The organism is Lysinibacillus sp. 1 U-2021 (assembly GCF_029916965.1).
Classification (GTDB): Bacteria; Bacillota; Bacilli; order Bacillales_A; family Planococcaceae; genus Lysinibacillus; species Lysinibacillus capsici.
This window is the reverse complement of the sequence record NZ_CP123966.1, coordinates 2,133,847-2,191,517: the sequence shown is the minus strand read 5'-3', so window position 1 is coordinate 2,191,517 and position 57,671 is coordinate 2,133,847. Positions and strand designations below refer to the sequence as shown.

57 protein-coding genes and 2 other annotated features (2 of these 59 only partly in view) are annotated in these 57,671 nt (G+C 38.0%); of the genes, 47 read left to right on the top strand and 10 right to left on the bottom strand.

Features of this window, described 5'->3' with window-relative positions:
• Positions 1-242, top strand: the 3' portion of a protein-coding gene (locus tag QH639_RS11095) for a universal stress protein (protein WP_054550012.1). It extends 178 nt beyond the left edge of the window; only the last 242 of its 420 coding nucleotides appear in the window; its start codon lies beyond the left edge, outside the window; it ends in the stop codon at positions 240-242.
• A gap of 57 nt (positions 243-299) precedes the next feature.
• Here QH639_RS11095 and QH639_RS11090 read toward each other — a convergent pair whose 3' ends face one another.
• From QH639_RS11090 to QH639_RS11060, 7 genes are all read right to left on the bottom strand, one after another.
• The gene (locus QH639_RS11090; RefSeq protein ID WP_281116055.1) at positions 300-1,157 is read right to left on the bottom strand and encodes a DUF6612 family protein; all 858 of its coding nucleotides are present in this window, start codon (positions 1,155-1,157) and stop codon (positions 300-302) included.
• Between the two features lie 247 nt (positions 1,158-1,404).
• The gene (gene qoxD / locus QH639_RS11085; protein WP_004226585.1) at positions 1,405-1,689 is read right to left on the bottom strand and encodes a cytochrome aa3 quinol oxidase subunit IV; all 285 of its coding nucleotides are present in this window, start codon (positions 1,687-1,689) and stop codon (positions 1,405-1,407) included.
• Positions 1,689-2,288 (bottom strand): cytochrome aa3 quinol oxidase subunit III, encoded by a 600-nt coding sequence (qoxC, locus tag QH639_RS11080; protein WP_004226587.1) that lies wholly within the window; start codon positions 2,286-2,288, stop codon positions 1,689-1,691. Before qoxC ends, qoxD begins: the two co-directional genes overlap by 1 nt.
• Before the next feature lies 1 nt (position 2,289).
• On the bottom strand, positions 2,290-4,233 hold the full coding sequence (qoxB, locus tag QH639_RS11075; RefSeq protein WP_048395108.1) for a cytochrome aa3 quinol oxidase subunit I: 1,944 nt from the start codon (positions 4,231-4,233) through the stop codon (positions 2,290-2,292).
• Positions 4,234-4,294: 61 nt separating this feature from the next.
• Positions 4,295-5,200: a cytochrome aa3 quinol oxidase subunit II gene (gene qoxA, locus QH639_RS11070; protein WP_131520464.1), complete on the bottom strand. Its 906-nt coding sequence runs from the start codon at positions 5,198-5,200 to the stop codon at positions 4,295-4,297.
• A gap of 826 nt (positions 5,201-6,026) precedes the next feature.
• A complete protein-coding gene (locus tag QH639_RS11065; RefSeq protein WP_131520465.1) occupies positions 6,027-6,869 on the bottom strand; it encodes a DUF2785 domain-containing protein in 843 nt (280 codons plus the stop codon).
• A gap of 240 nt (positions 6,870-7,109) precedes the next feature.
• On the bottom strand, positions 7,110-7,574 hold the full coding sequence (locus QH639_RS11060; protein WP_103118506.1) for a hypothetical protein: 465 nt from the start codon (positions 7,572-7,574) through the stop codon (positions 7,110-7,112).
• A gap of 214 nt (positions 7,575-7,788) precedes the next feature.
• Between QH639_RS11060 and QH639_RS11055 the strand changes: the two genes are divergently transcribed.
• From QH639_RS11055 to QH639_RS10975, 17 genes are all read left to right on the top strand, one after another.
• On the top strand, positions 7,789-8,772 hold the full coding sequence (locus tag QH639_RS11055) for a tetratricopeptide repeat protein (protein ID WP_131520466.1): 984 nt from the start codon (positions 7,789-7,791) through the stop codon (positions 8,770-8,772).
• Positions 8,773-8,890: 118 nt separating this feature from the next.
• The gene (gene tig / locus QH639_RS11050; protein ID WP_048395116.1) at positions 8,891-10,180 is read left to right on the top strand and encodes a trigger factor; all 1,290 of its coding nucleotides are present in this window, start codon (positions 8,891-8,893) and stop codon (positions 10,178-10,180) included.
• Between the two features lie 682 nt (positions 10,181-10,862).
• The gene (gene clpX, locus QH639_RS11045) at positions 10,863-12,134 is read left to right on the top strand and encodes an ATP-dependent protease ATP-binding subunit ClpX (protein WP_036075657.1); all 1,272 of its coding nucleotides are present in this window, start codon (positions 10,863-10,865) and stop codon (positions 12,132-12,134) included.
• A gap of 230 nt (positions 12,135-12,364) precedes the next feature.
• Positions 12,365-14,689 (top strand): endopeptidase La, encoded by a 2,325-nt coding sequence (gene lon / locus QH639_RS11040; protein ID WP_281116191.1) that lies wholly within the window; start codon positions 12,365-12,367, stop codon positions 14,687-14,689.
• A 4-nt stretch (positions 14,690-14,693) separates the two neighbouring features.
• Complete coding sequence (gene yihA, locus QH639_RS11035; protein ID WP_048395121.1) at positions 14,694-15,275, top strand: ribosome biogenesis GTP-binding protein YihA/YsxC; 582 nt, start codon at positions 14,694-14,696, stop codon at positions 15,273-15,275.
• Positions 15,276-15,410: 135 nt separating this feature from the next.
• Positions 15,411-15,584 carry a YjfB family protein gene (locus QH639_RS11030; RefSeq protein WP_081011007.1) on the top strand — a complete coding sequence of 58 codons (174 nt, stop codon included), beginning with the start codon at positions 15,411-15,413 and terminating at the stop codon, positions 15,582-15,584.
• Positions 15,585-15,727: 143 nt separating this feature from the next.
• On the top strand, positions 15,728-17,389 hold the full coding sequence (locus QH639_RS11025) for a hypothetical protein (RefSeq protein ID WP_066036515.1): 1,662 nt from the start codon (positions 15,728-15,730) through the stop codon (positions 17,387-17,389).
• A 183-nt stretch (positions 17,390-17,572) separates the two neighbouring features.
• Positions 17,573-19,021: an S-layer homology domain-containing protein gene (locus tag QH639_RS11020; protein ID WP_281116054.1), complete on the top strand. Its 1,449-nt coding sequence runs from the start codon at positions 17,573-17,575 to the stop codon at positions 19,019-19,021.
• Between the two features lie 18 nt (positions 19,022-19,039).
• Entirely contained in the window at positions 19,040-21,958 is a 2,919-nt protein-coding gene (locus tag QH639_RS11015) for a vWA domain-containing protein (protein ID WP_259419351.1), read from the top strand.
• 197 nt (positions 21,959-22,155) lie between these two features.
• Positions 22,156-23,520, top strand: a complete 1,365-nt coding sequence (gene hemA, locus QH639_RS11010; RefSeq protein ID WP_048395129.1) for a glutamyl-tRNA reductase — start codon at positions 22,156-22,158, stop codon at positions 23,518-23,520.
• A gap of 182 nt (positions 23,521-23,702) precedes the next feature.
• Positions 23,703-24,530: a cytochrome C assembly family protein gene (locus QH639_RS11005; RefSeq protein ID WP_004226624.1), complete on the top strand. Its 828-nt coding sequence runs from the start codon at positions 23,703-23,705 to the stop codon at positions 24,528-24,530.
• An 18-nt stretch (positions 24,531-24,548) separates the two neighbouring features.
• On the top strand, positions 24,549-25,481 hold the full coding sequence (gene hemC / locus QH639_RS11000) for a hydroxymethylbilane synthase (protein ID WP_131520471.1): 933 nt from the start codon (positions 24,549-24,551) through the stop codon (positions 25,479-25,481).
• Positions 25,471-26,232 (top strand): uroporphyrinogen-III synthase, encoded by a 762-nt coding sequence (locus QH639_RS10995; protein WP_131520472.1) that lies wholly within the window; start codon positions 25,471-25,473, stop codon positions 26,230-26,232. The genes hemC and QH639_RS10995 overlap by 11 nt, the downstream gene beginning before the upstream one ends.
• Entirely contained in the window at positions 26,229-27,209 is a 981-nt protein-coding gene (gene hemB / locus QH639_RS10990; protein ID WP_054550020.1) for a porphobilinogen synthase, read from the top strand. Before QH639_RS10995 ends, hemB begins: the two co-directional genes overlap by 4 nt.
• Positions 27,210-28,502, top strand: a complete 1,293-nt coding sequence (gene hemL, locus QH639_RS10985; protein WP_131520474.1) for a glutamate-1-semialdehyde 2,1-aminomutase — start codon at positions 27,210-27,212, stop codon at positions 28,500-28,502.
• 543 nt (positions 28,503-29,045) lie between these two features.
• The gene (locus QH639_RS10980; RefSeq protein ID WP_131520475.1) at positions 29,046-29,492 is read left to right on the top strand and encodes an SRPBCC family protein; all 447 of its coding nucleotides are present in this window, start codon (positions 29,046-29,048) and stop codon (positions 29,490-29,492) included.
• A gap of 80 nt (positions 29,493-29,572) precedes the next feature.
• The gene (locus QH639_RS10975; RefSeq protein ID WP_281116053.1) at positions 29,573-30,337 is read left to right on the top strand and encodes a valyl-tRNA synthetase; all 765 of its coding nucleotides are present in this window, start codon (positions 29,573-29,575) and stop codon (positions 30,335-30,337) included.
• Here QH639_RS10975 and QH639_RS10970 read toward each other — a convergent pair.
• Positions 30,314-30,508, bottom strand: coding sequence for a hypothetical protein (locus QH639_RS10970; protein WP_036124009.1), 195 nt, complete (start codon positions 30,506-30,508; stop codon positions 30,314-30,316). The two genes, QH639_RS10975 and QH639_RS10970, sit on opposite strands and share 24 nt — an antisense overlap.
• A 102-nt stretch (positions 30,509-30,610) precedes the next feature.
• Positions 30,611-30,868: a binding site (T-box leader), on the top strand.
• 80 nt (positions 30,869-30,948) lie between these two features.
• Here QH639_RS10970 and QH639_RS10965 point away from each other — a divergent pair.
• The 22 genes from QH639_RS10965 (at position 30,949) to QH639_RS10860 (ending at position 49,978) form a co-directional block, all read left to right on the top strand.
• Positions 30,949-33,594: a valine--tRNA ligase gene (locus QH639_RS10965; RefSeq protein ID WP_281116052.1), complete on the top strand. Its 2,646-nt coding sequence runs from the start codon at positions 30,949-30,951 to the stop codon at positions 33,592-33,594.
• Between the two features lie 263 nt (positions 33,595-33,857).
• Positions 33,858-34,256, top strand: coding sequence for a hypothetical protein (locus QH639_RS10960; RefSeq protein WP_131520478.1), 399 nt, complete (start codon positions 33,858-33,860; stop codon positions 34,254-34,256).
• A 134-nt stretch (positions 34,257-34,390) separates the two neighbouring features.
• Positions 34,391-35,671, top strand: a complete 1,281-nt coding sequence (locus QH639_RS10955; protein WP_193767348.1) for a bifunctional folylpolyglutamate synthase/dihydrofolate synthase — start codon at positions 34,391-34,393, stop codon at positions 35,669-35,671.
• A complete protein-coding gene (locus tag QH639_RS10950; RefSeq protein ID WP_281116051.1) occupies positions 35,668-36,918 on the top strand; it encodes a bifunctional folylpolyglutamate synthase/dihydrofolate synthase in 1,251 nt (416 codons plus the stop codon). Before QH639_RS10955 ends, QH639_RS10950 begins: the two co-directional genes overlap by 4 nt.
• Positions 36,919-37,085: 167 nt before the next feature.
• Positions 37,086-37,730 (top strand): hypothetical protein, encoded by a 645-nt coding sequence (locus tag QH639_RS10945; protein WP_131520481.1) that lies wholly within the window; start codon positions 37,086-37,088, stop codon positions 37,728-37,730.
• Between the two features lie 98 nt (positions 37,731-37,828).
• Complete coding sequence (locus QH639_RS10940) at positions 37,829-38,422, top strand: Maf family protein (protein ID WP_131520482.1); 594 nt, start codon at positions 37,829-37,831, stop codon at positions 38,420-38,422.
• Positions 38,423-38,455: 33 nt separating this feature from the next.
• Positions 38,456-39,127, top strand: a complete 672-nt coding sequence (radC, locus tag QH639_RS10935; protein WP_175400705.1) for a RadC family protein — start codon at positions 38,456-38,458, stop codon at positions 39,125-39,127.
• Between the two features lie 581 nt (positions 39,128-39,708).
• Entirely contained in the window at positions 39,709-40,728 is a 1,020-nt protein-coding gene (locus QH639_RS10930; protein ID WP_004226654.1) for a rod shape-determining protein, read from the top strand.
• A 13-nt stretch (positions 40,729-40,741) separates the two neighbouring features.
• Positions 40,742-41,656, top strand: a complete 915-nt coding sequence (gene mreC, locus QH639_RS10925) for a rod shape-determining protein MreC (RefSeq protein WP_048395155.1) — start codon at positions 40,742-40,744, stop codon at positions 41,654-41,656.
• Complete coding sequence (gene mreD, locus QH639_RS10920; protein ID WP_004226656.1) at positions 41,656-42,180, top strand: rod shape-determining protein MreD; 525 nt, start codon at positions 41,656-41,658, stop codon at positions 42,178-42,180. The genes mreC and mreD overlap by 1 nt, the downstream gene beginning before the upstream one ends.
• Before the next feature lie 27 nt (positions 42,181-42,207).
• Positions 42,208-42,876, top strand: coding sequence for a septum site-determining protein MinC (minC, locus tag QH639_RS10915; protein WP_131520483.1), 669 nt, complete (start codon positions 42,208-42,210; stop codon positions 42,874-42,876).
• Between the two features lies 1 nt (position 42,877).
• Positions 42,878-43,675 carry a septum site-determining protein MinD gene (gene minD / locus QH639_RS10910; RefSeq protein WP_131520484.1) on the top strand — a complete coding sequence of 266 codons (798 nt, stop codon included), beginning with the start codon at positions 42,878-42,880 and terminating at the stop codon, positions 43,673-43,675.
• Between the two features lie 93 nt (positions 43,676-43,768).
• Positions 43,769-44,323 carry a peptidoglycan DD-metalloendopeptidase family protein gene (locus QH639_RS10905; RefSeq protein WP_016991889.1) on the top strand — a complete coding sequence of 185 codons (555 nt, stop codon included), beginning with the start codon at positions 43,769-43,771 and terminating at the stop codon, positions 44,321-44,323.
• Positions 44,313-44,924, top strand: coding sequence for a zinc metalloprotease (locus tag QH639_RS10900; RefSeq protein WP_131520485.1), 612 nt, complete (start codon positions 44,313-44,315; stop codon positions 44,922-44,924). Before QH639_RS10905 ends, QH639_RS10900 begins: the two co-directional genes overlap by 11 nt.
• 45 nt (positions 44,925-44,969) lie before the next feature.
• Positions 44,970-45,046, top strand: a sequence feature (ribosomal protein L21 leader region).
• Between the two features lie 14 nt (positions 45,047-45,060).
• A complete protein-coding gene (gene rplU, locus QH639_RS10895) occupies positions 45,061-45,369 on the top strand; it encodes a 50S ribosomal protein L21 (RefSeq protein ID WP_004226667.1) in 309 nt (102 codons plus the stop codon).
• Positions 45,370-45,385: 16 nt separating this feature from the next.
• Positions 45,386-45,742 carry a ribosomal-processing cysteine protease Prp gene (locus QH639_RS10890; protein WP_016991891.1) on the top strand — a complete coding sequence of 119 codons (357 nt, stop codon included), beginning with the start codon at positions 45,386-45,388 and terminating at the stop codon, positions 45,740-45,742.
• Positions 45,739-46,038: a 50S ribosomal protein L27 gene (gene rpmA / locus QH639_RS10885; RefSeq protein WP_016991892.1), complete on the top strand. Its 300-nt coding sequence runs from the start codon at positions 45,739-45,741 to the stop codon at positions 46,036-46,038. The genes QH639_RS10890 and rpmA overlap by 4 nt, the downstream gene beginning before the upstream one ends.
• 177 nt (positions 46,039-46,215) lie before the next feature.
• Positions 46,216-46,743 carry a Spo0B domain-containing protein gene (locus QH639_RS10880; protein ID WP_131520486.1) on the top strand — a complete coding sequence of 176 codons (528 nt, stop codon included), beginning with the start codon at positions 46,216-46,218 and terminating at the stop codon, positions 46,741-46,743.
• Positions 46,744-46,748: 5 nt separating this feature from the next.
• A complete protein-coding gene (obgE, locus tag QH639_RS10875; RefSeq protein ID WP_054550027.1) occupies positions 46,749-48,038 on the top strand; it encodes a GTPase ObgE in 1,290 nt (429 codons plus the stop codon).
• Positions 48,039-48,062: 24 nt separating this feature from the next.
• Complete coding sequence (locus QH639_RS10870) at positions 48,063-48,518, top strand: ACT domain-containing protein (protein ID WP_004226679.1); 456 nt, start codon at positions 48,063-48,065, stop codon at positions 48,516-48,518.
• Positions 48,519-48,682: 164 nt separating this feature from the next.
• Positions 48,683-49,561: a prephenate dehydratase gene (gene pheA, locus QH639_RS10865; protein WP_048395164.1), complete on the top strand. Its 879-nt coding sequence runs from the start codon at positions 48,683-48,685 to the stop codon at positions 49,559-49,561.
• A 24-nt stretch (positions 49,562-49,585) separates the two neighbouring features.
• Positions 49,586-49,978 carry a thiol-disulfide oxidoreductase DCC family protein gene (locus QH639_RS10860; protein WP_237898310.1) on the top strand — a complete coding sequence of 131 codons (393 nt, stop codon included), beginning with the start codon at positions 49,586-49,588 and terminating at the stop codon, positions 49,976-49,978.
• 127 nt (positions 49,979-50,105) lie between these two features.
• On the opposite strand, the gene QH639_RS10855 is transcribed toward QH639_RS10860, so the two are convergent.
• Complete coding sequence (locus QH639_RS10855) at positions 50,106-50,639, bottom strand: transcription repressor NadR (RefSeq protein WP_131520487.1); 534 nt, start codon at positions 50,637-50,639, stop codon at positions 50,106-50,108.
• A gap of 141 nt (positions 50,640-50,780) precedes the next feature.
• Here QH639_RS10855 and QH639_RS10850 point away from each other — a divergent pair, with 141 nt between their 5' ends.
• The 7 genes from QH639_RS10850 to yajC all read left to right on the top strand — a co-directional run bounded on the left by QH639_RS10850 (position 50,781) and on the right by yajC (position 57,230).
• Complete coding sequence (locus QH639_RS10850) at positions 50,781-51,827, top strand: LysM peptidoglycan-binding domain-containing protein (protein WP_281116050.1); 1,047 nt, start codon at positions 50,781-50,783, stop codon at positions 51,825-51,827.
• Positions 51,817-52,695: a phosphotransferase gene (locus QH639_RS10845; protein WP_313872351.1), complete on the top strand. Its 879-nt coding sequence runs from the start codon at positions 51,817-51,819 to the stop codon at positions 52,693-52,695. The genes QH639_RS10850 and QH639_RS10845 overlap by 11 nt, the downstream gene beginning before the upstream one ends.
• A 111-nt stretch (positions 52,696-52,806) precedes the next feature.
• A complete protein-coding gene (gene ruvA / locus QH639_RS10840; protein ID WP_048395174.1) occupies positions 52,807-53,427 on the top strand; it encodes a Holliday junction branch migration protein RuvA in 621 nt (206 codons plus the stop codon).
• An 18-nt stretch (positions 53,428-53,445) separates the two neighbouring features.
• Complete coding sequence (gene ruvB, locus QH639_RS10835) at positions 53,446-54,450, top strand: Holliday junction branch migration DNA helicase RuvB (RefSeq protein WP_281116049.1); 1,005 nt, start codon at positions 53,446-53,448, stop codon at positions 54,448-54,450.
• A gap of 17 nt (positions 54,451-54,467) precedes the next feature.
• Positions 54,468-55,508 carry a tRNA preQ1(34) S-adenosylmethionine ribosyltransferase-isomerase QueA gene (gene queA / locus QH639_RS10830; protein WP_237898309.1) on the top strand — a complete coding sequence of 347 codons (1,041 nt, stop codon included), beginning with the start codon at positions 54,468-54,470 and terminating at the stop codon, positions 55,506-55,508.
• Between the two features lie 57 nt (positions 55,509-55,565).
• A complete protein-coding gene (tgt, locus tag QH639_RS10825) occupies positions 55,566-56,711 on the top strand; it encodes a tRNA guanosine(34) transglycosylase Tgt (RefSeq protein WP_016991901.1) in 1,146 nt (381 codons plus the stop codon).
• Positions 56,712-56,963: 252 nt separating this feature from the next.
• Positions 56,964-57,230, top strand: a complete 267-nt coding sequence (gene yajC / locus QH639_RS10820; RefSeq protein WP_004226696.1) for a preprotein translocase subunit YajC — start codon at positions 56,964-56,966, stop codon at positions 57,228-57,230.
• Positions 57,231-57,303: 73 nt separating this feature from the next.
• On the opposite strand, the gene QH639_RS10815 is transcribed toward yajC, so the two are convergent.
• On the bottom strand, positions 57,304-57,671 hold the 3' end of the coding sequence (locus QH639_RS10815; RefSeq protein WP_281116048.1) for a polysaccharide deacetylase family protein. 484 nt of this gene lie beyond the right edge of the window; the window shows 368 of its 852 coding nt (coding positions 485-852); its start codon lies beyond the right edge, outside the window — the gene reads right to left on this strand; the stop codon is at positions 57,304-57,306.

Genomic DNA, 57,671 nt, shown 5'->3' with positions numbered 1-57,671 from the left:
TGAAGAAGGAAAACATTCTTAAAATGGAAAAGCTAGAAAAAGAGGCATTACAGACAGGAGTCAAAGAGGTCGAATCCATTGTAGAAACAGGTTCACCAAAAGGCATTTTAACACAGTTACCTCAGGTTGATTTAATTGTTTGCGGTGCAACTGGATTAAATCGTATGGAGAAAATGATGTTAGGCTCTGTGGCAGAGAAAGTGGTACGTCATGCGCTTTGTGATGTGTTGATTGTTCGTTAGTTGTTAAAATAGTTGAGAGTAAAAGAACCTGCTTGTGTAGACAAGCAGGTTCTTTTATTATTGGAATGTTTGAGCGTTATCAATAATGCTTTGAGGTATATCGATTGTTTTTAGATGATTAAATTCAGTATACGTAACGACTGATTTTGTATTCATTAACAATTCGTCACCTTCTACGGCCATTTTTAAGTCAAAATCCATATCCATTTTGTTCGTATCGAAAGTCTCTTTATCGATGTGTAGCACGTAGTTAATTTTTTCAATTGATAGTTGATCCATTGGATTCTCTTCTAGACCCATTTCTTGCATAGACTTATTAATCTCAGAATCGATTAGCTCTTTGAATTTATCGCCTTTTCCATCTAATGTAAGGACATATTCATCATCCGTTTGTTCAAATGTAAAGTCCTTAATGAATTTTTTCAATTGTTCTAGCTGTTCCTTCGCATCTGCAGAAGCAGCCGTTTGATCTAATATAGCATCAAAGTTCTCATCAGGAAGCTTTAACCAGCTATCTGTTGTCGAATCCTTCATAAATAAGCCTGTATCTTTTTTCATATACATTTCAATTGGCATGTCCATTGTTTCTTGACCTTCATTCATCATATCAGGCATTGTCATAGATCCTGATAAATGCATTGCAAGTGGATCAACGATGATATCCATCTCCATTTTGGAGTCGATTGAAAACTCCATTGCTTCATCACCAGACCCAACCTTTGTCACCTGTGTCATATCCATTTTAGCACTTGCACTTTGAATATCAGCCTGACGATCTACTGCTTTGTCATACACTTGTTCTAAAGTGAGTTTGCTTTTATTAGTTGTGTCTTTCGTAGGCGTAGCGCTTGAATTACATGCGGCAAGTGTCAACGCTAGTGTTCCGACTGCTAATACTTTAAAAATTTTCTTCATTACTTTCATCTCCTATTCTTGGTAAAAAACACTATCTACTACTATACGCACTAGAAAAGCAAAAGTTTCATAAATTGTTAGAAAAGAACTACTTTTTTATTAAAAAAATAACATTACTCCTACTTTTGTAAGCGCTAAACGCGATAATTACCAAATGAATAGGGATAAAACAAAAAAGCTGTCACGAACTTATCGTACAAGGACGATAAGTTCAGACAGCCTTTTGCTTACACAATAGTGTAATGGATCAATTATAACCCCAGATCATAGCAAATAATGTACCGATGATTGTCACAACACCTACGAATACTGAGTATAAAATTGTTGTATATAACGTTTTTTTATCTTCAGATTCACCGATGTGCATGAATAATACTAATTGTACAGTTGCCTGTGCAAGAGCAGTTACTAGTAAAATTCCAAATGCCATATTAAGAGACATATCAAATTTTACAACTGCTAAAGCTACGATTGTTAGTAATAGTGAGAAGCCGAAGCCCATCACATGTTGTTTTGGGAATAATTCCTTCATCAGCTAATCAGTCCTTTCAAGTAGACGAAGCTGAAGATGAAAATCCAAACAACGTCTAGGAAATGCCAGTACAGTGAGAAGATAAACGCTTTATTAGCCGTTTGTGGGTTTAAGCCACGTTTCGCTACTTGGATTAAAATAGCTACGCCCCAGAAGAAACCGAATGTTACGTGGGCACCGTGCGTTCCAAGTAAAGTCATTAAGGACGATAAGAAAGCGCTTGTTTGAATCGTCGCACCTTCGTGTACATATGTGACAAATTCATCAATCTCAATAGCTAAGAAGCCAAGGCCTAGTAATAGCGTGATGATAAAGAATGTCATCATCGCTTTTTTACGACCAATACGCATTGCATGAACACCAAGACCAATGGTGAAACTACTTGTTAATAATAAGAATGTTTCCCATAGAACTGGAGTTAATTCGAAAATCTCAGCACCATTTGGTCCACTACCTGTGCGTGTATGAAGTGTGAAATACACAGTAAATAAAGTGGCAAATAACACGATTTCGGCGCCAAGGAAAATCCAAAAACCAAAGATTTTTAGACGGTTTTCCTCTGTACTATATTCTAATGGAAGTGAAGAATCGATTTTCATATTATTTATCACCTCTCAAGCTTTTCTCAGTTGCCATTACTTCCTCAACTGAAATGTAACGACCATGATCTTTTTCAAATGAACGATGGATCATGAAGCCAAATACACCAAGCATACTGATGATGGCTGGAATCCATAGATTAAATACAGCGAAGAATGCTGCAAGGAAGAAGAATCCACTCATCCAGAATGGTGTGCCTGTATTATTTGGCATGTGAATTTTTTCGATTGTACCTGCCGTAATATCGCGACCTTCTTTTTTCGCGAACCAGAACTCATCTAAGCGAGTAACGGTAGGCACTACGGCAAAGTTATATTCTGGTACTGGAGAATGAGTAGCCCACTCAAGTGTACGACCATCCCAAACATCTGCCTTTTCATTACGAGGCATATGCTTCCAGCTGTAGTAAATATTGTAGACGATTAATGCAAAGCCGACTGCAAGTCCTAGAGCACCGACGAACGATAACATGTTCAATGGACCATAACCAGTAGACTCAGAATAAGTGTACATACGACGAGCATATCCATCTAAACCTAAAATGAATAGTGGGAAGAACGTTACGTTGAAGCTGATGGCAATGAACCAGAAACCAGCTTTCCCTAATTTTTCATTTAGACGGAAACCGAACATTTTTGGCCACCAGTAGTGGTAACCTGCAAGGACACCAAATACTGTACCTGGAATTAATACATAGTGGAAGTGGGCAACTAAGAACATCGTATTATGATATTGGTAGTCAGCACTTGCCATCGCTAGCATTACCCCTGTAACCCCACCAATTGTGAAGATAGGAATAAAGCCAAGTGCATAAAGCATCGGTGTTGTAAATTGAATTTTCCCGTGCCTCATTGTGAGTAGCCAGTTAAATATTTTAACCCCAGTAGGAACTGCGATTGCCATTGTTGTAATTGAGAAAACACTGTTTACCATTACACCATGACCCATTGTATAGAAGTGGTGGGCCCAAACTACGAATGATAGTAGGGAAATGACCACCATACTCATCACCATTGATTTGTAACCGTATAAGTTTTTACGTGCGAATGTTGCGATGATTTCTGAAAAAATACCGAAAGCAGGTAGGATAACGATATAAACCTCAGGATGTCCCCAAACCCAGAAAAGGTTGGCCCAAAGCATATCCATACCACCGTCTTGCATCGCAAAGAATTTTGTCCCGAATTGACGGTCAAACATCATAAGAGCAAGCGCTACAGTTAATACTGGGAACGCGAATACGATAATAATGTTTGTAATTAAAATGGACCAAGAAAACATTGGCATTTTCATTAATGTCATACCAGGTGCACGCATTTTAATGATCGTCGTGATAAAGTTAACACCTGTCATTAAAGTACCAATACCTGACAATTGAAGGGCTAAAGAATAATAGTTATTCCCTACAGTCGGACTAAAATCCGTACTTGCAAGAGGGAAGTAGGCTGTCCAACCAGCGTCTGGTGAACCACCGATAATGAATGATAAGTTTAATAAACCAGCACCTGCTGCAAATAGCCAGAAGCTGACAGCGTTTAGACGTGGGAAAGCAACGTCACGTGCACCGATTTGAAGTGGAATGACAATGTTCATTAAGCCGATAACAAATGGCATCGCCATAAATAGAATCATTAATAAACCGTGTGTTGTGAAAATTTCATTATAGTGTTGTGCATCAAGAAGTCCGTTATCTGGAACGGCTGTTTGTGCACGCATTAATAGTGCATCGATACCACCGCGGAATAGCATTAATAAAGCTACTGCGATATACATAATCCCGATTTTTTTATGGTCAACAGTTGATAGCCAGTTTTTGTAGAAATAGCCCCATTTTTTGAAATAAGTAAGGCCTGCTACGATAACCACTGCACCAACTACGATACTAATAGCTGCCGCTAAAATCATCGGTTCTTGCATTGGATGGAATAATTCTTCCATACTCATTGGATGCGCTCCTTTCAGAATTAAAAATTAATGTCTCGATTCGTTCAACGATAAAATCAAATTAATGACCAGAATGTTCATTATTCGTGTCTTCTTCAGACATATCCCCATGATCCATTTCATCCATATTCATGTGTTTACCATGTTCCATTGGAGCTGGTCTAAAGTCTAAGTGTGTAGATGAGAAGCTTTGGCGACCAACATGTTCTGCCTCTAACAGCTCATCAAATTTTTCTTCTGTTAATGGTGCCTCTTTCGCTTTAACATCAGCAACCCATTTATCGAAGTCTTCTTGTGTCATAGATTGTGCTTCAAATTCCATTTCTGCAAAGCCACGTCCATTAAAGTTAGAGTTACGTCCCATAAATGAACCAACTTCATCTGCTGCAAGGTGAATGGTTGTTAACATATCACTCATAGCATATTTTTGACCTGCTAATTGAGGAATCCAGAAACTAGTAATTGGACCAAATGAGTAAAGCTTAAATTCGATTGGACGATCCACTGGAATGTTTACATAGTTAACTGTTTCAACACCTTCTTCTGGATAACTAAAGTGCCATTTCCAGTTTGATGATGATGCATAAATCACTAAAGGCTCCTTATCGTCATAACCTGCTGGTTGAGCTTCTACTGTAGATGTTGTTCTTACTGTCACAACAGCTAAAAATGCTACGATAATAATTGGAATTACTGTCCATGTAATTTCAAGCAGATGGCTTCCTTCTTCATGAGGAGGCTCATAATCTGCAGCTGCTTTTGATGCGCGATATTTTGTAAGCATAAAGGCTAAAAGCACATACACGACTAGCAATATAAAGGCCATTGTAATAATGGATAAGATAATTGTGTTTGATAATGTTTCAGCATTAGGTCCCTTTGGATTGAACACTGTTAATGGTTCACATCCAGCAAGAAGAGCAATCGCACTCAATGCTACTAACATTAAACTTAATTTTTTCTTCATGTTTGACTCCTTTCTATAGAACGGCTATTCATAAAATTCATGTGTTTTTTGTCAGTGTCACATTTACAAATAGTTGATACTGAGGTCACCTCTTTTATCTTGGCGTATCAATCAACAACATAAGAAATTACAATGGCATGGTTCAATATGAAACATAAAATCTAGTGTTGATTGATCTGATGCAAGCGTTAGCAAAATCAATGATTTGCGCAATCGTTTAAATACATACTTGGTTACCTACGATTGTCACAATCTCTCGTTGTTTGCACATTGGATTATACGCCCTGTTTTTAAGAAAAAACATAATTTTGTTATGAAAATGATAGTATAGCGGTAGTGAATTTGAACATTTTTTGAACAAAAATCGTTATTTTAGTATTGGTATTTATAGGTTTTATTTATTAAACACTGTGGAAACGTTGAAAATACTGCATTCCTGATGTTTACCTAAGTAAATAATTTAAAATGTGAAAAATGGTATTTCACATTTTAGACGCTGTTTTGTAATAAAATCATTGTCATACCAGACCTATTGGGATTTTTTATTTGCCTTTTATCCAAAAAAGGAGTAGATGCAATGACGTTTTATGGAAACAATAGGTTGAATTTTCAATGAAAGGAATGAGTGGGGAGGGAATAAATGGAGCGAAATATTAATTATGTTAATATAATAATAGGTTTTCTTTAATATCCATATTTTTACTTCATTTGTTTTATTTGAAAAGTAAAAAGCAAACTAAGCCAGCTCTTAGTTTGCTAGTATTTTAGAAAAAATTTATGTTATCAAGAATTAAGCGGTGTAATTCAGCATTTTTAAAATTACCTGTCAATCACCAAGCTTCAGCCATTTGGCTACTTGTCCATAAATCGTATTTTGAAGCTGTGGCGCTTTATTATTCATTTTCAAAGAAAAATATAGTGTTTTCATAAAGTTTAAGGTACAAGTTCTTCCACTAAAGAAGAGCTCATTATAACCTTGTGTCATTAAATGCATTTCAAATTTATCAAAAGCCTGCTCAACAAATTCGATCAGTGCTTCCTCTGAGTAATTTTGAAGCAATAATGCATCCACTATATTAATTAAACGTTCCTCTTCATCGTTAACAAAGACTGTTTCTTTCCAAGTGACAAGTTTTAATGCATGTAAAATGGATGGTGCATACCGTAAATCGAATTTTGGATGTTTTATTGTTGTTGTAGCTAAATCTGCACCATGTGCAATACTGTGTGCCCATCCTTTTTCCTGAACATATCCTCTCGTATCCTGTTCTAATAACAAATAACGGCCAATTTTTTTAAAGAACAATTGTAGGTCTTCATCTCTTAAAACGAGTAATTCAGCGTCCTTTGCAAGAAGACCTGCAACTAGTAATGCGGAAAACGAACGAGTAAAGACACTATCCTCTGTTTTATCTCCGATATGTAAATATAAAAAATCCTCACCCGTAACTGTATCAAACAAATATTGAAGTTGTTGAGAACTCAATAAATTATCACTTAGTAAATCAACAAAGGTGCGATAAATGAGGTGGTCTCGTAATTCGGCATCAACTGAGCCAATATGGGCTAACATCTCCTGTAATAGCCAATCACTATGCTGGAACATAAATGTCTGACGCTCAGACAGTGTCATTGTAGAAAAAGACTGTAATGTTTCTTTAATATCCATGTTAGAAAAGCCCCCAACTTATTTTTGTACTATATATTATAGCGCCATTTCATTTCGAAGGGATAAATTTGAAACCTTCATTTTAATTAAGCACAGTTAGAATGTCCTCTTTAAAACATAATTTTTACAATATTATTTCCAGAAACTATAGAAAGTTGTTATGATAGAAACGCAATAAAATGGTAAAACTAAAATGTGAACAATAAAAAAGACATACCTATTTAAGTATGTCTTTGTCTGCTAAATAATGACTGCTGATTTAATGCCAATTGGCCATTCAGTGAGCGTGTGTTGATTCGTCTTTAACTCGACAAGAATATTAGCATTTTTGATTGCATCAATGAGCCATTCACTATAGTGACGATTTGGTTCAGGATGCTGTAAAATCTGCTGCATATCTTTTTTATCAACATGTAACAGCTTGTAGTTACATTCAATGTTTACTTTTTGAGGAATAATGGAAAGAGACTCATTTTGATGACCAAGTGCAATAGATCCAGGAATACACCCTTGAATTTTTAAAATATAGGTGCTGGCTTCTTGTGTGTAGACATCAATTTTGGTGCGTGTTAAAAGTTCAAATTCTATCGGCTTATCTTGAAAAGGGCCGTCCGTTGTAGAAATTGAAATGACTTTAATCGATAATGCCTCGAATGCAGATGAGATACAATGATCAAATTCTGTAATTGTATCAAGTAATTGCATGGATTCCACTCCTTGTTAAGAACTTGATTTTCTTGATGCAGACAACAAAGGGGGAGCGTCTGCGAATTGTAGTAAATTTTAGACTATTCTAATTATAATACAATTTATTACAAAATATGAATGCAAAAGCAATGATTTTTTGTTAAAAACAAGAAACTTGTGGATTTTTTAGTAAATAGCAGAAATGAAAAATTAGAACAATGAGGTGAGAAAAATGACAAAAAGAAAGCGTCATGTCATTAAACATGACAATGTTGTTGTTTTTCCGGGCGCTGTCCAAACTTTAATACGTGAAGGACATATGTTTGCTGAAAATTTTCAGTATGAAAAAGCGGTGGCGAGTTTTGAAAAGGCATTTATGTACGAAGATGGAGATGAACTTGCTCTTAGTGCCTATGCTTTTGCTTTGTATGAATTGAAGGACTATAGCAAGACAAAGAATATTTGTGAGCAATTATTTTCATTGGGTACGTCATTTTATGTAGAAATCATGGAATTGTACATTACCGTATGCATGCAGTTAAAAGAATATCATCAAGTAGAGTCATTAATTACAACCCTACTTGAAGAAAATGTTTTGCCTCTGGATCAAATTGAAAAATTTGAACGCTTAAAAAATTTGAATAGTGAAGTGTCTAAAAATCTAGAAAAAAAGGAAAATGCACAACGTTTAATAGAAGAACAGGAATATGACCTTGAAAAATTCAGGACACTTAGTCCGAATGAGCAATCCATTCGCTTACATCGACTTATGGATACAAATGTAAGACAATTAAAAGAGCCATTGAAAGAAATTATTGAATGTTCGACGATCCATCCGTTTGTCCAGAGTCTAGCACTCATATTATTAGTAGAACAAGAAGTAGCTATAAATGTTATAGTGTCCAAATTTAATCAAACTAAAATTGTTAATCCTACTGAATTAGTATTGCCTAACCAGCTACCGCAGTATGGAAAAATAAAAAATATACTAGAAGTGAAGCTAGAGCAAGACCCATCAACGTTAGAAATGGTACAATATTTAATGGCAAAGCATGCCATTGTAACGTATCCATTTGAATGGCACCCGTTCGAAGCAGATGATGTTGCCTATAGTTATATTGATTTTGTCTTAGCAATGCTTGGAAATATACAAGAAATGGACTATGAAATCATTGACTTTTTACAAATGTTAGAAAAGCTAACAGAACTACATTAGGTATGAAATAAGTTGAAACTATACACATCTATGTTATACTAAAATGGTTGTCAAAATCGTAGTTACGAATGAATTGTCTAACATCTAAACTTGATTATTTATTTGGAGGTATTTATACATGTCAGCAAAATGGGAAAAACAAGAAGGTAATATCGGTACTCTTACAATCGAAGTACCTGCTGCAGAAATCGACGCAGCAATGGACCAAGCGTTCAAAAAAGTTGTAAAACAAATTAACGTACCAGGTTTCCGTAAAGGTAAAATGCCTCGTAAAATGTTTGAACAACGTTTTGGTATCGAATCTCTATACCAAGATGCATTAGAAATCATCGTTCCTGAATCTTATGCAAAAGCAATTGATGAAGCTGGAATTATGCCAGTTGATTACCCAGAAATCGCTGGTACAGAAAATTTTGTACACGGCCAAGATTTCACATTCACTGCACAAGTAACAGTGAAACCAGAACCAAAGCTAGGAGACTATAAAGGTCTAGAAGTATCTAAACTTCCAGTAGAAGTAACGGATGAAGAAGTAGATGCACAAATTCAAGATCAATTAGCTCGTAAAGCAGAGCTTGAAATCAAAGAAGACGAAGCAATCGTAGAAGGTGATACAGCTGTAATCGACTTCGAAGGTTTCGTTGGTGAAGAAGCTTTTGAAGGTGGTAAAGGTGAAGACTATCCACTAGAAATCGGTTCAGGTTCATTCATTCCAGGTTTTGAAGAGCAACTAGTTGGTGTTAAAGCTGGCGAATCGAAAGATGTTGTTGTTACATTCCCAGAAGAATATCATGCAGCTGAATTAGCTGGTAAAGAAGCTACTTTCAAAGTAACAGTGAAAGAAGTTAAAACAAAAGTTCTTCCTGAGTTAAATGATGAATTTGCAAAAGAATTAGATCCAGAAGTTGAAGGCGTTGAAGCTTTACGCGCTAAAATTAAAGAACAAACTGCAGCTCAAAAGGAAACAGAATCAGATGCAGCTCTTCGTGATGAGCTTGTAGAAAAAGCAGCTGAAAATGCTGATTTTGAAGTACCAGCAGGTATGATCAACTCTGAAACTGATCGTATGTTACAAGAATTTGGTCAACGTTTACAAATGCAAGGTATGAACCTAGACCTTTACTACCAATTCTCTGGTCAATCAGAAGAAGACTTACGTGGCCAAATGAAAGAAGAAGCTGAAAGCCGTGTGCGTGTATCATTAACACTTGAAGCAATCGCTGAAGCTGAAAAAATTGAAGCATCTGAAGCTGATATTGAAGCAGAATTAGAAAAAATGGCTGCTCAATTTAACATGACAAAAGATCAAATCACAAGTGCTTTAGGTGGAACAGCAGTACTTGAAAACGACATCAAAATCCAAAAAACAGTTGAATTTTTAGTAGAAAACGCTAAAATTACTGAATAAGATTTTGTGTAATTAGATAGCCCAAAAAAACAAGGTACGGCATTCATCCGTGCCTTGTTTTATCACATAAACTCTTAGCAATCAGTCCCCTTAACATTTAATTCACTTTATACTTCACTTATACATAGTATTGTTTTAGTTTTTATCTTCATTCAGCAGATGTTTTTGTATCCAAAGTATAATGTTAGGTACAAAAAACTCCCATCTCACATAGATGGCGAGCTGTAAGCCTTTTAACCTTTTTAGTGTGTGTTTAAACCACGACTGGATGAAGATAGTGCCTGCTGGCAGGCGTCAAGGATTTGTTGGAAGTCCGGACGCTATTAGAGTCAAGGCGAAATTGATACGATGCTAAACTTAACTTCATTCAGAAAGGTTCTAACTATATAAAATTTATTTTTTGATTGATATACCCTTGGTTGATGAATGTAGTAGATTTTATAAATAGAGATCAGTAGTTTGTAGTGTGTCGGAAGTGAATAAATGTAACTTTATAGCAGTATAAGGTGGCGAAGTAAGCAGGTTCCTATAGCATGCTTCGAAAGACAAATGAAGTAAAGTACATGACGATGCGTTATAATCTACACATGCATAATTACTGAGGCGTAAATGATGCAGACAATTTATTTGATAAAGGTTCAATAATCTTGTAAGATTGTTGCTTGAATAGGGGTGAAACATATTGTTCAAATTTAATGATGAAAAAGGCAATTTAAAATGCTCATTTTGTGGAAAACCACAAGAACAAGTGCGTAAATTAGTTGCAGGTCCAGGTGTTTATATTTGTGATGAATGTATCGAGCTTTGTTCAGAGATCGTTGTAGAGGAACTTGGTGTAGAAGAGGAAATCGAATTCCAAGATATTCCAAAACCGAAAGAAATCTTAACGATTTTAGATGAGTATGTAATTGGACAAGAGCGTGCTAAAAAAGCATTGGCAGTCGCAGTTTACAATCACTATAAACGTATCAATACGAATAGTAAAATTGATGATATTGAATTAGCAAAATCGAACATTGTGTTAATCGGCCCAACTGGTAGCGGTAAAACTTTATTAGCTCAAACGTTAGCACGTATTTTAAATGTTCCATTCGCTATTGCGGATGCTACCTCCTTAACTGAAGCAGGTTATGTTGGTGAGGACGTTGAAAATATTTTATTAAAGTTAATCCAATCAGCTGATTATGATATCGAACGCGCTGAAAAAGGGATTATCTATATTGATGAAATTGACAAGGTTGCACGTAAGTCGGAAAATCCATCTATTACACGAGATGTTTCCGGCGAAGGTGTTCAGCAGGCACTCCTAAAAATTCTTGAAGGAACAGTTGCAAGTGTTCCACCACAAGGAGGACGAAAACATCCTCATCAAGAATTCTTACAGATCGATACAACCAATATTCTTTTCATTGTTGGCGGTGCATTTGATGGTATTGAAACCATCATTAAACGACGTCAGGGTGAAAAAGTAATAGGATTCGGTTCAGATCCGAATAAAGTAGATGTAGATGAAGGTTCTATCATGTCCAAGCTGATTCCTGAGGATTTATTGAAATTTGGTTTAATACCAGAGTTCATTGGTCGATTACCTGTACTTGCGAGTCTGGAGCAATTAAACGAAGCAGCACTAGTACAAATTTTAACAGAGCCGAAAAATGCACTAGCCAAGCAATATCAAAAAATGCTTGAATTAGATGGCGTTGAGCTTGAATTTGATGAAGATGCTCTTGTGGCAATTGCTAAGGAAGCAATTGAACGTAAAACAGGTGCGCGTGGTCTTCGTTCAATTATTGAGTCAACAATGCTTGATGTAATGTACGAATTACCTTCACGTGAAGACGTGAAAAAATGTATCATTACAGCAAAAACAATTACGGATAAAGAAAAACCGAAATTGCTTCTTGAAGATGGCACTGAACTCGATGAAGGTAGCGACACTAAAACTTCAGCATAATGAATAGACGTGGCTGTCTACCGTTGTGAGATAGAGAGTAATTAGCTGACTTCGATTGTGCAATATTCGCACATATCGACAGTCAGCTTTTTATTCATTCCTACATAAAGCCAGCTGTAACTTGAAGAAATTTTTGGCTCGCTTCAATATCTAGTGTGAATCAACTTTTTAAACACATACTAGTAGCGCGGGATGTTAACATGAAAATTTTGACGGAGGTGAATGCCCGCATGGTGACAATACAAAAAACAACAAATGTACCATTATTGCCTTTGCGTGGACTTTTAGTATTCCCATCGATGGTGTTACATATTGATGTGGGTAGAAATCGTTCTGTAGCGGCGCTTGAGCAGGCAATGTTAGAGGACCAAATGATTTTATTGGTAACACAAAAAGAAATGCACGATGAACAACCTGAAGAGCAAGATTTGTATTCAGTTGGTACAATTGCTTATGTCAAACAAATGCTTAAATTACCAAATGGCACGTTACGTATCCTTGTAGAAGGAGTTGCTCGTGCAACGTGGAAAAGCTATCGTGCGTTAGAGAAGTATACGGTTGTCGATATAGAAATTAAAGAGGAGTCAACAGAAAAAGATGTAGAAACACAAGCATTGATGCGGACATTGTTGACGTATTTTGAAAAATATGCAAAATCCTCCAATAAAATTACAACTGAGACGATCAATACTGTAACGGATATTGAAGAGCCTGGCCGTTTAGCTGATATTATTGCTTCTCATTTGCCGTTTAAAATTGCCGACAAACAAGAAGTTTTGGAAATGCTAAGCGTTAAAAAACGACTAGATCATTTAATTATTCGCTTGCATGATGAACAGGAAGTATTGGATCTAGAAAAGAAGATTAATTCCAAAGTAAAGCAGTCAATGGAGCGTACACAAAAGGAATATTATTTACGTGAGCAAATGAAAGCTATCCAAACGGAGCTGGGAGATCGCGAAGGGAAAACTGGAGAAGTTGCAGAATTACGGAAGCGTATCGACGAAGCTGGTATGCCAGAAACAACAAAGGAAGCAGCACTGAAAGAATTAGATCGCTATGAAAAAATACCTGGAGCTAGTGCTGAGAGCGGTGTTATTCGCAATTATATTGATTGGCTTATTTCATTACCGTGGACAAATGCTACAGAGGATCGCATGAATATTGCCCATGCTGAAAATATTTTAAACCGAGATCATGATGGATTAGAAAAAGTCAAAGAACGTGTTCTAGAATATTTAGCAGTACGTCAGCTGAAAAATTCACTGCGAGGACCTATTTTATGCTTAGCAGGGCCTCCAGGTGTTGGTAAAACATCATTAGCTCGCTCCATTGCCGAAAGTTTAGATCGAAAATTTATTCGTATTTCTTTAGGTGGTGTTCGAGATGAATCGGAAATTCGCGGACATCGACGTACGTATGTTGGTGCAATGCCAGGACGTATTATTCAAGGAATGAAAAAAGCAGGTACCATTAATCCAGTATTTTTATTAGATGAAATCGATAAAATGTCGAATGATTTTAGAGGTGACCCTGCAGCAGCAATGCTTGAAGTTTTAGACCCTGCACAAAATAATACATTTAGTGATCATTATATTGAGGAACCATATGATCTATCTAATGTGTTATTTATTGCGACTGCCAATGATTTAAGTAGCATCCCAGGACCATTATTAGATCGTATGGAAGTAATATCTATTGCAGGCTATACTGAAATCGAGAAAGCTCAAATTACAAAAAATCATCTTATACCAAAGCAGCTTAAAGAGCATGGCTTGAAAAAAACGCAAGTGGTAATCAAAGATGAAGCAGTCACTGATATTATACGTTATTATACTCGGGAAGCAGGAGTTCGCGGTTTAGAACGACAAATTGCTACGCTTTGCCGTAAAATTGCCAAAGTAATTGTATCTGGTGAGAAAAAACGCGTAACGGTTAGCTCAAAATCATTACAAGATTTACTTGGTAAACATCGTTTCCGCTATGGACAGGCTGAAAAGGAAAATCAAGTGGGTGTCGCTACTGGACTTGCTTATACAACAGTTGGTGGAGATACATTACAAATTGAAGTTTCTTTAACACCAGGTAAAGGGAAGTTACAACTAACTGGTAAGCTTGGTGAGGTAATGAAGGAATCTGCTCAAACAGCCTTATCCTATGTTCGTACGAAGATGGAACACCTTAATGTGGATGCTGAATTTTTTGATACACATGATATTCATATCCATGTGCCAGAGGGTGCAGTACCTAAAGATGGACCTTCAGCTGGTATTACAATGGCAACAGCTATCGTTTCGGCTATTTTACATCGCCCGATTCGCCGCGAGGTAGGTATGACAGGTGAGATTACCTTGCGTGGCCGTGTATTGCCAATCGGCGGCTTAAAAGAAAAAACATTAAGCGCTCACCGTGCAGGATTAACGACAATCATTTGTCCAAAGGATAATGAACGCGATATAGAGGATATTCCTGATAGTGTACGTGAGCAACTAACATTTAAACTAGTGACATCGGCTGATGAAGTTTTAGCCTATGCGCTGGACGGAGGTTTTTAAAAAAATGAAAGTCCATAATGTCGAAATGGTCATTAGTGCGGTACGACCAGACCAATATCCAGAAGATGGACTGCCAGAATTTGCATTAGCAGGTCGTTCCAATGTAGGAAAGTCTTCCTTCATAAATCGAATGATCGGACGTAAAGCTTTAGCACGTATTTCATCTAAGCCTGGTAAAACACAAACCCTTAACTTTTATAAGATTGAAGAACAGCTATTTTTTGTAGATGTTCCAGGGTATGGTTATGCAAAGGTTTCTAAAACAGAGCGTGAGGCATGGGGAAAAATGATCGAGCGCTATTTTACAGGACGCCAGGAGTTAAAAGCAGTCGTACAAATTATAGATTTGCGACATCCTCCGACAGCTGATGATCGTATGATGTATGATTTTTTAAAGCATTACAATATTCCTTGCATTGTCATCGCAACAAAGGCAGATAAAATTCCAAAAGGTAAGTGGGATAAACATAAGAAAATTGTCAAAGAGACACTGGAGATGGAAAAAAGTGATTCACTTATTGTCTTCTCATCAGAAACGGGTCTTGGCTTTGAGGAAGCTTGGAAAACAATCGAAAATAAAATGTAATAAAAAACATCTATTGTATCTAAACCGTTAGGACAATAGATGTTTTTGTATTTTCAATCGAGTGGTGTAGAAAATTAGGGAAAATACTTGATGATGAAACTATTTGTCCGATAAATTAGATAGGAGGTGGACTAGATGGATATCGCAGCTTTATCGATGGCAATGAACCAAGCAACACTTATGCAAAATGTATCTTTAGCTGTTACGAAACAGGCAATGGAAATGCAACAGCAAAATACAGAACAGTTAGTTGAAATGTTAGATGCTCCACATCCAACAGCCGGACATACAATTGATATTCAAGTATGAAGTAGGCAAGGTAGCTTGAAGTTAAAAGCTACCTCAACTTTTGTTTTTAGAAATAAATTCAAGAAGGCCTAAAATGTAACTTTTCGAATAAGAAAAACTACCAATAATACGATATACTAATAATTAGTAAGGAGGCAGGTTTTTTGAAAAAATATTTATACATACTGATGATTACGTTACTGATGATAGTTGGTTTTTCCTTTAATCAATCTGCTAAAGCAGCCCAACTAGTGACAGGGACATTTGTTGATGTAACGTTTTCAGAATATACGAAGCCTGATGGTACGATAGAAAAGCAACTTAGTAAAATTACATTGGAAAATGATCGTGGACGAACAGTAACGTTTAATATTAATAAAAATACTAGATTATATATTAATAATACGTCTACAACGATTGAGGGTTTTAAGATGGGGATGGAAGTCGAGGCTGAAATTTCTCTTAGAAGTGTTGTTGAACTTCGCGGTACCTCTCATACACCAACAGAAACAAATGTACCATCAACAGGAAGCAGTAACGGTAAAACAACTGCTGGTGTCGTCACGAGTATTGATCCAAATGGTTTATTTATCATGGTAAAACCAGATGTTGGCGCAGAAACGACATACTATTTAAACAAAGAAACCAATTATCAAAAAGGTTCTTCTGCAACAGATATTAGTGCATTATACGTTGGGGATCGAGTTAAATTAAGTTTCAAAAATAAAACTTCCTCAATCATATCAAAGGTAGCTATCAGTGAAACAGGTACGCTCGTTGAAAACTTATATAAAGGCGAGATACAAGCGGTCAATCCTAATGCCAACAAGCTTACCGTGAAAAATCAGCATGCCTTTGTAAACTGGCAATTTGGCTCTCAAACAACAAATGATCTTTCAACTATGCCTTTTACATCCAAAGTACCAATCTATGTTGGGAATACGAAAGTCGAGAAAGGTCAGCTGAAAAATTATATAGGTAGCGAAGCATACTATGCGACCGTTAAACAATTTGGTAAGGAAGTAATCGAGAAAATTGTCGTATTAAAAAATAATGAAAGAACATATTACGAACCAATGCTGTCTGTTGATACAGATTATCAACTATTAAAACTGAAAACAGCAGGAACAATGTATTTCCATAATGGAACTATTTTAATTCGAAATGGACGATTAATTGAACCTACTGGTCTTATGGCATATGGTACTGCTTTTGTCGTGGCTGATGGTGCTACTCGTGATCACTATGCCCAAGTAATACAAGTTACAAGTGATAGCTTCATGTCACCTAATCTTGCAGGTCATGAATTATATTATGGACGCTTATCTCAAGCAGATGGATATGTAATTGAAATTGACGATGCGATGAAGATTGAATCAAATGTTTTCAAGAAAGCAGATCGTACTGTACTGTCAGTTAGTAATACAACGAAAGCTATGGTAGATGACGGCAATAAAACATATAGTGTCATGCCAGATATTGAACTTTACTTATCTGAGGGAGACTATGGTTATTTCTATGTGAAGGAAGGCCATGTACAAGCTCTTCATATTTTAGACAAGGCTAAACCTGTTGCCCCTCTAATGCTTGCAGGGAAACTACAGTCTGTAAAATCTACGTATCCTGCAGTCATTAATGTCAAGAGTGTTAGTCAATGGCAAAATGGTCGTTGGTATGAAGCGGGTGAAATGGTTAATATGAATATTGACCAAGCGACACTGATTAAAGCAGGTAAGGTGATTCAAGCTTCTGACTTACAGCCATCTGATCGTTTAGTTGTATTATCAGATCGATTTGTTAAAGCTCATTTTATTTTGGTAGATTAGCATAAATATTAAACTAAAAAATCTGCGAGTCCCATGCGAATATGTTTCATAATCGAAAGATGAAGAAGTTACTTCGAATAGGCTAAATTGTGTATATATTCGCAAGACGAGCAGATTTTTTAGTTATATTAGAAACAAGCTTCATTATGCACGCAAATGCACAGTGAAAGAGAGGAAAAGCGAATGCAAAAAAAATTATCTAAAATAATGTTTCTAGTCCTTGCTGTCTTTTTGATTGGAACAACTATTCCATTCAATGCATCAGCCGCTTCATTAGAAACAACAGGTGCTGTAAAAAACGAATATACATATGAAGAAGCTGTGTTCCTTTCAGGGACACCTGTTATTTTTAAAGGGACAAGTAAAGATATTAAAATTGCTCAAAAAGAATCAAAAGGTAAATTAACTGAAACGTATAGCATGAAGTTAACAGCAAGCAATGGCGCAACATTGACAAGAAATATTGCCTATGAATCAGATGTAGTGGATTATGCAGTTCTTGGTCAAAAAACATCCAATGGTGAAGTGAAGAAATACACTGAAAAAATCACAATTGGCGCCATTACTTATTCCTTAGTCGATTATCAATTTTCACAAGGAACAGTTACTGATAATCGTGCAGCCTCTGATTATTACTCAGGAAATATTATTTCTAGAAAAACCTATGCTTTTGAAACAGGAAAAGGAAAAAATGCTGTTCAAAACACAGTAACAATTGAAACAGATAGTCGACATGCAGGTTATGAGAACTTCTGGGGTGCGACAGAAACTCAAATCACGGAATCTGTTTATTCTTATAGTGATGGTAAAACAAGTCATGTGAAAAATCGTTTATCTACAAGTAAATCACGTGTTTTAAATTATGAGGAAAATCTCGGTAGCTTAGGGAGTTTTGAAGGTGGATATGCAGTCGTAAGTGAAAAGGATGTTATTTCTGAATATACATACGACCTATCTTCAGGACAAAAAGGTACACTTGATTTAGATACAGAGTACATGCCGACAATTGAACGTCTTATCATTCCTAAATTCAGAGATTTAACAACCCATTATGCGAAAGAAGCAATTGAAAAACTTTATTCTCTAGGTATTTACTCAGATTCAAGTAACTTCTTTTCTCCTAATACACCAATGAAACGTATTGATTTTACGACGGCTATTGGTAAAGCGGTTGATTTACGTGTGTTTGAAGAAAAGAAATCAAAAAAGACACCTACTACAAGTGTTTTTAAAGACTTGAAGCGTTCTATCAAAGATTACGGTTATATTGAATCAGCGTTAAATAAAGGGATAATCAAAGGTGTATCAGCTGACTACTTTAAGCCAGATAATGCTATTAATCGCGCACAGGCTGCAACTATCTTTGTCCGTGCCTTAGGACTTGAAAATAGAGCACCTGATCCTGGTTACTTAACTAAATTTACAGATGACAAACAGATTCCAAATTATGCGAGAGATGGCATCTATATAGCGAATGAACTTGGCTTAATGATTGGTGATGCTGCTGGTCGTTTTAATCCAAATAAACCGCTAACGCGTGCAGAGGCGTCAGTTGTTATAGAACGATTCTTGAAATATTTAGAGGATGACTTAAAACAAAACTACCGTGATGACATATTGTTCTTTAACTAAAGAAAGGATGGAACAAAAATGACATATGTAAAAAAAGCATTGCTTGCTATGCTTTGCTTCATGCTTCTACTGATGACAGCTACACCTACTGTTACGCAAGCAGCTACAACAATTAGAGATGTTCCAACAAATAGCAATAATTATAAAGCTATTTCATGGGCGGTTGATAATGACCTGATGTCCTTAAATAGTGCAAGTAACTTTTTACCAAATGATCAAGTGACTGATCGCGATCTTGTTCTGATGTTTGCCAAACTAGATCGTAACTATGCTTTATCTTATATTGATAGTGTTGCTTATAATTTCTATAGTGATTTTTATTTACCATTTAACGGTACACATGTAAATACGAATCGAACAAAAGCTGTAACACGTGGCCAATTTGCCCAAATTTACGCGGCTTTTAAAGGCTTAGATTTAGATGAGCCACAGGCAGTTCAATATTTATATTCAAATGATTTATCTACAAGCTCTACAGGCAAAAACACATTCGCTAGCTTTCATCCATCCACAAAATTAACAAGGGGTGATGTTGCTGTATTTTTCTATCGTGCTGTTCAAAATAGTACTTTCGCAGTACAAGGATTAAAACGTAGTCCAGCTGGTCGTGATAATGATAGCATTACATTACCGCCTGGTTTTATGGGATCTAGTAGTGCTGATTTTGAAGAGCCAAAGGATAATTCCAATGATTTTACTGGACCAAATAATGTTAATAATGCATTGCAGAGTATCGTGGTGGAAAAGCCTGATTTAATTGCAAATAATGTGGATACAACACTAGTTACGGTGTCTTTAAAGGCTTGTAATGGTGATCCTATCGCTGATGATAAATCCTATTCATTCCGCGTGAAAGCATCCTACGGAAATATTGTTGATACTTCAGGTGAAGCAGTTGACATTGTCCAATCGGATGGTTCAACTGTATCAGCTATAGTGGTAGCACCAAAACTAACTAAATCAGTACGTGATACAATAACTTTTGAACTGATTAATAATACGGACCCAGCAATGAAGTGTCTTGTTGGAGAGAAACTAAATGCAGAAGTGCGTTATGCACCACAGCCTGAATTGCGTATTGATTACCAAGTATACGACCCAGCAAATACAGATGATAATGGGAGCGTAATTCCTGAATTTCCGAAAAGTGAAGATATTCCAGAGTTCTTTACGCAAAACTTAATTGATGTTTATAGCCCAGTTCCTCTAGATTCTAATTCAGATAAAAAATTATTTAGTATTGGGCAGCAAACAAATGTGACGGACGTTTTAGGGAATGTGCAAAACATCTATTTGCGTTACGGTGGATCTGATCCTAAATATCCGGCATTAGGTTATGAAAATGCTATTCTTCAATTTGAAAACTATGATATTTCTGTTCACTTATTTGAGGAACTTTTAAAGACACGTTTTGAGAACTCTGTTACAACGCCAGCTAAAACGGAAATAATGTATTTAATTGCTGACGATGGTCGTCCTATTTATCGCGTTCAGGGCATTGATGATGATATTGCCTCACAGGTAGAGAACATTAATCCAGTCGGCGCCATTATTCAGCTTATGAAAGAAATGCCAGACGAAAAAGATTTAACATTAGAACATTATGACAGTGTTATGAAGATTTATTCGATCTTCACTAACTTAAGTAACTATGACCGCACGGTATTATTAAAATACCAAGGCGGTAAATTACTTGGACAAGTAGAGGCGTTTAAAAAACGAGTAGAGGCCCTAAAGGAAAGTGCGGATGCTGCATCAAGACCATCAGGAAAAGATCGTTATACAAAAGTAATGGTGACTTTAGTGCGTCCTGGTGGAGAGCCTATTACAGATTATCAAGGAACAGTCAAAATTAAGTATGACGGAGTAGAAAAAACAGCTTCATTCATTACGAACACTTCTGATCCATTAAATAATACAGGGAATCCAGGTACTGCTGTAGCCTACTTTGATTCAGTTATATATGGCAAATCTAAAGTGGAAGCAAGACTTGTCAATCCAATAGACCCTCGCTATGCAACGTCCTTGAAGGGTTTAAAAGATAAAACAGTGACGAAAGATATTTTTACGAATCCATACTTCAGTAAAAACTCTTGTTCTTTAGCAACAGAAATTGCCTATGTAGTGGATTATTCTTCTTCCATGAAGGCTGTTGATCCAACAAATTATCGTGGGAAGAAAATGATTGAACTAATCAATCAATTAAAGGCTAAAAATAACATAGTCATTGAAACCAATACAAAAGCGACAGTACTTGGAGAAGGTACAACAGAAAATGTGTTGAAAAAAGATCTTTATAAAGCATCGAAAGATAAGGGTGCAACCGATATTTTTGCAGGCATCGATATTGCTTTAACAAAATTCTCGAATGATTCGAAAACATCCAAAGCGATTGTCGTTGTATCTGATGGTAAAACAAGTAAATCAAAAATGACAAAAGTTATAAATGACGCGAAAAAGCAAGGTGTCAAAGTATACACAGTTAGTATGGGCAAAAAATCACAAGTAAATGACGCCACTTTAATGCAATTATCTTCAGAAACGGGCGGAACGTACTTCCATGCAATTGATAATTTGCAATTGCATCAAGTCTTCCAGAAGTTAATTGATACTATTTTATGTAAAACGCAAGCTTCAAGCTGTATCAATCCAGAAGATTTATTTGAAGAGACAAGTGTTTCGCTACGAAAAGGTTATATTACAATGAGTGCTCGAGTTGATGGTAACTGTCAAAACGTTGCGAAGATGAATGTACGTTTTAATTCAATCAGTGGGGATGTCCAGTTTGATTTGCAAAAGCGTAGTGATCAAGTGTATATGTTAACAAAAACTGTTCAAACTATGCAGGATTTTAAAGTCAATGATGAGATTGAGTTTATAGCATACGATAAAGATGGTAATATAATTGCAATAAAGAGTGTTACAATAACAAATTAATGAGAAAACTGCCTCCGATAATGGGGGCAGTTTTTTAATTTGAAACAACACGTATAATTTGTTACACTTAGTTTATAATAATTCTAATGTAGATGACGAATTACAGTTCTTCATGACATGTTCACAAATTATTGATGAACTCTTGTCGAACTGTGCTATAATGAGATTTGTGAATTAGAACGTGTGAGGTGTTATTCATGCATACCATCGTAGTAGGCTTGAATTATAAAACAGCGCCTGTTGAAATACGTGAGAAGTTATCATTCATTGAGAGTGAACTGCCACAAGCAATGGAAGCGCTGCAAAAGCAAAAAAGTATATTAGAGAACGTAATTGTTTCGACATGTAATCGTACAGAAATATATGCTGTTGTGGATCAATTGCATACTGGACGTCATTTTGTGAAACAATTTTTAGCCAACTGGTTTGATTTGCCTGTGGAGACATTTTCTTCGTATTTAACGATTCGTGAAGAAGATGAGGCAGTCGAACATTTATTTAAAGTGACAGCTGGAATCGATTCAATGGTTCTAGGTGAAACACAAATTTTAGGGCAAGTAAAAAAAAGCTTTTTAAGTGGACAAGAGATTGGCACAACAGGAACGGTATACAATCAGCTATTTAAACAAGCAGTAACATTTGCAAAGCGTGCTCATAATGAAACAGCGATTGGTGAGAATGCGGTATCCGTTTCCTATGCGGCCGTAGAATTAGCAAAGAAAATTTTTGGCTCATTACAACGCAAGCATGTAGCTATTTTAGGTGCAGGAAAAATGGGGGAACTTGCAATTGAGAACCTTTACGGTAGTGGTGTAGGGAAAGTTACTGTCATTAACCGTACATTTGAAAAAGCAGAAAGCTTAGCAGCTAAATTCCATGGTGAAGCTAAATCAATGAAGGAATTACAATGTTCTTTGTTAGAAGCGGATATTTTAATTACTTCAACAGGTGCTACTGATTATGTTATTGATTACGAGCTAATGCAATTTGTGGAACGTTTACGTAAAGGAAAACCATTATTCATGGTAGATATAGCGGTTCCTCGTGATATTGACCCACGAGTTGGCGACCTACCAAATGTATTTCTATATGATATTGATGATTTACAAGGTATTGTCGAAGCGAACTTAGCAGAGCGTGAACGTGCTGCTGCTGATATTACTAATATGATTGGCGAAGAAGTTGTGCAATTTAAAGACTGGGTAGCTACTCTTGGGGTAGTGCCAGTCATCTCAGCATTACGTAAAAAAGCAAATCGTATTCAACAAGAGACTATGACAAGTATCGAAAATAAAATGCCAGATTTAACGGAACGTGAACGTAAAATTTTAAGCAAACATACAAAATCTATTATCAATCAATTGTTAAAAGAGCCAATCTTGCAAGCTAAAGAAATGGCTAATTCTCCAAAAGCAAATGAACAGTTACGTTTATTCCAACAAATTTTTGGTATAGAGGATGCTGTGGAAGCTGAAGTTCATGAGATGACAAAGCAAGAGCTTGAGCGCAAAGAACGCGCACAAGTATCTCAGACTTCTACTGAACCAAAGTACTCTTTCTAAATTATCTATTGCGCTCACGTAGAAAGCTGTGATTGTACATGGGTGTTACGCGCAATTGGATTTTCTACTGATATTACACGAGGCGTTTTCGTATCTGTATGGTAAACTAAGGATACGAAAACGTTTTTTTGTTTTCTATGCTAAAATAGTTTATTAATTTCACGACAAAGAAGGGATGTCTATTGGCTGATTTGACCATGACGAGGCTCTATGAAGTGATGATCGTCTTGTATGCGATCAGTCTAGTTTTTTACTTTACTGATTATTTTTATAAGCAAGTACGTGCAAGACGCATTGCTTTTTGGCTTGTTTCATTTGTATGGATGATTCAAAGTGCCATTATCATTTTAACGTTTGTGGAAACGAAGCGTTTTCCGATTTTATCCTTGTCTGAGGGAATACTTTTTTATTCCTGGTTACTCGTGACGTTATCCATTATCCTTCATTGCATAGCAAGAGTGGATTTACCTGTGTTTATTATTAATATACTAGGATTTTTATTCGCTAGTATCTTTACTTTTATGCCGAAACGTCCTACAGGAGCTGTCGGGGATACTTTAATTTCAGAGATGCTTTTTATTCATATATCATTTGCAATATTGTCTTATGCAGCGTTTACATTAACATTTGTGTTTGCCATTTTGTATCTCGTTCTATATCGATTGCTGAAAAAGAAAAAGTGGTCGCATTTATGGACTAGATTGCCTTCCTTGCAGCAGACAAGCAGCTGGATGAATATTTCATTTTTCATTGGAATTCCGATGTTATTTATAAGTTTAATATTAGGGTTTGAATGGGCACTATTAACATTAGAGAGTCTTTCGATTTTCGATGCGAAAATCATAGGGTCCTTCATTATTTTAATTTTGTATTGTTTTATCCTATATGTGAATCGCAAAAGCAAGCTGACAGGTACAACTTATGCATGGGTACATATTTATGCCTATCTATTAGTTGTTGTAAACTTCTTCTTAGGTAGTAGTTTATCGCGATTCCATTTATGGTATTAGAAGAAAGGTTGGAGACTGTTGAGAAAAATTATTGTAGGTTCTAGGAGAAGTAAATTAGCGCTAACGCAAACAAATTGGTTCATTAATGAATTAAAAGCGGCTGGTGCACCATTCGAATTTGAAGTAAAAGAGATTGTAACAAAAGGTGACCAAATTTTAGATGTACAGCTTTCAAAAGTAGGTGGGAAAGGGTTGTTTGTAAAAGAAATTGAACAAGCCCTTTACGATAAAGAAATTGACTTTGCTGTTCATTCTATGAAAGATATGCCTGCTGTATTGCCAGATGGGCTAGTGATTGGTTGTATTCCACCACGTGAAGATGCTCGTGATGCATTTATTTCGAAAGGGCATGTTAAATTTGCTGACCTTCCTGCGGGAGCAGTCGTTGGGACAAGTTCTTTACGTCGTAGTGCTCAGCTTTTAACAGTACGTCCTGATATCGAAATTAAATGGATTCGTGGCAATGTTGATACACGCTTAGCTAAGCTTGAGACAGAAGAATATGATGCCATTATTTTAGCAGCGGCTGGTTTGAAACGCCTTGGGTGGAGTGATGATGTAGTCACTGAGCTTTTACCTGTCGAACAATGTCTACCAGCTGTAGCGCAAGGCTCTCTTGGCATTGAATGTCGTGCCGATGATGCGGAGCTTTTAGCCGAATTAGGTAAGTTGACTGATTCATTCACTTGGCAAGAAGCACATGCAGAACGTGCATTTTTAGCGGCAATGGATGGTGGTTGTCAAGTTCCGATTGCTGGGTATGCCACTTCAAATGGGGAAGAAATTACATTAACAGGCCTTGTTGCTGCTCCAGATGCATCTGTTGTATATAAGGAAACAGTAGTTGGCACAGATGCACAAAAAATTGGAGAGGAGCTAGCTGCTAGTTTAACAAAACAAGGAGCTTTCGATTTAATTCAGCGTGTAAAGGCAGAGCAAGATGCCCAGTAATTTACCTCTAAAGGGTAAAACCATACTTTTAACAGGCACATCCAAGACAACAACCATTGTCGAAAATATAACAGCTTTAGGTGGACATGCCATCGTAGCCCCATTAATTGAAACTTGTGAACGATTAGATAGCAAGGATCCTGAACTATTAAACCACGCTAAGCAATATGATTGGTTGATTTTCACTAGTCAAAATGCTGTAGAAGCTTTTGCTAGTAAAATGCTTCGACATCAATTTAATGCAAGTCATTTCAAAGGAAAAATAGCTTCCATTGGAACTAAAACAACAACAGCATTAGAAAATTTAGGATTTCAAGTGAGCTTTATGCCTTCCATATTTAGTGCTGATATTTTCGTTAAAGAATTTCCGAGTGTAGCGGGTAATCAACCTAGATGTCTGTTTATTCGAGGAGAAAAGGCGAAAAGTACGTTGAAGGATGGATTGCCTTTTGAATTAAAAGAATGGACAGTCTATGAAACGATAGAACGACATGATCAAACATCTGTTATTGTCAGTTGCATCCAGCAACATCAAAATGTTACAGTGATTTTTGCTAGTCCTTCAGCAGTTGACGTGTATGCAATGGAAGTTGTGCCACATATTGGCTGGGAAGCAGCTCACATTGCAGCCATCGGCCATATTACGGAAGCAGCTCTTGAACAATACGGTGCTACTGTGGATATTATGCCAAGCGTTTATACAATGCAAGCAGTCATCGAAGAAATTATGAAAGTAGGGGACAAATCATGACAAAACTACAATTTCAAAGACACCGTCGTTTGCGTGCCAATGCAACGATGAGATCAATGGTAAAAGAAACATACTTACATAAAGAGGACCTGATCTATCCTATTTTTGTAATAGAAGGCGAAAATATTAAAAATGAAGTACATTCAATGCCTGGCGTTTTTCAATTTTCATTAGATAAACTAGAGGCAGAGGTGGATGAGGTCGTAGCATTAGGTATTCCTGCAGTTATTTTATTTGGCTTGCCAGCTGAAAAGGATGCGGTTGGAACAGGTGCATTTCATGATCATGGCATTGTGCAAGAAGCGACTCGACTCATTAAAACACGTCATCCTGAGTTGTTAGTCATCGCGGATACATGCTTATGTGAATTTACGGATCATGGACATTGTGGCTTAATTGAGGGCGATCAAATTTTGAATGATCCTTCATTAGATGTTTTAGCTCGCACGGCGATATCACAAGCAAAAGCTGGCGCTGATATCATTGCTCCATCAAATATGATGGATGGCTTTGTAACGGCAATTCGCGCTGGTCTGGATGAAGCTGGATTTGAACATATCCCGATTATGTCCTATGCAGTCAAATATGCATCCAGTTACTATGGACCTTTCCGTGATGCTGCAGATGGTGCTCCGCAATTTGGTGATCGTAAATCCTACCAAATGGATCCATCAAATCGTCTAGAGGCATTCCGTGAAGCAGAGTCAGATATCGAAGAGGGCGCAGATTTCCTAATTGTCAAGCCTGCCCTTAGCTATTTAGATATTATTCGAGACATGAAAAATAACTATCCATTACCGCTTGTTGCGTATAACGTTTCAGGTGAATATGCAATGATTAAAGCGGCTGCTATAAATGGTTGGATTGAAGAGAAAAAAGTTGTGCTTGAAACATTATTAGGCATGAAACGTGCAGGCTCTGATTTAATCATTACGTATCATGCAAAAGATGTTGCACGTTGGTTGGAGGAGAAATAAATGACACGTTCTTACGAAAAATCAAAACAAGCTTATGCTGAAGCTGTTCAATTAATGCCGGGCGGTGTAAGTAGCCCAGTACGTGCATTCAAATCAGTAAATATGGACCCAATTTTCATGGAATCTGGCCATGGGGCAATCATTAAAGACATTGACGGTAATGAATATATTGATTATGTATTGTCTTGGGGTCCGCTAATTTTAGGACATACACATCCAGAGGTAGTGAAAGCAATTGCAGATACAGCTGCGAAGGGTTCTTCCTTCGGTGCTCCAAGCTATACAGAAAATCGCTTAGCTCAATTAGTATTAGACCGTCTACCAGGAATGGAAATGATTCGCTTTGTATCTTCAGGAACAGAGGCTACTATGTCTGCATTACGTGTAGCTCGTGGTGTGACAGGACGTGATAAGATCTTAAAGTTTGAAGGGTCTTATCATGGTCACGGTGACTCCTTATTGATTAAAGCTGGTTCTGGTGTTGCCACATTAGGCCTACCTGATAGCCCTGGCGTACCTGCAGATATCGCCCGCAATACGTTGACAGTTGCCTATAATGATTTAGAAGGGGCAAAAGTGATTTTCGAGAAATTTGGCACTGAGTTAGCTGCGGTAATTGTGGAGCCAGTAGCAGGAAATATGGGTGTTGTACCTCCACAACCAGGTTTCCTAGAAGGTTTGCGTGCACTTACTGCAGAGCACGGTGCATTATTAATCTTTGACGAAGTTATGACAGGTTTCCGCGTTGATTATGGCTGCGCACAAGGATATTTTGGGGTAACGCCTGATATGACTACTTTAGGTAAAGTAATCGGAGGTGGTCTCCCTGTAGGCGCATTCGCTGGGAAAAAAGAAATTATGGAGCAAGTAGCACCCGCTGGACCAATTTATCAAGCAGGAACATTATCAGGGAATCCGCTAGCGATGACAGCCGGTTATGAAACGTTATCACGTTTAGACCATGGTACGTATGATTACTTTAAAAAATTAGGAGATCAGCTTGAGGCTGGTTTCCGTGAAGCAGCAACTAAATATAATATCCCGCACACTGTTAATCGTGCAGGCTCTATGATTGGCTTCTTCTTCACGAATGAAGATGTCGTTGATTTTGCTACTGCTAAGACATCAGATTTACAATTATTCGCTGAATATTTCCGTCTAATGGCAGAGGAAGGTATTTTCTTACCTCCTTCTCAATTCGAGGGACTATTCATCTCAACAGCTCACACGGAAGAGCACATTGCGACAACAGTGGCAGCATTCCATAAAGTATTTGCACAGTTAGCGCAATAAAATTTGATAGAGCATGCTAGAGTTTTTTCTAGCGTGCTCTTCTGCTGTTAAAAAACAAAACCATCACGAGAATTTTTGCGAAAGGTGAAAATGTTTCCGTTGTAGGCTACTTGCTTTCCTGTGGCCTCATCTCTTTAGCTATCCCACGGGAGTCAAGCACCTTCCGCTCCACCTCATAAATTTTCTTTATAGCAAAGGTTTTCAAATAAAGTGAAAGTGTTCACTACTCATTTTATGGAGAGGTGTTGTCACTCACGAACGCCCCCTGGATAGGACGCTGGCGGAAAGGAAATCAACCCTCGCCTTGTAAATTGCTTTATATCCCATTGACATTACCTTTTTTAATGGATTAAGCAGTAGGCATTATAGTGCTTGAGGAATACATGAGCAAAAAGGAATAATAGCATATATTTACTAGTAAGTAAGCTCAACTATACTGGATGAAGGACCTGCTTTTGTCAAAATTACATCTTTCAGCATAGCCAAATTGTGGGCGATATCGTTTATAATATAGCTATTCATAAAAGAAAGTAGTGAATTGATATGGCAACAGGCACACACACGGTCGAGGTACCCGTAGGGATTGAACATGTATGGGATTTCGTTAGTGATATGGAAAAATGGGCAAAGCTTGTCCCTGGTTATAATGCACATGAAATGATTGATGAGAAACACTCCACTTGGACTTTTAAAGGCAATGTTGGCGTTCTGAAAAAAACAGTTGAAGTAGAAATTACAATCTTAGAATGGTTAGCACCATCAAAAGTTACATTTGAATTAAAGGGTCTTTCTGATAACTTCACAGGAAATGGCTATTTCCTCGCAGAAAGTATTGACGCTGAAAATACTAAAATGACAGGATTCTTAGAAGTCATTGCGGGCGGGTTAGCTGGCCCTGTTCTAAATCCGATTTTTAAACCGATCGTTCCAAAGGCAACACAAATGCTAACAGATCGTGTAGCTAATAAAATTAAATTAGTAAATGTTTAATGATACGAACAACCATGGGAATGGCATGCTAGACTAATACTTCTAGCATGCCATTTTTTTAGTAGTATCTATTTTTAACTATGTTCAAATGGCAACACCCTAGCATACTATCCTTCGAATCGTCATATGATGCAAAGGGAGGGATTATTATCGAACACAAAACTTGGAATATGCGCGAAACATTTTGTTTTCCTGGATATGGCTGCCCAACTGAAATAGCAGCTGTTCAAATTAAGCCACAGTGGCAGGCAATGCAGTTAGAGGATTCTTTGCGACTTATGGGCATCTATCATATCACCGCACACGTTCGCTTTGATTTTCAAGATATGCAAGCATTTGCAGAAAATGAAGACTTAATTACAATTGATGCCCTTGATATTCAAGGAGATACTGGTTATTTTGAGTATGCCGTTCCTTTACATGTGGATTTACCAAAGGAATCCGATGTCAAAGATTTAATGGTCAAGGATATTCGCCCTAGTCTGACAAATCAGATGTGTCAGCTTGAGTGGACAGTCACAAGTGCTTTCAATGAATATGAACCTGTTGTTGAAAAAGATGTGTTAGACAATCCGCACCTATCAACACATGCTTTCGAACAAGAGGAGACATTAGCTGCAATTGAAGAAAGTGTTCAAGTGAAACAACCTGCCGCAGTAGCAGCAGCTTCACACCAAGAGAATTCTACAACAGTTGAGCAAAAAGCTGTATTAAGAGAATCCTCAAGCCATATTGTTGTACGCGAATCCAGTACTTGGCATGAAGTGCCTTCTATGATTTGGGATCTAACAGAAGAATATACACCGCTTAAAGTTCGTGTTTCAAATGATATCTTTCAAAAGTAAATAGCAGAGAAGTAGCAGGAGTAATAAGAAGACTAAATCACCTGATGTTGGCACAATAATGACACGGATAAACTGAAAAGCACAAATCGGCACGATGATGGTTCTGCAATAAAAACGAACTTGTCGTAGCCAAGGTGGTAAAAGCCAAGGGTTATACTTGCGTCGTCGCATTTGAATTGTCACTTCCTTTTCTATTTACTTTCCTCTTACTAAAAGATGACTAAATCACTTGAAAAATGACTCGATCCTGCGGTACAATAAGGAAAATCAAATACAGATGCTATGATAGGGAAGAGTAAATTTTGACTACATTTTCAGAGAGGAAACGGTAGCTGAGAAGTTTCTATTTGTACGAAATTGAAGGTAGCCCTTGAGCAGCTTTAGTGAACTAAAAGTAGTTAAAGCCGGTTAAACACCGTTACCGAATTGAGAGCCAGTAGAATAGGCTGAGAAAATATGTTTTTTAACATTTATCTTAACCCTGCTGGAATTAAAGGTGGTACCGCGAACTAAAACTCCTTCGTCCTTTTAGACGAGAGGAGTTTTTTTATTGGGTAAAAAAATAAATAGTTTTCTTTACCAACAATTTTCAAACAATAGGAGGAGTCAATATGACAGAAAACATTTCAATGCCAACTAAATATGACCCACAGTCCATTGAAGCTGGTCGCTATGAATGGTGGTTACAAGGGAAGTTTTTCGAGGCACAGCCTGAAAGTGGGAAAAAGCCCTATTCAATCGTTATTCCACCACCAAACGTAACAGGTAAATTACACCTTGGTCATGCTTGGGATACAACACTACAAGATATCCTCATTCGTATGAAACGCATGCAAGGCTATGATGCCCTATGGTTACCAGGTATGGACCATGCTGGTATAGCAACACAGGCAAAAGTAGAAGCCAAGCTGCGTGAGGATAATATTACACGTTATGATTTAGGACGTGAAAAATTCCTCGAAAAAACATGGGAATGGAAAGAAGAGTATGCTGGACATATTCGTGATCAATGGGCAAAGCTTGGTCTTGGATTAGATTATACACGTGAACGTTTCACATTAGATAAAGGTCTTTCAGATGCGGTAAAAACAGTTTTTGTTCAATTATATGAAAAAGGTTTAATTTATCGTGGTGAACGTATTATCAACTGGGACCCAGCAGCAAAAACAGCATTATCTGATATCGAGGTAATTTATCAGGATGTGCAAGGTGCCTTCTATCATATGAAATATCCATTAGCTGATGGCTCTGGCTATGTAGAAGTTGCTACAACACGTCCCGAAACAATGCTTGGTGACTCTGGGGTAGCTGTTCACCCGAACGATGAGCGTTATCAGCACTTAATTGGTAAAAACGTTATTTTACCGATTGTAGGTCGTGAAATTCCAATTGTTGCTGATGAGTACGTTGATATGGAATTTGGTACTGGGGTTGTAAAAATGACACCAGCCCATGATCCGAACGACTTTGAAGTTGGTAATCGTCATAATCTAGAGCGCATTCTAGTAATGAATGAAGACGGCACAATGAATGATCTTGCTGGCAAATATAAAGGAATGGATCGCTTCGAATGCCGCAAGCAAATTGTTGCTGATTTACATGAAGCAGGTGTGTTAATTCGCATTGAAGAGCATATGCATTCAGTAGGACACTCTGAACGTTCTGGTGCTGTTGTTGAGCCATATCTTTCAGCACAATGGTTCGTTAAAATGCAACCACTTGCTGATGCTTCCCTAGAGCTGCAAAAGGACGAAGAAGGGAAAGTAAACTTTGTTCCTGCTCGTTTTGAAAACACATATTCCCGCTGGATGGAGAATATACGCGATTGGTGTATTTCTCGTCAATTATGGTGGGGCCATCAAATCCCAGCCTGGTACCATAATGAAACAGGCGAAATATACGTAGGTAAAGAAGCCCCAGCAGATGCAGAAAACTGGACGCAAGATGAAGATGTACTAGATACATGGTTCTCTTCAGCACTATGGCCGTTTTCTACTATGGGTTGGCCAGATGAAGCAAATGAAGAATATAAACGTTATTATCCAACAAATACATTAGTAACAGGCTATGATATTATTTTCTTCTGGGTTTCTCGAATGATTTTCCAAGGTCTTGAGTTTACAGATCAACGTCCATTTAAAGATGTGCTAATTCATGGTTTAGTACGTGATGGTGAAGGGCGTAAAATGAGTAAATCACTTGGCAATGGTGTTGATCCAATGGATGTCATTGAACAATACGGTGCAGATTCATTACGCTACTTCTTAGCTACTGGTTCATCACCTGGTCAAGATTTACGCTATACAACTGAAAAAGTTGAAGCAGTATGGAACTTTGCCAATAAGATTTGGAATGCATCACGTTTTGCGCTTATGAATATGGATGGTATGACATATGATGAGATCGATTTAACTGGTGAAAAATCAGTAGCTGACAAATGGATTTTAACGCGCTTAAATGAAACGATTGAACGCGTAACCTCTCTTGCAGAGCGCTATGAATTCGGCGAAGTTGGCCGTGAATTATACAATTTCATTTGGGATGATTTCTGTTCTTGGTATATTGAAATGGCAAAATTACCACTTTACGGGGAGGATGAAGCAGCTAAAAAGACAACTCGATCTATTTTAGCTTACGTACTAGATCAAACAATGCGTCTTTTACATCCATTTATGCCTTTCGTTACAGAAGAAATCTGGCAGCACTTACCACACGAAGGTGAATCTATTACAGTAGCAGCATGGCCAACAGTACGCACAGATCTTCATTTTGCTGATGAAGCAGATAATATGAAGCTCCTAATGGATATTATACGTTCAGTACGTAATATTCGTGCGGAAGTAAATACACCGATGAGCAAAAAAGTACCGTTGTTTATTTCAGCGAAAGATGCAGCAACATCAGCTGTACTTAAAGATAATCAAGCATATCTAGAAAAATTCTGTAATCCTGACACTTTAACAATTGGTGAAGGTTTAGAGGCTCCAGGACAATCAATGACCGCTGTTGTGACAGGAGCACAGGTATTCCTGCCTCTTGTTGGACTGATCAATCTTGAGGAAGAAATTGCCCGTCTTGAAAAAGAATTAGAGAAATGGGCAAAAGAAGTAAAGCTTGTTACAGGTAAATTATCGAATGAGAAGTTTGTATCGAAAGCACCGGAAGCGTTAGTCAACGCAGAACGTGAGAAATTAGCAGATTACGAAAGCAAGCATGCAGTTGTGTTAAAACGTTTAGAAGAATTAAAAAATATGTAAAGACGAAGCGATGGATGACGAAAAAGTCATCCATTGCTTTTTTTATGTAGAGCTAAAGATATACATTGAATTAGGAAAAAATATATAGTATTATTTTAAATAAATTGGTCTAATAGATGATGTTGCTCACTGAAATAATAGGAAACAAAACCTAATTTCATGTTATTGAGCCGTGAAAAACCAAATCTAAGATTGGGAATGGATGTTTTTTGGATAGAGAGTCTTTTTTAGAAAGAAAATAAGAGCTAATGGAGGTGTTGAAAATGTCAGGGAATATAGCAACTATTATTACAAAAGTCAACAAAGCATGTGATGAATTAGACTTTGTAAGCGCGAGAGTATTAATCGAAACGAATCTCTTAAAATTATCAGAAGCAAAGTATTATCGCTTATTGAATACAAGTGGCCGTGTCCTTATTAAGCACATATTAGCAAATAGTAACCCCCAACAGGATAGCCCTAAATTATCGCGAACAGATTTATTAACGATCCAAAAAATTAATGAGTATTGCTCAGATTTTGATATATCGATGCTAAAAAGGACGTTAAAAAACGCTTTTGAATTAGTGCAACGCCCAGATGTCCATCCATTATTAAATAGTGATGCCAAAACTATTTTAAATAATATGGGTGCTTTATTAGGGGCTCACAAGGTACATTAAAATAATATTAGTACGAACACGCAGTTGCTAGCTGCGTGTTTTTTGTATTTTGTCATTTTGCTATGTTATTAAACGTTACTTGTACTAAAATAAAGTTATTGCAGTAAGAAGGAGTGTTTCTTTTGTTTAACACAATGAACGAATGTACAAAATTTATTTTTACATTAAAAGCAGTTGATCATAAACGTGCGCCACTTGTCCTTATGCGAGAAGTACTAGGGCATTTACATGAACCTCACAACAAGCTAAGAGTAATCCATGTAGCAGGTTCAAATGGTAAAGGTTCTACGGTGAACGCATTAAGAGAAATGCTTCAACATGCAGGCTACACTGTAGGGGCATTTACGTCTCCACATTTAGAGCGAGTTAATGAACGTATGACCATTAACGGCCACCAAATTTCGGATGAGCAATTTCTCTACTATTTCAATAAACTTGCGAAAATTATAGAAGAACACTACAATGGCGAATTTCCAAGCTTTTTTGAGGTAGTTACACTCATTATGTTTCAGTATTTTGCACAGGAAGGTGTAGATATAGCTCTTATTGAGACAGGGCTTGGAGGGCGTTTGGATGCGACTAATGTCGTAACGCCACTTTTAGCTATTATTACAACGATCTCGTTAGAGCATACAGCCTTTTTAGGCGACACTTTCGCAAAGGTTGCCGCTGAAAAAGCTGGTATCATCAAGGAAGGCATACCAGTTGTTGTAGGTGTTCATAATGAGGAGGCATTGGCTGTCATTAAAGCCACGGCAGAGGAACGACATGCGACGTGCTATGTTTTAGGTCAAGACTTCATGGTGACAAATAGTTGGCAAAGTACTGACTATCAGCATTTTACATATGAAAAGGACCCTGTCTTGATGAAGGATGTACCATTAAAAATGGCTGGTCAACATCAAATAAATAATGCAAGTTTGGCAATCACAGCCATGTTAACATTACGTCAGCAGGAGGCAATTGTCATTACTAATGAGTCTATTTGTCAAGGACTACAATGTGCGCAATGGGCAGGCCGCTTTGAGCAATGGCCAAATCAAATTGTGCTAGATGGTGCTCATAATTCAGAGGGGACAGCTGCTCTGATCCAAACACTAAAAAATGTCTATCCAAGAAACAATTATCACTTTATTTATGCGGCATTAGCAGATAAAGATCATGCCAACAGTATAGAACTAATGGATGCTGTTGCCACCTCGATCATTTTTACACAAATAGACCTGCCGAATGCAATGCCAGCTGAAAGCTTAGCGATGTTGTCGACTCATGCAAATAAAACGGTTCATACAGAATGGCTAAATAGCCTCCAAACCGTAGTGCGAGAACGCCAAAAAGAGGATATTGTTGTCATTACAGGCTCATTATACTTTATAGCACAAGCTCGACAGTGGCTACAGGAGGAAGGACGATGATCCCAAACTTTGATCATTATAAAGAGAAATGGCAGGTTAAAAGTGATGATATCATTAAACCAGGTCTTACAGCGATTGAAGAGGCTTTATCATATTTAGGTAATCCTGAGCAAACTTTGCGTGTTGTCCACTTAGCGGGTACAAATGGCAAAGGCTCTACGTTAACATTTCTAGAGGCAATTGCACAAGAACATGGCTTACGCGTAGGCAAATTTATGTCACCATGTATCGTTGATGTTCATGACCAAATTCAAATAGCTGGTCAACCTATAACAGAGGCTGAAATGGATCAGGTTTTCCAACAGATACATGAGGCTGGGCTGAGTGGCAAACTAACCGATTTTGAATTGCTGACGGTGGCGGCATTTTTACATTTTGTCAATGGGCAGGTGGATATTGCGCTGATTGAAGCGGGCATGGGTGGTTTATTGGATAGCACAAATGTGGTAACACCTATTGTCTCTATTATCCCAAGTATTGCTTTAGAGCACACAAAGTTTTTAGGGGATACGCTTGAAAGCATTGCACACCATAAAGCAGGTATTATTAAACAACAACGTCCAGTTATTATTGGTGATTTGCCTGGTGAGGCGAAGCGAGTTGTGGATGCAGTAGCCATTCGAAAAAAAGCCACTCTATTTGCATTAGGTCAGCATTTTGCCATTAAGCAAACAACTGATGGAGAAAGCTATATGAACGACGTGCAGCAGTTCCAGATAACGAACCTGAATCGTTCTATGAAGGGGACACATCAGGGGAACAATATGGCTCTCGCCATTACAGCATTTTTTGAAGTCACGTCAGTATTAGGCGTGTCTATTGATCAAACAGCTATTCGTCAAGCTGTGCAAAAGGCCTCTATTTTGGGACGCTTTGAAGAAATAATGCCTTTCGTTATATTGGATGGTGCGCATAATCCTGCAAGTGCTGAAAAATTAGTAGAAACGATTCAATGTGAATATCCAAATGAGCCGATAACATTTGTCGTTGGCATACTAGCAGATAAAGATATTCAGCAGATTCTCAGACTTCTAGAGCAGGTGAGTGATGACTTTTACTTCGTTGATTTTGCTAATTCACGAGCAATGCCAGCCCATCAAATGGTCAAACTTTCTCATGCAACATCGAAAACAACCTTGGTAGACTATACATCCTTTATACAGGCACAATCACATAGACAGCAGAGAACCATTGTAGCAGGCTCGTTATACTTATTAACAGAGGTTCGTCATAGATTAAAACAATGAAAAAACTAGGGCTCTTGAAAGTGAGTCCTAGTTTTTTTATAGCTGCAAATTTAGATTGTAATGAGTCCCGTATCAAAAAATAATAAATTCGCATTTACCCTATGGAATGTACATATAATATCATATGATGTTGGCATAGATAGGTGGAAGGATGAGGTGATAGTTGAATGAAAATTGTAAGTCATGTGATGAAAAAACAAATATTTCGAGCAATGATTATTGGTGGATTTGTTGGACTATTAGGTGTAGCAATTTTTCTGGGCGTTTTACAAGCCAGCACACAATTACCTTTAAATAAAAATGGTAGTGAAGTGGCAAATAATCAATCACAAACAGAAACGATTCCAACTGCCGGAGAGACAACCAATACATCTAATGCATCGATGTTTTATGCAAGCCAAGCCGGCGTGTATTCAAACTATGAGAGCGCAAGTTCATTTGTTGCTGAGTATCCTGCCTTAAAAGAGAGCGCGATCGTTCAAGTTGATGACAAGTTTTATGTGTGGACAAGCATGGTGACGGAGGAAAGTCAGCTAAAATTTTTACAGGACCCCGCAACCTTTAAAAAGGCATTTAGCGTCAGTGGTGAAAGCTGTAAAGAACCTACCTTGGCAGAAATACCAACTGCTTTAGCAGATAAAAATGCCGCAAAATTAAATTTTAAGGAAAATGGCAAGGACTCAACGCTACCTGAGGATTGGCAGTCCATTGGCGCAGCGGCCTCTACTATTTCCAACGATATCAACATCATTCGTCTGCATGTTTTTGCACATTACCAATCTAAAAATACGTGTCTTCAAGTGAAGTTTTAACAATAAATAATAATGAAATCTTCATTATCTTGTTTTTTTGAAAATTTTCAAATTGTGCATTCTTCTGTATCATAAGGATAAGGAGGAATGATCAGATAATGTTAAAAACAAATCATAAGCTTGTCCTTGCTTCTGCTTCCCCTAGGCGCAAGGAATTGCTTAACATGCTAGCACTCCCGTTTGAAGTCTTGACAAGTGAAGTGGAAGAAACAAGTGTACAAGCTCATACAATGCAGGATTATGTAAAAGGAGTAGCTTTATTGAAGACGCGTGATGTAGCCAAAAAAGCAGCTAATGCCACGATTATTGGTGCAGATACAATCGTTGTTTACAATCAAGAGCTACTACATAAACCTAAAACGCGTGAGGAAGCTATTTCTCACTTATTACGTTTGTCAGATAACAAACATAGTGTGATGACTGCGGTCGCTATAATCGAACCGAATGGAAAGGAAACGACCTTTGTGGAAGAGACTACAGTTGTTTTCCACCGTCTATCGCAGGAATTAATCGAAGCTTATGTAGATTCAGGAGATCCTTTTGATAAAGCGGGTGGTTATGGCATTCAAACGATTGGTACACTATTAGTTAAACGAATTGAAGGAGATTATAACAACGTTGTAGGTCTACCACTTGCAGCTTTGTTTTCGCAATTGGTGGATCTACAGATAGTCCAATTTGCGAAGGAGTGAACATTTTTGCTAGAAGACGCTTTACCAACTTTGATGATACGTGATGTCAATATAGAGGATCGCCCCCGTGAACGGCTATTACGACAAGGAGCTGAGAGTTTATCGAATCAAGAGCTACTCGCTATTTTATTGAGGACAGGCACAAAGGAAGAATCTGTGCTTGTTCTTGCAAATAGGGTGTTAAATGTTTTTGAACGACTCCATCATTTGAAGCATGCAACCATCGAAGAAATGATGGCGATTAAAGGAATTGGCGAGGTGAAAGCTATTCAATTAATGGCTGCCGTTGAACTTGGTAGAAGACTGGCTCAAAAACATAATGATGAGAAATTCACAATACGTTCTCCGCAAGATGCAGCAACTTACTTAATGCCTGATATGACGTCGCTTAATCAGGAGCACTTTGTAGTCCTTTTTTTAAATATAAAAAATCAAATTATTCATAAGCAGACGATTTTCATTGGCAGTTTAAATGCTTCCATTGTTCATCCTAGAGAAATATTTCGAGAAGCTGTCAAAAGGTCTGCCGCTTCTATTATATGTGCCCACAACCATCCAAGTGGTGTGCCAACACCGAGCACGGAGGACATTGAAGTAACAAAGCGAATTGTTGAAGCAGGCTATATTATTGGAATAGAGTTAATAGATCACGTCATCATCGGTGATCATCAATATATTAGTTTAAAGGAAAAAGGATATTTTTAACTCTGCATACAATATGCAGAGTTTTTTATGATGAATCCATTTGTTGTTTAGAAGATGCTATTACTATAAATGGCCTTAATTATAGCCAATCCTAAAAATTTTTTGTATTTTTTTGTGGTATATTGGCGAACCTTTTTTCTTACATAACGTTAATGTATTCATAGAAAAGCAATTATCTTCACAAAAATTGGTAGCCTGATACACATTGTCTTATGGGAATAAAAATTATATGCTAATCTATACGTACTATTTTTAGTTTAAGAGGGAATTAAAATAGTATCTTTTCTGTGAGATGAAGTATGTGATACTACAAATTCTTGCGTTTTTCCGTTATAATGAACGGTATGAATTTTATCTTTATTCAGGGAGGACTCCCATCAAAATTGGTGGTGAGGTGAATGAGTGTGTAGTTTTTTCATAGGTGTAAACTACCAACTGATGGAGATAAAAAAATTTGACAGATGTTATGGACGTTGAAAGGAGTCAATTGTGTATGTACACAATTCAATTTCCTATACATTGTCGTCAAATATATTGGATGTCAACGAAAGTATGGCTTATATAGAAAGGGAGTACACAATTTGTTTGGACTAGGAAGCAAAGATGTCGGGATTGACCTCGGCACAGCGAATACATTAGTGTTTATTAAAGGAAAGGGAATCGTATTACGTGAACCTTCAGTTGTAGCAAAAAATACAAAAACAGGGGATATTGTTGCCGTTGGTAATGATGCGAAAAATATGATTGGTCGAACACCTGGCTCAATCGTAGCAATTCGTCCAATGAAAGATGGCGTTATTGCTGACTTCGATATTACAACAGCAATGATTGAGTATTATTTAAAAGAAGCATGTAAAAACTCTGGAGGCAACTGGAAAAAACCAAATGTTATGATTTGTGTACCTTATGGTATTACTTCAGTGGAGCAGCGTGCTGTTATTGATGCTGCACGCCAAGCAGGTGCAAAAGAGGCGTTCACAATCGAAGAGCCATTTGCAGCAGCAATCGGTTCAAATCTTCCTGTATGGGATCCTACAGGGTCAATGGTTGTTGATATCGGTGGAGGTACAACAGAAGTTGCCGTTATTTCTTTAGGTGGTATTGTAACGAGTGAATCTGTACGTGTTGGTGGTGATGCAATGGATCAATCCATCATTTCGTATATCCGTAAAACGTATAATTTAACAATTGGTGAACGTACAGCGGAAGCCGTGAAAATGGAAATTGGTACTGCATTGGCAGAAGGACCAGAAGCACGAATGGATATTAGAGGTCGTGACCTGTTAACAGGATTACCGAAAACAATCGAAATTTCTTCACAGGAAATTTCTGAATCCTTACGTGAAGCGGTTGCCTCTATTATTGACGGTGTTCGTAAAACATTAGAACAAACACCTCCAGAATTATCTGCTGATGTAATGGAGCGTGGTATTGTATTAACTGGTGGTGGGGCACTGCTAACAAACTTAGACAAAGTAATCAGCCAAGAGACAAATATGCCAGTATTCATTGCAGAAGATCCTTTAGACTGTGTAGCGATTGGTACAGGTAAGGCATTAGATCATATCGACTTAATTCGTCAACAACAAGTTAAAGGGTAAGGAGGTTTAGGCAATGCCACACTTTTTTTTCAATAAGAAAGTAATTTTGCTGCTCATAGGCATGGTTTTTCTTGTGGCATTGATTAGCTTCTCATTACGTGATCGGACGAATGCAACTTTACCAGAGCAAATTATTAAAGATACTGTCGGTTTCGCACAATCGCTTGTTGCGAAGCCGGCGAATTATATTAATGGTGTTTTTAATAGTATTGACTCCCTCTTAAACACGTACGAAGAAAATAAACGTTTGAAAGCACGCTTAGAAGATTTTGCAGTTGTACAAGCTGAGGCTACGGATTTAAAATCAGAGAATAACAAGCTTCGAGAGCTTTTGGATAAAACTGAGAGCTTAAAGGCATTTAATCCAATTCAAGCAACAGTGATTGCTAGAAATCCTGACCAGTGGGAAGAGAAAATTATTTTAGATAAAGGGTCTTCTCATGGAGTCAAAAAAAATATGGCAGTTATGACCGCGAAAGGGTTAGTGGGGAAAATTACCCTAGTTACACCTTTCACATCTGAGGTAGAGCTTTTAAATACAAATAATCCAAACTATCGTGTTTCCGCGATGGTGCTAGGAGAAAAAGAAGCATACGGTTTAATCGAGGGCTTTGATGAAGAACGTAATGAACTCATTATGAAGCGAATCGATTCTAGCATGAAGGTGAAAGAAGGCGAGCAAGTAGTTTCTTCAGGTCTTGGTGGTATTTTCCCTAAGGGAGTGCCGATAGGAGAAATTACGGAAGTTAGTACAGATGACTTTGGTTTAACGAAAATGGCGTATGTCAAACCATCTGCTGATTTTTCAATTTTAGAGCATGTTGTGATTGCCAAGCGAACATCCACAAGTATTGATGGTTCAGATGGCAATGCAACGAATGAGGATTTATCGAATCCGCAAGAGGCGAGTGAAGAGGAGGCGGAGTGATGGTTCGATTTCTCATTCCCTCTGTAGCGGTTTTACTATTCCTGTTAGAACCAGAATTTGCTATGCTTTCCCCGATTGAAATTAAAGGGGAAGTCTATTTTCTGGTACCGCGTTTTTTAATCTTATACCTTATTTTTATATCCATCTATTACAGCCGTCAACGTGCGGTAATGTATGGACTTTTTTTTGGTGTCTTGTATGATGTGTTTTACATTGATATTATTGGATTATATTCAGTACTTTATCCACTTATATGTTTTTTGGCAGGGTCTATCGTGAAAGTTATACATCAGCACTTAGTTGTAACAACTACAATTTCAGTTGTACTAGTAGCGATTTTAGAATTTATTCTCTATCAATTCTTTTTCCTAATCGATTTTACAGCAATTCCTTTAGCGGATTTCTTACGTTCACGACTACTACCAACAATCATTGCGAATGCTTTATTTTTAATGATTCTTGGGTGGGCCTTCAAGTATCTAATTAATGCGCGTGTCTTACAGAGAGCACGTGAGGTTTCTTAACAAAGAACAACGTGAGGTGAGGCATTCATGAAAAAACAGTTAGTTAATATGAAGGGAACGAAGGACGGTTTTGTACTACGCCTAGACGACCAATGTGCGTATAGTGAACTAGTGGAAGAATTAAAGAATAAGGTTTTAGAGGGCGGTATCGATGGTAAAGTTGATGTACAATTATACTTAGGCTATCGATACTGTACTGAAGAACAATTAAATGAACTTATAAAAATTATAGAAGAAACAGAACAGCTTATTGTATCGAAGGTGCAAAGTGAAGTACTGACTGTCCACGAGAGCAACCAGAAGATGTTTGAAAGCCAACAAGATACATATATAGGAGTGGTCAGATCAGGACAAATTCTGCGTTCATCTGGGGATATTACCATCATAGGAAATGTCAATCCAAACGGTCGTGTTGAGGCTGGAGGTAATGTATATGTCCTAGGTAGACTTAAAGGGATTGCACATGCTGGTATGCAAGGCAATAAAGAAGCAATTATTGCAGCATCTCGATTTGAAGCCACGCATATCATGATTGCCGATCAAGTTCAGGTAATGTCAGATGAACATGTAAAAGCGATAAATCAAGTAGAAATGACTTGTGCATTTATTGGCTACGATGGACGCATTACGTACGATCAAATTCATGCCTTAAAAAATATTCGACCATTGTTAAATGTGTCTAAGGGAGGAAGCTAGTGTGGGAGAAGCGATCGTCATAACTTCAGGTAAAGGCGGTGTCGGTAAAACAACGACAACGGCTAACCTTGGGACTGCATTGGCTCTACAAGGTAAAAAAATATGTTTAGTGGATACGGATATTGGCCTACGTAATTTAGATGTGATTTTAGGCCTTGAAAATCGTATTATTTATGACCTAGTTGATGTGGTGGAAGGACGCTGTAAAATTCATCAAGCATTGATTAAGGATAAACGCGTAGATGAGAAACTATTTTTATTACCTGCTGCTCAAACAACAGATAAAAATGCTGTTACCCCTGAGCAAATGAAGAGCTTAGTAGAGGAATTGAAAAGAGATTATGATTATGTATTAATCGATTGCCCAGCGGGAATTGAGCAAGGCTACCGTAACGCTGTTGCTGGTGCAGATCATGCGATTGTTGTCACAACACCTGAAATTTCTGCTGTTCGTGATGCAGATCGTATTATTGGTTTACTGGAGCAGGAAGAGATCACAGCACCTAAACTGATCATTAATCGTATTCGACAACATATGATGAAGAGCGGTGACACACTGGATGTCAATGAAATTACAACTCATTTATCTATTGATTTATTAGGCATTATTATAGACAGTGAAGGCGTCATCTCATCTTCTAATAAAGGTGAACCAATTGTAATGGACCCCTCAAATAAAGCGTCATTAGGCTATCGAAATATTGCCCGTCGTATTCTTGGTGAATCAGTGCCATTAATGGCTATACAAGATGAGCAAAGAGGGATGTTTTCAAAACTTAAAGCCCTTTTCTCAAAATAAATTAAAACCTTTTCGTGCAATTGTACGAGAAGGTTTTTTCTTGTGCATGTTTGGACATGCAATCACATATAGTGAGGAAAAAAGGATGAGGGCTTGTTTAAAAAATGGAAATGGTTTGTCACGATACTTCTTGTGGCGGCGATCATGCTTGTAATTCGTTTAGAGGACCAGGGTGTAGTGGATACACCTGTTCGGAAGCTTGTTACAACCTCTGCTGATTTAACGTATTTAAGTGAACTCGGACAAAGCTGGTTCGAAAAAGAAAAAGAGACCATCATGGTTTCTAGTGATGTAGGGCAGGCAGATCTTTTAACATTTGCGAATGCCCAAGTATTTAAAGAAGGCTATCTATTGCAGTATGATGTTGGCTTACCTATCTATGCTGGTCAAAATGGATTAGTCGTTTTTACTGGCCATACAAAGTACACAGGTAAGACCATGACCATCAGCTATGAAGATGGTACAACCGTTTCCTATGGTATGTTAGATAGTTTAGCTCAACTACCATACACATCTATTCAAGCAAATGATTTAATTGGCATGAAAGAAGCGGGTCAACTTTATGTGTCCATCGAAAAGGGAGATGCCCATTATGATTTAGAGCAAATTGTGCAATGGCTTGAAACGACGGAGACAAATGAGGATTAAATTACATCTTCTGTGTATCCCTCTCGTATTTGTCATGATTTTTAGTGGCCAGTTAGCCTATTACGCGATCATTCTGTTTTCCTTACTGTGGCATGAGGCTGGTCACTTAATTGCGGCAGTAATGTGTGGAGTGAAGGTGAAATCCTGCGTAATTACACCATACGGGGGAGAAATTCAATTTGAAAATCCAGCGGTTGTGCAAGCTTCGTCACTCCTATGGATTGCATTAGGAGGGCCAATCGCTACGATTATTGGGATTGGCCTCGCTTTTTTTATGCCTGATTTACTCGCTACTAAGCTTATAAATGTACAACTCGTGTTATTGGCTGTAAATATTGTACCCATCATACCGTTAGATGGTGGAAGGATATTGTTAGCCTGCCTATTTTTAAAATATCCAAGAGCTCACGTGATAGAGCTATATTATTGGTTATCATTCATCGTAGCTACTATTCTATTACTTGTCACTTTCAAGTTCTTGCCACAATCTATTTTTTTAGCCATCATAAATTTATTCATCTGGTTGCAAGTGTTGAAAGAATGGCGTTATCGAAAATATCGAGTTGCTTTTGAAAAATATGTTATGAATAGATTGACTTGAAAAAATTCGTGTGGTAATATTTTAATGTTATTGTTTGTAGCACCCGTGCTACTACAACCGCTCTGTAAAGGTTTAAGTGTCTAGTAGATCACCTTATGAAACAGGCGAGTCTGAGTCTAAGAGGAGGTGCAGTAAAATGTACGCAATTATTGAAACTGGTGGTAAACAAGTCAAAGTAGAAGCTGGTCAAGAAATCTATGTTGAAAAATTAGGCGTAGAAGCTGATGAGGTTGTAACTTTTGATAAAGTTTTATTCGTAGGTGGCGAAAACGTTAAAGTTGGCGCTCCATTCGTAGAAGGCGCTACTGTAACAGCTAAAGTTGTTAAAGAAGGCCGTGCGAAAAAAATCGTTGTTTTCAAATTGAAAGCTAAAAAGAACTACCGTCGTAAACAAGGTCACCGTCAACCTTACACAAAATTAGTTGTTGAAGCAATCAACGCTTAATTGTGAGGTATAGCGAATGATACAAGTTACGATTCATCACGATGAAAATAGACATGTGTCAGCATTCGAATTTTCAGGACATGCTGGTTATGATGAATCTGGTAAGGATTTAGTATGTGCAGGAGCATCAACTATAGCCATCGGTACAGTGAATGCTATTTATGCATTATTACAAATTCAGCCAGAAATCGAACAAGCTGCTGAAGGTGGAGGCTATCTCAAGGTAGATTTACCATCAGACATAGAGCCTGAAGTAGATGCAAAACTACAGTTAATTGTTCAAGTAATGACTGCCCAAGTGTATTCTATGGTGCAAAATTACGGACAATACATCCAAATCAACTACAACCAAGTAGGAGGTGGAACTCGATGAAATTATTATTAGCATTAGACCTTCAACTTTTTGCATCGAAAAAAGGGGTAGGTTCTACTAAAAACGGACGTGACTCTGAGTCTAAACGACTTGGTGCAAAACGTGCTGATGGCCAATTCGTAACAGGTGGTTCAATTCTTTACCGTCAACGCGGTACAAAAATTTACCCAGGTACAAACGTAGGTCGTGGTGGTGACGATACACTATTTGCTAAAGTTGACGGCGTTGTTAAATTTGAACGTTTAGGTCGCGATCGCAAACAAGTATCTGTTTATCCAACAACACAAGAAGCTTAATCTTTTATAAGATAACATAAAGCGGAGGACTGCATTTATTGCAGTCCTTTTTTTGGCTACATTTCAAAAAAGCCGATTGGACGCAATGACACCAAGGTATAATTGATTAAAGAATTAAGGGAAAAATACAGCAAAACTTGTTATACTAGTAAGGATAACTTTATTGGAGTGAATGGGATGAACAATCAATCACTAACCATTAGTGAAGTATTACGTTTTGCAAATCATGATTATGTGAATCAACTGCAACTGATTCGCATGAATTTAGATTTAGGTAGAATCGAGGAATCGAAAAAACTTATTCAACATTATTCAGAACAATTACGAGTATTTTCTATCCTCAATCGACTACAATTACCACAAACAATTGAATGGCTTCAAACAGCAGCATGGCGTTACCCATCATTAGCATGGAAGCTAGGCGGTGAGATAAAAAAGCCTGTGACCAATGATATTGATCAGGAAGTTGTAGATTATTTAAACAAAACAGTTATGCATGTTTATGATACATTAGATCCATTTACAGAGCAGATCCTAACGCTTGATGTACGTGTTGACGATCATACATTTGCCGTGACATTCACGCTAAATGGGTTATGGAGTGCTGATGCATTCACCGAAAAAGGTTTGAAACAATTCGACATTCAAACAATTGAGCAGACAACTACACGCTGGCAATATGTCTTGAGTGCAAATAGGGAGTGAACTAAATGTTTGTCGATCACGTAAAGATTTATGTTAAAGGTGGCGATGGCGGAGACGGTATGGTAGCCTTTCGCCGTGAAAAATATGTACCAAATGGTGGTCCAGCTGGTGGAGATGGTGGACACGGTGGTAACGTTGTATTTGAAGTAGAAGAGGGCTTACGAACATTAATGGATTTCCGCTATAAACGCCATTTTAAAGCACCTCGTGGCGAGCATGGGATGAGTAAAGGCATGCATGGTAAAAATGCGGAGGATTTAATTGTTAAAGTACCACCAGGCACAGTGGTTATGAATGAAGAAACAAATGCCGTTATTGCTGACTTAGTCGAGCATGGGCAAAGAGCAGTTATTGCGAAAGCAGGCAGAGGTGGACGAGGTAATTCTCGCTTTGCTACACCTGCCAACCCAGCGCCAGAACTTTCTGAAAAAGGTGAGCCAGGACAAGAATTAAATGTTATATTAGAGTTAAAAGTTTTAGCAGATGTAGGGTTAGTTGGTTTCCCAAGTGTTGGTAAATCAACACTTTTATCTGTTGTTTCCGCGGCAAAGCCAAAAATTGGTGCTTATCATTTCACAACAATTGTACCGAACTTAGGCATGATTGAAACGGATGACCATCGAAGCTTTGCGATGGCTGATTTACCAGGGCTTATTGAAGGAGCACATCAAGGCGTTGGATTAGGTCATCAATTTTTACGACATATCGAACGTACACGCGTTATCGTTCATGTCATTGATATGTCAGGGATGGAAGGCCGCGATCCATATGAAGATTATTTAACAATTAATGAAGAGCTAAAACAATATAATCTTCGTTTAACAGAGCGTCCACAAATTATCGTAGCCAATAAAATGGATATGCCAGATGCAGAAGAGAATTTACAAGCTTTCCGTCAGAAGGTTGGAGAAGACGTTCAAATTTTCCCAATTTCTGCTGTTTCACGTCAAGGTTTAAAAGAGCTACTTTTTGCCATTGCCGATCTATTAGAAGTAACGCCTGAATTCCCACTATATGATGATCTAGAGGAGCAATCAGACGCAACCGTAATGTACAAGCATGAGGCGAAAGGTGAAGATTTCGAAATCACACGTGATGATGATGGTACATTTATTATTAGTGGTTATGCAATTGAGCGTTTATTTAAAATGACGGACTTTAGCCGTGAGGATGGTATACGTCGTTTTGCTCGTCAATTGCGTGCAATGGGTGTGGACGAGGCTCTGCGTGAGCGTGGAGCACAAGATGGCGATACAGTTCGCCTACAAGAGTTTGAATTTGAATTTGTCGATTAAGACATGAGTTTTAGGGGGAAGCGTATGAAGAATGTTGCGAATCAGCGATATTATTTAGTTCGTGAGGATGTTTTAACGGATGCAATGCAAAAAACTTTGGAGGCGAAACACTTACTATCAAGTGGTTCAGTATCTTCCATTTGGGATGCGGTAAAGCAGGTGGATTTATCGCGAAGTGCGTTTTACAAATATCGTGATGCGGTTTTTCCTTTTCATTCAATTGTGCAGGAACGCATTTTAACAGTCTTTTTACAGCTTCAAGATAGAAAAGGAACACTTGCCAAGCTTTTAGAAACTGTGACAATTACACATTGTAATGTCTTAACGATTCATCAAACAATCCCTATTCAGGGACGTGCTAATGTTACATTGTCATTAGATGTAACAAGCATGACTTGTGATCTTGATGATCTTATCCAGCAATTAAAACGCTTAGATTTTGTGGAATCAGCGGAAGTGATTAGTTCTGGAGCATTATAAGCACAGAGAGTGTTCAATCCTTTAATTTTTGACAAAATGACAAACATCGTGTTGAATAACCCAATGGGTAAAGATACGATAACAAAGCTCAAATAAGGAGCTGTCCCAAGCGTTATTCATCACGTGGGACTGCTCCTTATTGTGCCATAAAGGAGGTATTTGCAATGACAAAACAACAATGGGAAAATCGAATCGCCTATCTAGGACCAGAAGCATCATTTACATACTTAGCAACAAAGGCTACTTTTCCAAATGAGTGGCTCGTACCGTGTGCCACGATTCCAGAATGTATAGAGGCTGTTGCAGAGGGAAAGGTAGATTTAGCTGTCGTGCCGCTAGAAAATGCACTAGAGGGCTCTGTATCATTAACATTAGATTACTTATTCCATGAGGCAACACTTTATGTGACTGGAGAGTTATTGCTGAAAATTCAGCAGCATTTAATGGTCAATAAAGCGCAGAAGGATGATTGGCAGTCAATCGAAGGTGTTTATTCTCATCCGCATGCACTAGCTCAATGTCATAAATATTTATTTTATCGTTTTAGTCATGTACCATTACATCAAACAACTTCAACTGCAGCAGCAGCAAAATATGTATCAGAGAATCCACAAGAGTGTATAGCGGCAGTCGGAAATGCAGCCGCAGCGGAAAAATATGGTCTTGAAATAGTGGAGCAGAATATCCATGATTTTCATTTTAATCATACACGATTCTTTGTACTGTCTAAGCAAAATAAACGATTGCCACAAGAGCTATCAGATGGGCAAGCAAAAACAACATTTATGATTACCTTACCAACAGATCGTTCAGGTGCATTACATCAGGTGCTTTCTGTTTTTGCATGGCGTCAGCTAAATTTAAGTAAAATCGAATCACGTCCATTAAAAACTGGATTAGGTGATTATTTCTTTATGATTGATGTATTAGCAGATGAAAAGGAACCGATGATGCGTGGGGCAATGGAAGAATTAGCTGCGCTAGGCTGCAAAGTAAAGTCACTGGGTACCTATTTTACTTATGTAACATCAGACGAAGCATAGTAATGTGAAGGAGGAGGAAAGAAGATGGGTGGGATTATTTTATTCGATGGTGTCTGTAATTTTTGTGATAGCACTGTTCAATTTATCATCAAACATGATCAAGCTGGCTATTTTCAATTTGCATCGCTGCAAAGCGAGGCTGGTCAATCGCTTCTCACTCAATATCATATACCAAAGAATATAGATAGTGTAATTCTAATTGAACAAGGGAAAGTGTCTGTTGAATCTACCGCTGCGTTAAACATTTGCCGTAAATTTGATGGATTGTGGCCTTGTTTCTACACCTTCATTCTTGTACCACCATTTATTCGCAATGCATTATATCGATTATTTGCAAAGCAACGCTATCGTTTGTTTGGAAAAAAAAGTGAATGCTTATTGCCTACGCCTGCTCAACGTCAAAGATTTCTTTCCTGATAGGGAAATACTCGCCTTTAAGGGAACAATAGCTGCGGACAGAAGCCCGCGCTTAACGAAACAATACCAGCATTAAAAAACAGAAAGCACCGTTTGAAATCAATTTTTCAGACGGTGCTTTTACTATTCATTGATCTGACACTAAGTAGCCCTTTTTTTGTAAAGCTCCCTCAATTAATGTTAAAACTTCAACAGAAGGTGCTGTGATGACATGTAGATGGATGCCGCCAGTGAGAGCAGATAAATAGTTGGCCTGTGTTGCATTCACACGTTCGATAAATTGTTTCACCTCATGGCGGTTGGATACCATGATAGAGGCTGTCAGTTCACCATATATTGGATGTTCGACAATGACATTTTTGACGGTTCCGCCACAGTCTACAATCGTCATTAATTCATCTTCCGTCTGCTCTGATGTATGCAAGCAAGGGAATGTTCGTTCAACGGTTTGCTGTATTTGTTCTTGATGCATATAAAGATAACCTTGGCTTGTGGCAATAATGGGCTCATTTCTTGCCTTTAATAAAGTCATATCATTGACGATTACTTGTCTAGAAACATTGGCGAACTTTGCTAAGTCTGTCCCAGTTATAGGTGCTTTATTTTTTTTTAATTGCGCTAATAGTTGCAGTCGGCGTTCTTCGCCTAACATTTTTTTCATAAGAGATCACCCCTGCTCGTAATAAAGGAATCAGCGTTCCTTATGAATTAGTGTACCATGAAGCTTTTCTAACTTGCTGAAATTTTTGTATCCAAATGAAACATTGAACATATGATACGTAGAGAGGAAGGGAGGAAAAAATTGCGTATTCATATTGTTCAAAAGGGAGATACATTGTGGAAGATTGCGAAAGAGTACGGCATTTCGTTTGAAGATTTGAAGCGGCTCAATGTCCATCTTGCCAACCCAGATTATATTGTACCAGGCATGGAAATTATATTGCCTGAAAAAATAAACAAAGAGCCGCATAGAGATTCACATAAAGAAATGCCGAAAAAGGAAACACAAGTGCATAAGGAGACACCAAAGGAAAGTCCTAAAAAAGAGGTACAGCGACCAATGCCACCACCACCGCCAATTGTACCGCCACCACCAGCTCCTATGCCAATGCCAGAACCACAAATGATACCGATACCAATACCGATGCCAATGCCAATGCAGATGCCACAACAGCCGATGTGGGTACCGCAGCCTGTGGAAATGAATTGGCACCAGCAATTGGTGATGCCACAAATGGAGCAAAATGTTACAACACCACCTGTACAAATACAGCCACCACCACCGCCAGCACCTACACCGCCACCACCGCCAGTAGCTAAACCAAAGCCAATGCCAATGCCACAACCAGCACCACATCCACCAATGCATATCATGCCACAAATGCCTGCTGTACCTCATTGTTCAAGTTGCCATCAGCCAATCTATCATCAGATGTGGTGGCCGATGCCAATGCAGCCGCAGGTCGAGCATTATACGATGCCACAGCAGCCAATGTCCTATGACATGCCAGATCATAAAGTAGGTGGAATGGAAGACTTTTTAGAGTCCACATCACCATTCTTCCATACGCAAGATCACCAAAAGCCACAAATGGATATGATGCCCGATATGAATATGGGGCAATCCTGTGGTTGTGGCACACAACCAATGATGATGCCTGATATGAACATGGGTCAATCTTGTGGCTGTGGCACACAACCAATGATGATGCCAAATTGGCAAATGGACCCTTGCCATTGCCCGCCACCACCATGTCCGACACAATGTCCACCACCATGCCCATCAGCAGCAGGTCCTTGGATGTCTCCGCATTATTTCCCAGGCGGGATGACGCCTTATCGATGGTGAAAAAGCGTATATTGTAGAAGAAGTAAAGCCAAATATTTGGAAATATAAATATCGATCGAAAAATTATTTTGTCAAACGTGCAAAGCAAGTGGAAATTGCGGAGAAGGTAAGAACCATTCATCGCCAATTAGGACGTATGGAACCTTCTTTGATCCTACCATTAGTTCAGAGCGATGATGAGCAGTTAATTGTGCAAATGTGGCAAGAAGGAAGTCACGGTGCTAACTTTGCGCATAAAAAAGATCGTAAGGAATCTCTTAGACTATTAATCGCTTTACATGACACACATAAAAAGATTGCGTGGCAGCGCGTGCCAGGCTTGCATACCTACTCACAGCTTTTAAAATGGCAAATGCGTCATATGCGTTTTAAAAGTAGAAGAAATGAGTTTCGAACATTTTTAACGAAAGAAGAAATTGATCAAATATTGCATTATAGTGATAAGTCATTACAATTGATTGCATTGGAAGATGCACCTGAAAAAGAGATTACGCTATTGCATGGGGATGTAGTTCATCATAATTTTTTATGGTGCTCCGATGGACAATTACGTTTAATTGATTTTGATTTAGCGCACCTTGGTGAAGCGGATGATGAGTATATTTTATGGTTACATCGTGTGTTACCTGCTGTAGATTATGATCTTGGAAAGATTTTTGCAGAGTTACCTGAGCTGAAACGACTGGATAAAAGAAAGCTTCATCGCTTGAAATACCCGAATGAGTTATTACGAGAATGGCTGTTTGCTATAGATTTGCCACTAGAGCAACAGCTAGTATTTTTAGATTATTTAGTACCATTTACAAAACGAGCCCTCACCTACTGGCCAAAACTGTGGTACGATATTGATAGATTTGTCAAGAAATGACCGTCAATTGGCGGTCATTTTTGTCTGCGAACGGAGTTTAGAGGCTACTTTTTGTCGAGCATTCGTTCGCTATATGCTATAATCGAAGACGATGATTGTGAGGGATTATAGATGTATGATTATTTAAAAGGACAAATTACTCGTATTACACCTGAATTTATTGTGCTGGAACAACAGGGGATTGGGTGGCAACTTAATACGCCTAATCCATTTGCTTTTCGAACATCTGCCCTTGAGCAACAGATATATGTTCATTTGCATGTACGAGAGGATGCGCAAGTTTTATATGGCTTCCCTAACCTAGATCAGCGTGAGTTATTCCGTAAGCTTATTTTAGTGTCAGGAATAGGACCAAAGGGCGCTTTAGCGATTTTAGCTACAGGTAATCCACAACAGGTTATTAGCGCAATTGAACGAGAGGACGAAGCGTTTTTAGTGAAATTCCCTGGAGTTGGTAAAAAAACAGCACGTCAAATGATCCTCGACTTGAAGGGTAAACTTGGTTCATTATTAGATACACTTGAATTACCTAGTGCAGAAGATGAATTACCTTTGTTTGGTGTACATGCCTATAAACACGAATTAGAAGAAGCCTTACTTGCCTTAATGGCTCTTGGCTATTCTGAAAAAGAGCTAGAAAAAATTAAACCACAGCTAGAGGATAACGATAAACTTGAAACGACAGATGCCTTTATGAAACAAGCATTGCAACTACTGCTAAAATTAAAATAAGGAAAGGAGGAAGGGTGCATGTCTGAACGTATGATGGCAAGTGAAGCAGGTAGCTATGATGAGCAGTTTGAGTTATCTTTACGTCCTCAAAAATTAGCACAGTATATTGGGCAACATAAAGTAAAGGAAAACTTACAAATATTCATTGAAGCAGCAAAGCTTCGCCAAGAAAGTTTAGATCATGTGTTGTTATATGGACCTCCAGGACTTGGTAAAACGACCTTAGCGGCTGTTATCGCAAATGAGATGAATGTTAACGTACGCATGACAAGTGGCCCTGCGATTGAGCGTCCAGGAGATTTGGCAGCTATTTTAAGTTCACTAGAGCCTGGAGACGTTTTATTTATTGATGAAATTCATCGACTGCCCCGTGCTATTGAAGAAGTATTATATCCAGCAATGGAAGACTTCTGCTTAGATATTGTGGTAGGAAAAGGTCCTGAAGCACGTTCTGTACGACTTGATTTACCTCCCTTTACCCTTGTAGGTGCAACAACAAGAGCGGGTGCTTTATCAGCTCCTCTAAGAGATCGCTTTGGTGTGTTGCTGCGCCTAGAATATTATGATGACCGATCGCTTGCAGAAATTGTTGTGAGAAGTGCACATTTATTTGAGGTAGAAATAGAGCAAGTAGCAGCAATGGAAATGGCGAGACGCTCACGTGGAACACCTCGAATTGCCAATCGTTTATTGAAACGAGTGCGAGATTATGCACAAGTGCTTGGAGATGGTATGATAACGGAGGGTCTTGCACAGCGAGCATTAGAGCTGTTACAAGTAGATCCTAGAGGGCTTGATCATATTGACCATAAACTTGTAACCAATATGATTGAGCGATTCCGAGGAGGACCAGTAGGCTTAGATACTCTTGCTGCATCAATTGGTGAGGAACGGGTTACGATAGAAGATGTATACGAGCCTTATTTGATGCAAATTGGCCTTATTCAACGTACCCCGAGAGGAAGAGTAGCCACACATTTAGCCTACGAACATTTTGGATATAAGTATCCCCAACAAACATAAAGAAGGAAGTTATTTTCATGCGTGTAGAAGATTTTGATTTTGAATTACCAGAGGAACTTATTGCCCAAACACCATTAGTGGATCGTACAGCCAGTCGATTAATGGTCGTGACACCGGGCTCAAATAAAGTGGAGCACCACCATTTTGCCCATGTATTAGACGAGCTACATGCTGGAGACTGTCTTGTACTAAATGATACAAGAGTTTTACCTGCTCGTTTAATGGGTGTAAAAGAAGAAACAGGTGCACATATAGAAGTATTGCTACTGAAGCAAATGGCTGGTACAGATGAGTGGGAAACACTTGTAAAACCAGCAAAGCGTGTAAAGGTAGGAACAGTCATCACATTTGGTGACGGTTTATTAACAGCTACATGTACAGGTGAGCTTGAACATGGCGGACGTACATTTGAATTTCAGTATGATGGTATTTTTTATGAAATATTAGAGCAACTTGGTGAAATGCCATTACCTCCCTATATTCGTGAAAAACTAGAGGATAAGGATCGTTATCAAACCGTTTATGCCAAAGAGCGTGGTTCTGCCGCAGCGCCTACAGCTGGGCTGCATTTTACAGAGGAGCTATTAGCTCAAGTGAAGGCTAAAGGCGTAGAGGTTGTCTTTATTACGCTGCATGTCGGTCTTGGCACTTTCCGTCCCGTTAGTGTAGACTCGATTGAGAACCATGAAATGCATGCGGAATTCTATAGTGTTACAGAACAAGCAGCAGATACAATTAATCGCGTAAAGCGTAACGGTGGCAAGGTAGTAGCTGTTGGGACAACCTCTACTCGTACATTAGAGACAATTGGTTCTAAATATGAGGGAGAAGTGCGAGCAGAACAAGGTTGGACGTCTATTTTCATCTATCCAGGCTACAATTTTACGGTGGTGGATGGGTTAATCACAAACTTCCATTTACCAAAATCAACACTAGTCATGCTTGTTAGTACGCTAGCTACTCGTGAGACCATTTTAAGTGCTTATCAGCAAGCTGTAGAAGAAAGATATCGCTTCTTTAGTTTTGGTGATGCAATGTTTATACGTCCCAAAAAATAATAGTGGATAAAATCGGAGTACTGTTTTTACTTCAGATAAGAAAGGATTATTTATTTTATGACACAACCAGCAATTCGATATGAACTACTTCATACATGTAAACAAACAGGAGCACGTCTTGGCATCGTCCATACACCACACGGCTCCTTTGAAACACCAGCATTTATGCCTGTTGGCACACAAGCAACGGTGAAGACCATGTCACCAGAAGAATTAAAAGAGATGAATGCCGGTATTATTCTGTCCAATACGTACCATTTATGGCTTCGTCCAGGTAATGATATTGTCAAAGAAGCAGGCGGACTTCATAAATTTATGAACTGGGATCGTCCAATTTTAACGGATTCAGGTGGTTTCCAAGTATTTTCACTTAGTCAATTCAGGAAAATTGAGGAGGAAGGAGTTCATTTCCGTAATCACCTCAATGGAGATAAGTTATTTTTGAGCCCAGAAAAGGCAATGGAAATTCAAAATGATTTAGGCTCTGATATTATGATGGCCTTTGATGAATGTCCACCGTATCCTGCGACACATGACTATATGCTGAAATCAGTTGATCGAACAACTCGTTGGGCAAAACGCTGTAAGGAAGCACATCAGCGTCCAGAGGAGCAAGGTTTATTTGGCATTATTCAAGGTGGAGAGTACGAAGATTTACGCCGCCGCTCAGCAGAAGCGTTAGTAGAACTAGATTTCCCAGGCTATGCAATTGGTGGATTATCCGTTGGAGAACCGAAAGATGTGATGAACCGCGTTTTAGAATTTACTACGCCAATGATGCCTGAAAATAAGCCTCGTTATTTAATGGGTGTGGGTTCACCCGATTCTTTAATTGATGGGGCAATTCGTGGTATTGATATGTTTGACTGTGTACTGCCAACACGTATTGCACGTAATGGAACACTGATGACATCAGAAGGACGTCTAGTAGTGAAAAATGCAAAATATGCACGTGACTTTGGACCGATTGATCCGAACTGTGACTGCTATACATGTAAAAATTATTCTCGTGCCTATGTTCGTCACCTTATTCGCACGGAAGAAACGTTCGGTATTCGTTTAACATCCTATCATAATTTACACTTCCTATTAAAATTGATGGAGCAAGTACGTGAGGCAATTCGTCAAGATCGTCTTGGTGATTTCCGTGAAGAGTTCTTTGAAAAATACGGCTTTAATGGGCCAGATGCAAAAAACTTTTAAACTAGACGAATAGGATCATTACATGCGCTAAATTAAAAAGGACATTAGGCATTTCCTAATGTCCATCATCAATAGCAATAGTTTTGCAAATCATTCAAAACTTTGTAAAAAGTGAATATTTCTAGCAAAATATTGTCAATCATAGAAAAAATATTAGTAATTGAGAAAATTTTTGGGCTTGTCCATCGCTTTTTAATGGTGGAATAGTCTATACTAAAAAAGTGAGATTTGGAAAGGGGGCAAGATGCTATTATGGATCAATTATTAGGATTAGCACCAATATTATTAATGTTCGTTGCAATGTGGTTTATCTTAATCCGTCCAGCTAAAAAAAGACAGCAGGAAACACAAAATATGCAAAGTAGTTTGCAACGTGGAGATAAAGTCATTACAATTGGTGGTTTACACGGTGTTATTGATGCAATTGAAGACACAGCAGTAACATTAAAAATTGCTGATAATGTACGAGTGAAATTTGACCGTCAAGCAATTGGACGAATTGTCAATGACAATCAGTAACAAAGAAGAAAAGGCTTACAATAGGCGATAGCTATATTGTAAGTCTTTTTTATCTAATATTGGATGGCTATGTTTAAATGTTTTTTGCCGTTGTAGTTTTTAATTTATGAATAAATGCCTCACCAATATCATTGCCATTAATCGTTATTCTGCTTAACGTAAATAGGGAATCGCCTTTTTTCACATGTTTATTTTGTATGACAAAGGCCATCTTAAAGCCAGCTTCCTTGGCTAATTGGATGGTGGAGGGTGAATAAATCCCATAAGGATAGCTTATTGCTATTGGTTCATATCCTAACTTTTCTTTGATTATTTTTCTTGAATGAATAAAATCATTTCTTACCCTTTCCTCATATTCAACCTGACTCTCTAGTTGCCCATTTACAATACTAGGACCAAATACTGCGCCATTTAGTTTACCGTTTTTTGAAGGTAATTTAT

What these genes read in the sequence shown, in the direction of transcription:
- QH639_RS11090 (WP_281116055.1), bottom strand. Translation starts at nt 1,157, where the DNA reads ATGAAGAAAATTTTTAAAGTATTAGCAGTCGGAACACTAGCGTTGACA.
- qoxD (WP_004226585.1), bottom strand. Translation starts at nt 1,689, where the DNA reads ATGAAGGAATTATTCCCAAAACAACATGTGATGGGCTTCGGCTTCTCA.
- qoxC (WP_004226587.1), bottom strand. Translation starts at nt 2,288, where the DNA reads ATGAAAATCGATTCTTCACTTCCATTAGAATATAGTACAGAGGAAAAC.
- qoxB (WP_048395108.1), bottom strand. Translation starts at nt 4,233, where the DNA reads ATGAGTATGGAAGAATTATTCCATCCAATGCAAGAACCGATGATTTTA.
- qoxA (WP_131520464.1), bottom strand. Translation starts at nt 5,200, where the DNA reads ATGAAGAAAAAATTAAGTTTAATGTTAGTAGCATTGAGTGCGATTGCT.
- QH639_RS11065 (WP_131520465.1), bottom strand. Translation starts at nt 6,869, where the DNA reads ATGGATATTAAAGAAACATTACAGTCTTTTTCTACAATGACACTGTCT.
- QH639_RS11060 (WP_103118506.1), bottom strand. Translation starts at nt 7,574, where the DNA reads ATGCAATTACTTGATACAATTACAGAATTTGATCATTGTATCTCATCT.
- QH639_RS11055 (WP_131520466.1), top strand. Translation starts at nt 7,789, where the DNA reads ATGACAAAAAGAAAGCGTCATGTCATTAAACATGACAATGTTGTTGTT.
- tig (WP_048395116.1), top strand. Translation starts at nt 8,891, where the DNA reads ATGTCAGCAAAATGGGAAAAACAAGAAGGTAATATCGGTACTCTTACA.
- lon (WP_281116191.1), top strand. Translation starts at nt 12,365, where the DNA reads ATGGTGACAATACAAAAAACAACAAATGTACCATTATTGCCTTTGCGT.
- yihA (WP_048395121.1), top strand. Translation starts at nt 14,694, where the DNA reads ATGAAAGTCCATAATGTCGAAATGGTCATTAGTGCGGTACGACCAGAC.
- QH639_RS11030 (WP_081011007.1), top strand. Translation starts at nt 15,411, where the DNA reads ATGGATATCGCAGCTTTATCGATGGCAATGAACCAAGCAACACTTATG.
- QH639_RS11020 (WP_281116054.1), top strand. Translation starts at nt 17,573, where the DNA reads ATGCAAAAAAAATTATCTAAAATAATGTTTCTAGTCCTTGCTGTCTTT.
- QH639_RS11015 (WP_259419351.1), top strand. Translation starts at nt 19,040, where the DNA reads ATGACATATGTAAAAAAAGCATTGCTTGCTATGCTTTGCTTCATGCTT.
- hemA (WP_048395129.1), top strand. Translation starts at nt 22,156, where the DNA reads ATGCATACCATCGTAGTAGGCTTGAATTATAAAACAGCGCCTGTTGAA.
- QH639_RS10995 (WP_131520472.1), top strand. Translation starts at nt 25,471, where the DNA reads ATGCCCAGTAATTTACCTCTAAAGGGTAAAACCATACTTTTAACAGGC.
- hemB (WP_054550020.1), top strand. Translation starts at nt 26,229, where the DNA reads ATGACAAAACTACAATTTCAAAGACACCGTCGTTTGCGTGCCAATGCA.
- hemL (WP_131520474.1), top strand. Translation starts at nt 27,210, where the DNA reads ATGACACGTTCTTACGAAAAATCAAAACAAGCTTATGCTGAAGCTGTT.
- QH639_RS10980 (WP_131520475.1), top strand. Translation starts at nt 29,046, where the DNA reads ATGGCAACAGGCACACACACGGTCGAGGTACCCGTAGGGATTGAACAT.
- QH639_RS10975 (WP_281116053.1), top strand. Translation starts at nt 29,573, where the DNA reads ATGTTCAAATGGCAACACCCTAGCATACTATCCTTCGAATCGTCATAT.
- QH639_RS10970 (WP_036124009.1), bottom strand. Translation starts at nt 30,508, where the DNA reads ATGCGACGACGCAAGTATAACCCTTGGCTTTTACCACCTTGGCTACGA.
- QH639_RS10965 (WP_281116052.1), top strand. Translation starts at nt 30,949, where the DNA reads ATGACAGAAAACATTTCAATGCCAACTAAATATGACCCACAGTCCATT.
- QH639_RS10960 (WP_131520478.1), top strand. Translation starts at nt 33,858, where the DNA reads ATGTCAGGGAATATAGCAACTATTATTACAAAAGTCAACAAAGCATGT.
- QH639_RS10955 (WP_193767348.1), top strand. Translation starts at nt 34,391, where the DNA reads ATGAACGAATGTACAAAATTTATTTTTACATTAAAAGCAGTTGATCAT.
- QH639_RS10950 (WP_281116051.1), top strand. Translation starts at nt 35,668, where the DNA reads ATGATCCCAAACTTTGATCATTATAAAGAGAAATGGCAGGTTAAAAGT.
- QH639_RS10945 (WP_131520481.1), top strand. Translation starts at nt 37,086, where the DNA reads ATGAAAATTGTAAGTCATGTGATGAAAAAACAAATATTTCGAGCAATG.
- QH639_RS10940 (WP_131520482.1), top strand. Translation starts at nt 37,829, where the DNA reads ATGTTAAAAACAAATCATAAGCTTGTCCTTGCTTCTGCTTCCCCTAGG.
- radC (WP_175400705.1), top strand. Translation starts at nt 38,456, where the DNA reads ATGATACGTGATGTCAATATAGAGGATCGCCCCCGTGAACGGCTATTA.
- mreC (WP_048395155.1), top strand. Translation starts at nt 40,742, where the DNA reads ATGCCACACTTTTTTTTCAATAAGAAAGTAATTTTGCTGCTCATAGGC.
- mreD (WP_004226656.1), top strand. Translation starts at nt 41,656, where the DNA reads ATGGTTCGATTTCTCATTCCCTCTGTAGCGGTTTTACTATTCCTGTTA.
- minC (WP_131520483.1), top strand. Translation starts at nt 42,208, where the DNA reads ATGAAAAAACAGTTAGTTAATATGAAGGGAACGAAGGACGGTTTTGTA.
- QH639_RS10900 (WP_131520485.1), top strand. Translation starts at nt 44,313, where the DNA reads ATGAGGATTAAATTACATCTTCTGTGTATCCCTCTCGTATTTGTCATG.
- rplU (WP_004226667.1), top strand. Translation starts at nt 45,061, where the DNA reads ATGTACGCAATTATTGAAACTGGTGGTAAACAAGTCAAAGTAGAAGCT.
- QH639_RS10890 (WP_016991891.1), top strand. Translation starts at nt 45,386, where the DNA reads ATGATACAAGTTACGATTCATCACGATGAAAATAGACATGTGTCAGCA.
- rpmA (WP_016991892.1), top strand. Translation starts at nt 45,739, where the DNA reads ATGAAATTATTATTAGCATTAGACCTTCAACTTTTTGCATCGAAAAAA.
- QH639_RS10880 (WP_131520486.1), top strand. Translation starts at nt 46,216, where the DNA reads ATGAACAATCAATCACTAACCATTAGTGAAGTATTACGTTTTGCAAAT.
- obgE (WP_054550027.1), top strand. Translation starts at nt 46,749, where the DNA reads ATGTTTGTCGATCACGTAAAGATTTATGTTAAAGGTGGCGATGGCGGA.
- QH639_RS10870 (WP_004226679.1), top strand. Translation starts at nt 48,063, where the DNA reads ATGAAGAATGTTGCGAATCAGCGATATTATTTAGTTCGTGAGGATGTT.
- pheA (WP_048395164.1), top strand. Translation starts at nt 48,683, where the DNA reads ATGACAAAACAACAATGGGAAAATCGAATCGCCTATCTAGGACCAGAA.
- QH639_RS10860 (WP_237898310.1), top strand. Translation starts at nt 49,586, where the DNA reads ATGGGTGGGATTATTTTATTCGATGGTGTCTGTAATTTTTGTGATAGC.
- QH639_RS10855 (WP_131520487.1), bottom strand. Translation starts at nt 50,639, where the DNA reads ATGAAAAAAATGTTAGGCGAAGAACGCCGACTGCAACTATTAGCGCAA.
- ruvA (WP_048395174.1), top strand. Translation starts at nt 52,807, where the DNA reads ATGTATGATTATTTAAAAGGACAAATTACTCGTATTACACCTGAATTT.
- ruvB (WP_281116049.1), top strand. Translation starts at nt 53,446, where the DNA reads ATGTCTGAACGTATGATGGCAAGTGAAGCAGGTAGCTATGATGAGCAG.
- queA (WP_237898309.1), top strand. Translation starts at nt 54,468, where the DNA reads ATGCGTGTAGAAGATTTTGATTTTGAATTACCAGAGGAACTTATTGCC.
- tgt (WP_016991901.1), top strand. Translation starts at nt 55,566, where the DNA reads ATGACACAACCAGCAATTCGATATGAACTACTTCATACATGTAAACAA.
- yajC (WP_004226696.1), top strand. Translation starts at nt 56,964, where the DNA reads ATGGATCAATTATTAGGATTAGCACCAATATTATTAATGTTCGTTGCA.